At 38.5% G+C, this 55,265-nt stretch carries 64 protein-coding genes (2 of these 64 only partly in view); 39 read left to right on the forward strand and 25 right to left on the reverse strand.

Translation table 11 applies throughout. The features are described 5' to 3' along the window. The 4 genes from HMPREF1154_RS00520 to HMPREF1154_RS00535 all read left to right on the forward strand — a co-directional run. Positions 1–539: the 3' portion of a DUF4476 domain-containing protein gene (locus HMPREF1154_RS00520; RefSeq protein WP_034566561.1), read on the forward strand. It extends 301 nt beyond the left edge of the window; only the last 539 of its 840 coding nucleotides appear in the window; its start codon lies beyond the left edge, outside the window; its stop codon occupies positions 537–539. A 76-nt stretch (positions 540–615) separates the two neighbouring features. Beyond that, complete coding sequence (locus HMPREF1154_RS00525; protein WP_009640630.1) at positions 616–1,212, forward strand: Uma2 family endonuclease; 597 nt, start codon at positions 616–618, stop codon at positions 1,210–1,212. Positions 1,213–1,471: 259 nt separating this feature from the next. Continuing rightward, positions 1,472–5,281, forward strand: coding sequence for a DNA-directed RNA polymerase subunit beta (gene rpoB, locus HMPREF1154_RS00530; protein WP_009640538.1), 3,810 nt, complete (start codon positions 1,472–1,474; stop codon positions 5,279–5,281). A gap of 93 nt (positions 5,282–5,374) precedes the next feature. Next, positions 5,375–6,211, forward strand: coding sequence for a phosphatase PAP2 family protein (locus HMPREF1154_RS00535; RefSeq protein ID WP_009640619.1), 837 nt, complete (start codon positions 5,375–5,377; stop codon positions 6,209–6,211). Here HMPREF1154_RS00535 and HMPREF1154_RS00540 read toward each other — a convergent pair. The 5 genes from HMPREF1154_RS00540 to HMPREF1154_RS00560 form a co-directional block, all read right to left on the reverse strand. After that, positions 6,208–7,572: a TolC family protein gene (locus HMPREF1154_RS00540; RefSeq protein ID WP_009640601.1), complete on the reverse strand. Its 1,365-nt coding sequence runs from the start codon at positions 7,570–7,572 to the stop codon at positions 6,208–6,210. The two genes, HMPREF1154_RS00535 and HMPREF1154_RS00540, sit on opposite strands and share 4 nt — an antisense overlap. 124 nt (positions 7,573–7,696) lie before the next feature. Beyond that, entirely contained in the window at positions 7,697–8,317 is a 621-nt protein-coding gene (locus tag HMPREF1154_RS00545; protein ID WP_009640600.1) for a TetR/AcrR family transcriptional regulator, read from the reverse strand. A gap of 351 nt (positions 8,318–8,668) precedes the next feature. After that, the gene (locus HMPREF1154_RS00550) at positions 8,669–9,079 is read right to left on the reverse strand and encodes a helix-turn-helix domain-containing protein (protein WP_009640537.1); all 411 of its coding nucleotides are present in this window, start codon (positions 9,077–9,079) and stop codon (positions 8,669–8,671) included. 222 nt (positions 9,080–9,301) lie between these two features. Continuing rightward, complete coding sequence (locus tag HMPREF1154_RS00555; protein ID WP_009640590.1) at positions 9,302–10,633, reverse strand: alginate export family protein; 1,332 nt, start codon at positions 10,631–10,633, stop codon at positions 9,302–9,304. Between the two features lie 64 nt (positions 10,634–10,697). Beyond that, positions 10,698–11,096 (reverse strand): carboxypeptidase-like regulatory domain-containing protein, encoded by a 399-nt coding sequence (locus tag HMPREF1154_RS00560; RefSeq protein ID WP_009640527.1) that lies wholly within the window; start codon positions 11,094–11,096, stop codon positions 10,698–10,700. A 243-nt stretch (positions 11,097–11,339) separates the two neighbouring features. Between HMPREF1154_RS00560 and HMPREF1154_RS00565 the strand changes: the two genes are divergently transcribed. From HMPREF1154_RS00565 to HMPREF1154_RS00620, 13 genes are all read left to right on the forward strand, one after another. Next, complete coding sequence (locus tag HMPREF1154_RS00565) at positions 11,340–11,960, forward strand: hypothetical protein (RefSeq protein WP_009640580.1); 621 nt, start codon at positions 11,340–11,342, stop codon at positions 11,958–11,960. Positions 11,961–12,138: 178 nt separating this feature from the next. Then, on the forward strand, positions 12,139–12,348 hold the full coding sequence (locus tag HMPREF1154_RS13645) for a hypothetical protein (protein WP_232211945.1): 210 nt from the start codon (positions 12,139–12,141) through the stop codon (positions 12,346–12,348). Positions 12,349–12,350: 2 nt separating this feature from the next. Further along, positions 12,351–12,695: a hypothetical protein gene (locus tag HMPREF1154_RS13650; protein WP_009640649.1), complete on the forward strand. Its 345-nt coding sequence runs from the start codon at positions 12,351–12,353 to the stop codon at positions 12,693–12,695. A 57-nt stretch (positions 12,696–12,752) separates the two neighbouring features. After that, positions 12,753–13,853: a major capsid protein gene (locus HMPREF1154_RS00575; RefSeq protein WP_232211946.1), complete on the forward strand. Its 1,101-nt coding sequence runs from the start codon at positions 12,753–12,755 to the stop codon at positions 13,851–13,853. Between the two features lie 67 nt (positions 13,854–13,920). Next, positions 13,921–14,241 carry a DUF6706 family protein gene (locus HMPREF1154_RS00580; RefSeq protein WP_034566562.1) on the forward strand — a complete coding sequence of 107 codons (321 nt, stop codon included), beginning with the start codon at positions 13,921–13,923 and terminating at the stop codon, positions 14,239–14,241. A gap of 1 nt (position 14,242) precedes the next feature. Next, positions 14,243–14,596: a hypothetical protein gene (locus HMPREF1154_RS00585; protein ID WP_009640585.1), complete on the forward strand. Its 354-nt coding sequence runs from the start codon at positions 14,243–14,245 to the stop codon at positions 14,594–14,596. A gap of 28 nt (positions 14,597–14,624) precedes the next feature. Further along, positions 14,625–15,056 carry a hypothetical protein gene (locus HMPREF1154_RS00590; RefSeq protein WP_009640545.1) on the forward strand — a complete coding sequence of 144 codons (432 nt, stop codon included), beginning with the start codon at positions 14,625–14,627 and terminating at the stop codon, positions 15,054–15,056. 71 nt (positions 15,057–15,127) lie between these two features. Beyond that, positions 15,128–15,616: a glycoside hydrolase family 73 protein gene (locus HMPREF1154_RS00595; RefSeq protein ID WP_009640609.1), complete on the forward strand. Its 489-nt coding sequence runs from the start codon at positions 15,128–15,130 to the stop codon at positions 15,614–15,616. A 10-nt stretch (positions 15,617–15,626) separates the two neighbouring features. Then, positions 15,627–16,124 carry a hypothetical protein gene (locus HMPREF1154_RS00600; protein ID WP_009640583.1) on the forward strand — a complete coding sequence of 166 codons (498 nt, stop codon included), beginning with the start codon at positions 15,627–15,629 and terminating at the stop codon, positions 16,122–16,124. 130 nt (positions 16,125–16,254) lie between these two features. Then, positions 16,255–17,175, forward strand: a complete 921-nt coding sequence (locus HMPREF1154_RS00605; RefSeq protein WP_232211947.1) for a DUF6263 family protein — start codon at positions 16,255–16,257, stop codon at positions 17,173–17,175. A gap of 90 nt (positions 17,176–17,265) precedes the next feature. Beyond that, a complete protein-coding gene (locus tag HMPREF1154_RS00610; RefSeq protein ID WP_009640612.1) occupies positions 17,266–18,255 on the forward strand; it encodes an AAA family ATPase in 990 nt (329 codons plus the stop codon). Positions 18,256–18,485: 230 nt separating this feature from the next. Continuing rightward, entirely contained in the window at positions 18,486–18,803 is a 318-nt protein-coding gene (locus HMPREF1154_RS00615; protein ID WP_009640522.1) for a YtxH domain-containing protein, read from the forward strand. A gap of 32 nt (positions 18,804–18,835) precedes the next feature. Then, complete coding sequence (locus tag HMPREF1154_RS00620; protein ID WP_034566564.1) at positions 18,836–19,222, forward strand: hypothetical protein; 387 nt, start codon at positions 18,836–18,838, stop codon at positions 19,220–19,222. Between the two features lie 122 nt (positions 19,223–19,344). On the opposite strand, the gene HMPREF1154_RS00625 is transcribed toward HMPREF1154_RS00620, so the two are convergent. The 7 genes from HMPREF1154_RS00625 to HMPREF1154_RS00655 form a co-directional block, all read right to left on the reverse strand. Beyond that, positions 19,345–19,596 (reverse strand): GlsB/YeaQ/YmgE family stress response membrane protein, encoded by a 252-nt coding sequence (locus HMPREF1154_RS00625; RefSeq protein WP_009640582.1) that lies wholly within the window; start codon positions 19,594–19,596, stop codon positions 19,345–19,347. Between the two features lie 287 nt (positions 19,597–19,883). Further along, the gene (locus HMPREF1154_RS00630; protein ID WP_009640633.1) at positions 19,884–20,573 is read right to left on the reverse strand and encodes an RloB family protein; all 690 of its coding nucleotides are present in this window, start codon (positions 20,571–20,573) and stop codon (positions 19,884–19,886) included. A gap of 3 nt (positions 20,574–20,576) precedes the next feature. Next, on the reverse strand, positions 20,577–21,851 hold the full coding sequence (locus HMPREF1154_RS00635) for an AAA family ATPase (protein WP_009640569.1): 1,275 nt from the start codon (positions 21,849–21,851) through the stop codon (positions 20,577–20,579). A gap of 108 nt (positions 21,852–21,959) precedes the next feature. Then, the gene (locus HMPREF1154_RS00640; protein ID WP_009640647.1) at positions 21,960–22,910 is read right to left on the reverse strand and encodes a YihY/virulence factor BrkB family protein; all 951 of its coding nucleotides are present in this window, start codon (positions 22,908–22,910) and stop codon (positions 21,960–21,962) included. A gap of 84 nt (positions 22,911–22,994) precedes the next feature. After that, positions 22,995–23,186, reverse strand: a complete 192-nt coding sequence (locus HMPREF1154_RS00645) for a hypothetical protein (protein WP_009640574.1) — start codon at positions 23,184–23,186, stop codon at positions 22,995–22,997. A 330-nt stretch (positions 23,187–23,516) separates the two neighbouring features. Beyond that, entirely contained in the window at positions 23,517–24,014 is a 498-nt protein-coding gene (locus HMPREF1154_RS00650) for a hypothetical protein (protein WP_009640646.1), read from the reverse strand. A 1-nt stretch (position 24,015) separates the two neighbouring features. Further along, positions 24,016–24,441, reverse strand: a complete 426-nt coding sequence (locus tag HMPREF1154_RS00655; protein ID WP_009640578.1) for a bacteriophage CI repressor protein — start codon at positions 24,439–24,441, stop codon at positions 24,016–24,018. A gap of 351 nt (positions 24,442–24,792) precedes the next feature. Between HMPREF1154_RS00655 and HMPREF1154_RS00660 the strand changes: the two genes are divergently transcribed. The 22 genes from HMPREF1154_RS00660 (at position 24,793) to HMPREF1154_RS00770 (ending at position 35,379) form a co-directional block, all read left to right on the forward strand. After that, complete coding sequence (locus HMPREF1154_RS00660; RefSeq protein ID WP_034566565.1) at positions 24,793–25,038, forward strand: hypothetical protein; 246 nt, start codon at positions 24,793–24,795, stop codon at positions 25,036–25,038. Further along, on the forward strand, positions 25,031–25,297 hold the full coding sequence (locus tag HMPREF1154_RS00665) for a hypothetical protein (protein ID WP_009640640.1): 267 nt from the start codon (positions 25,031–25,033) through the stop codon (positions 25,295–25,297). Before HMPREF1154_RS00660 ends, HMPREF1154_RS00665 begins: the two co-directional genes overlap by 8 nt. Beyond that, positions 25,294–25,860, forward strand: a complete 567-nt coding sequence (locus tag HMPREF1154_RS00670; protein WP_009640595.1) for an antA/AntB antirepressor family protein — start codon at positions 25,294–25,296, stop codon at positions 25,858–25,860. The genes HMPREF1154_RS00665 and HMPREF1154_RS00670 overlap by 4 nt, the downstream gene beginning before the upstream one ends. A 9-nt stretch (positions 25,861–25,869) precedes the next feature. After that, positions 25,870–26,124, forward strand: coding sequence for a hypothetical protein (locus tag HMPREF1154_RS00675; RefSeq protein ID WP_009640557.1), 255 nt, complete (start codon positions 25,870–25,872; stop codon positions 26,122–26,124). A gap of 3 nt (positions 26,125–26,127) precedes the next feature. Next, positions 26,128–26,400, forward strand: a complete 273-nt coding sequence (locus tag HMPREF1154_RS00680; protein ID WP_009640641.1) for a DUF3853 family protein — start codon at positions 26,128–26,130, stop codon at positions 26,398–26,400. Then, positions 26,397–27,095 carry a transcriptional regulator gene (locus HMPREF1154_RS00685; RefSeq protein WP_232211948.1) on the forward strand — a complete coding sequence of 233 codons (699 nt, stop codon included), beginning with the start codon at positions 26,397–26,399 and terminating at the stop codon, positions 27,093–27,095. Before HMPREF1154_RS00680 ends, HMPREF1154_RS00685 begins: the two co-directional genes overlap by 4 nt. Then, a complete protein-coding gene (locus tag HMPREF1154_RS00690; protein WP_009640636.1) occupies positions 27,088–28,416 on the forward strand; it encodes a replicative DNA helicase in 1,329 nt (442 codons plus the stop codon). The genes HMPREF1154_RS00685 and HMPREF1154_RS00690 overlap by 8 nt, the downstream gene beginning before the upstream one ends. Positions 28,417–28,439: 23 nt before the next feature. Next, entirely contained in the window at positions 28,440–28,691 is a 252-nt protein-coding gene (locus tag HMPREF1154_RS00695) for a hypothetical protein (RefSeq protein WP_034566567.1), read from the forward strand. Next, a complete protein-coding gene (locus HMPREF1154_RS00700) occupies positions 28,678–29,691 on the forward strand; it encodes a DNA cytosine methyltransferase (protein ID WP_009640623.1) in 1,014 nt (337 codons plus the stop codon). The genes HMPREF1154_RS00695 and HMPREF1154_RS00700 overlap by 14 nt, the downstream gene beginning before the upstream one ends. Next, positions 29,688–29,888, forward strand: a complete 201-nt coding sequence (locus HMPREF1154_RS00705; protein ID WP_034566568.1) for a hypothetical protein — start codon at positions 29,688–29,690, stop codon at positions 29,886–29,888. Before HMPREF1154_RS00700 ends, HMPREF1154_RS00705 begins: the two co-directional genes overlap by 4 nt. After that, positions 29,885–30,076, forward strand: a complete 192-nt coding sequence (locus HMPREF1154_RS00710) for a hypothetical protein (protein WP_034566571.1) — start codon at positions 29,885–29,887, stop codon at positions 30,074–30,076. Before HMPREF1154_RS00705 ends, HMPREF1154_RS00710 begins: the two co-directional genes overlap by 4 nt. A 41-nt stretch (positions 30,077–30,117) precedes the next feature. Continuing rightward, positions 30,118–30,372, forward strand: a complete 255-nt coding sequence (locus HMPREF1154_RS00715; RefSeq protein WP_034566573.1) for a hypothetical protein — start codon at positions 30,118–30,120, stop codon at positions 30,370–30,372. Further along, the gene (locus tag HMPREF1154_RS00720) at positions 30,369–31,184 is read left to right on the forward strand and encodes a phosphoadenosine phosphosulfate reductase (protein WP_009640521.1); all 816 of its coding nucleotides are present in this window, start codon (positions 30,369–30,371) and stop codon (positions 31,182–31,184) included. Before HMPREF1154_RS00715 ends, HMPREF1154_RS00720 begins: the two co-directional genes overlap by 4 nt. Before the next feature lie 147 nt (positions 31,185–31,331). Then, on the forward strand, positions 31,332–31,610 hold the full coding sequence (locus HMPREF1154_RS00725; protein ID WP_009640599.1) for an ASCH domain-containing protein: 279 nt from the start codon (positions 31,332–31,334) through the stop codon (positions 31,608–31,610). An 11-nt stretch (positions 31,611–31,621) separates the two neighbouring features. Continuing rightward, positions 31,622–32,098 carry a hypothetical protein gene (locus HMPREF1154_RS00730; protein WP_009640614.1) on the forward strand — a complete coding sequence of 159 codons (477 nt, stop codon included), beginning with the start codon at positions 31,622–31,624 and terminating at the stop codon, positions 32,096–32,098. Next, positions 32,095–32,505, forward strand: coding sequence for a hypothetical protein (locus tag HMPREF1154_RS00735; RefSeq protein WP_009640571.1), 411 nt, complete (start codon positions 32,095–32,097; stop codon positions 32,503–32,505). The genes HMPREF1154_RS00730 and HMPREF1154_RS00735 overlap by 4 nt, the downstream gene beginning before the upstream one ends. Then, positions 32,502–33,044 carry a hypothetical protein gene (locus HMPREF1154_RS00740; RefSeq protein ID WP_034566575.1) on the forward strand — a complete coding sequence of 181 codons (543 nt, stop codon included), beginning with the start codon at positions 32,502–32,504 and terminating at the stop codon, positions 33,042–33,044. The genes HMPREF1154_RS00735 and HMPREF1154_RS00740 overlap by 4 nt, the downstream gene beginning before the upstream one ends. Positions 33,045–33,481: 437 nt before the next feature. Continuing rightward, a complete protein-coding gene (locus HMPREF1154_RS00750) occupies positions 33,482–33,778 on the forward strand; it encodes a hypothetical protein (RefSeq protein ID WP_034566580.1) in 297 nt (98 codons plus the stop codon). 1 nt (position 33,779) lies between these two features. Continuing rightward, complete coding sequence (locus tag HMPREF1154_RS00755) at positions 33,780–34,061, forward strand: hypothetical protein (protein WP_157231220.1); 282 nt, start codon at positions 33,780–33,782, stop codon at positions 34,059–34,061. 30 nt (positions 34,062–34,091) lie between these two features. Then, positions 34,092–34,397, forward strand: coding sequence for a hypothetical protein (locus tag HMPREF1154_RS00760; protein WP_009640611.1), 306 nt, complete (start codon positions 34,092–34,094; stop codon positions 34,395–34,397). Further along, entirely contained in the window at positions 34,378–34,725 is a 348-nt protein-coding gene (locus HMPREF1154_RS00765; protein WP_009640572.1) for a hypothetical protein, read from the forward strand. Before HMPREF1154_RS00760 ends, HMPREF1154_RS00765 begins: the two co-directional genes overlap by 20 nt. Positions 34,726–34,779: 54 nt before the next feature. Further along, the gene (locus HMPREF1154_RS00770; protein ID WP_009640523.1) at positions 34,780–35,379 is read left to right on the forward strand and encodes a hypothetical protein; all 600 of its coding nucleotides are present in this window, start codon (positions 34,780–34,782) and stop codon (positions 35,377–35,379) included. Between the two features lie 40 nt (positions 35,380–35,419). Here HMPREF1154_RS00770 and HMPREF1154_RS00775 read toward each other — a convergent pair whose 3' ends face one another. From HMPREF1154_RS00775 to HMPREF1154_RS00840, 13 genes are all read right to left on the reverse strand, one after another. Then, complete coding sequence (locus HMPREF1154_RS00775) at positions 35,420–41,323, reverse strand: toprim domain-containing protein (RefSeq protein ID WP_009640579.1); 5,904 nt, start codon at positions 41,321–41,323, stop codon at positions 35,420–35,422. Position 41,324: 1 nt separating this feature from the next. Next, a complete protein-coding gene (locus HMPREF1154_RS00780) occupies positions 41,325–42,002 on the reverse strand; it encodes a hypothetical protein (protein WP_009640542.1) in 678 nt (225 codons plus the stop codon). A 138-nt stretch (positions 42,003–42,140) separates the two neighbouring features. Beyond that, positions 42,141–44,153, reverse strand: a complete 2,013-nt coding sequence (locus tag HMPREF1154_RS00785; protein WP_232211949.1) for a hypothetical protein — start codon at positions 44,151–44,153, stop codon at positions 42,141–42,143. A 21-nt stretch (positions 44,154–44,174) separates the two neighbouring features. Then, entirely contained in the window at positions 44,175–44,876 is a 702-nt protein-coding gene (locus HMPREF1154_RS00790; RefSeq protein ID WP_009640530.1) for a hypothetical protein, read from the reverse strand. A gap of 5 nt (positions 44,877–44,881) precedes the next feature. Then, positions 44,882–47,017 (reverse strand): type IA DNA topoisomerase, encoded by a 2,136-nt coding sequence (locus HMPREF1154_RS00795; RefSeq protein ID WP_009640589.1) that lies wholly within the window; start codon positions 47,015–47,017, stop codon positions 44,882–44,884. Positions 47,018–47,200: 183 nt separating this feature from the next. Then, entirely contained in the window at positions 47,201–47,821 is a 621-nt protein-coding gene (locus HMPREF1154_RS00800) for a hypothetical protein (RefSeq protein WP_009640587.1), read from the reverse strand. Between the two features lie 57 nt (positions 47,822–47,878). Next, positions 47,879–48,670: a M23 family metallopeptidase gene (locus tag HMPREF1154_RS00805; RefSeq protein ID WP_009640593.1), complete on the reverse strand. Its 792-nt coding sequence runs from the start codon at positions 48,668–48,670 to the stop codon at positions 47,879–47,881. Positions 48,671–48,681: 11 nt separating this feature from the next. Then, positions 48,682–50,685, reverse strand: a complete 2,004-nt coding sequence (locus HMPREF1154_RS00810) for a type IV secretion system DNA-binding domain-containing protein (protein WP_198004464.1) — start codon at positions 50,683–50,685, stop codon at positions 48,682–48,684. Positions 50,686–50,926: 241 nt separating this feature from the next. Continuing rightward, a complete protein-coding gene (gene traN, locus HMPREF1154_RS00820; protein WP_009640567.1) occupies positions 50,927–51,817 on the reverse strand; it encodes a conjugative transposon protein TraN in 891 nt (296 codons plus the stop codon). Continuing rightward, entirely contained in the window at positions 51,807–53,006 is a 1,200-nt protein-coding gene (gene traM, locus HMPREF1154_RS00825) for a conjugative transposon protein TraM (RefSeq protein ID WP_034566601.1), read from the reverse strand. The genes traN and traM overlap by 11 nt, the downstream gene beginning before the upstream one ends. After that, positions 52,993–53,352: a hypothetical protein gene (locus HMPREF1154_RS00830; RefSeq protein WP_009640562.1), complete on the reverse strand. Its 360-nt coding sequence runs from the start codon at positions 53,350–53,352 to the stop codon at positions 52,993–52,995. The genes traM and HMPREF1154_RS00830 overlap by 14 nt, the downstream gene beginning before the upstream one ends. 2 nt (positions 53,353–53,354) lie before the next feature. Further along, positions 53,355–53,966 carry a conjugative transposon protein TraK gene (gene traK, locus HMPREF1154_RS00835; protein ID WP_009640643.1) on the reverse strand — a complete coding sequence of 204 codons (612 nt, stop codon included), beginning with the start codon at positions 53,964–53,966 and terminating at the stop codon, positions 53,355–53,357. Between the two features lie 14 nt (positions 53,967–53,980). Beyond that, positions 53,981–55,265, reverse strand: partial view of a hypothetical protein gene (locus HMPREF1154_RS00840; protein ID WP_157231222.1) — the 3' portion only. It continues 8 nt past the right edge of the window; the window shows 1,285 of its 1,293 coding nt (coding positions 9–1,293); its start codon lies off the right edge, out of view; the stop codon is at positions 53,981–53,983.

Raw genomic sequence — 55,265 nt, forward strand, 5'->3', positions numbered from 1 at the left:
CAGGCAAGTTTCGTTTCTTCGATGTACGTTCAGGGGCAGTGCCTATGTCCATCTATCTCAATGGCTTCTTAATCTATCGTACTACCATAACAGCCCAGCAGAATAGTCGTACCGTATTGGATTACTTTGTACAATATGGTCTTTATGAATTGGCAGTCTATCCTATTGACAAACAATGGTATGGGGGTGAATGGAATGATATATGGAACAATCCCTATCAAGCGGGCAGTCACCTATCTGTTGCCCCACATGTGCCTGTGATGCCAGAGGAGGTATTTGCTAATTTTTATAATTCGTATAGAAAACTCAACTTTGACAAAGAACGTATCGCCTTTATCAACCAACAGCGCAATACAGCCTATACTTGTGCGCAGATCAAGCAATTGTTACGAGCACTTGACTTTGAAAACAACAAAGTAGATATGGGCAAACACCTCTATGATCTATGTGCAGATAAAGGGAATTTCTTCACTATATATGATATCTTTACCTTTGACAGCTATAAGAGACAACTAATGGAATATGTCTCTAATAAGTGAAAAGTTAAGAGTGAAGAATGAAAAGTGAAGAGTAGAATAACTCAAAGTTTAAAATTCAGAACTCAAAACTAATAATATGGTGATTACCGATATAAATCAGTTGGATGTAAATGGGACTTATACCTATGCGGATTACCTACTTTGGCGATTCAAAGAGCAGGTAGAGTTGCTGCGGGGTAAGCTCTTTAAGATGTCTCCTGCTCCGAGAGAGATACATCAACGGGTACTTAACGAAATCAACTTTGAGTTGATGTCTTTTTTCAGAAACAAGACTTGTAGGGTGTATCCTGCGCCTTTTGATGTACGTATACCTGCCAAAGGGGCAAAAGGGACGACAGATAACCAAATATATACCATAGTACAACCCGACTTATGTGTGGTGTGTGATTTGGAAAAGATAGACGGAAGGGGCTGTGTAGGGGCACCAGACTTGGTAGTGGAGATTCTCTCACCCTCCAACTCCCGCAAAGACCTCAAGGATAAATACGAAATCTACCAAGAGGCAGTCGTACCTGAATATTGGATTGTAGATGCAGATGATAAGGCTATCTATCGCTATGCCTTGGAAGGGGATACCTATATAGGATTGCCTCCTGTCTCCGAGGGAGATGTCTTTAGTTCAAGGAAATTTCCCGAAATGAAAATAGATACGAAACATATATTTAAAGAGTGACTAATGACAAGTGACAAGTGACTAACCACTAATCACTCATTATATTTAACAAACGATTAACGTGGTGTAAAGGGTAAATAACAAATAAAATTTTTAAATTTGCCCCCTTGAAAGAAGTATGCACTGTATAACGAAATAACTTATTGAAAACCAGCTCTTGGAGGGAAACTTTTAGAGGGCTGGGCTTTGTTATGTAGTGTGTATTTACTTAAATGGCTGCAATGCAAGCCATTACCATTAACCATTTATATTATAATAGATGCTTACGAACCAACCTGCCAGAATTAATTTTGCTTCCACTAAGCATGTGCCTGACTATCCTGACTTTTTGGATATCCAAATAAAGTCGTTTCAGGACTTTTTCCAGATGGAGACCAAGTCGGATGCACGAAGCAATGAAGGGCTGTACAGTACCTTCAAGGAGAATTTTCCTATTACCGACACACGGAATCAGTTTGTCCTTGAGTTCCTTGACTACTTCATAGATCCGCCTCGCTATTCGGTAGAGGAGTGTATACAGCGTGGTCTTACCTATAGCGTACCGCTAAAGGCTCGTCTAAAGCTTTTCTGTACAGATCCTGAACATGAGGACTTTGAGACCATAGTGCAGGATGTATATTTGGGAACTATTCCTTATATGACCACCAGTGGTACCTTTGTGATCAATGGGGCAGAGCGTGTGATTGTCTCTCAGCTACACCGCTCTCCAGGGGTATTCTTTGGACAATCCTACCATGCGAATGGGACTAAGCTCTATTCAGCACGTATTATCCCCTTCAAAGGTTCGTGGATAGAGTTCACTACGGACATCAACAATGTGATGTACGCCTATATAGACCGTAAGAAAAAACTTCCTGTAACCACCCTTTTCCGTGCAATTGGTTTTGAGCGCGATAAGGATATCTTGGAGATATTTGATTTGGCAGAAGAGGTAAAAGTCTCTAAGACAGGACTTAAGAAATATTTGGGTCGCCGCTTGGCAGCTCGTGTGCTCAACACTTGGCATGAGGACTTCGTAGATGAGGACACAGGAGAAGTGGTATCCATAGAACGTAACGAAATAATCCTTGACCGTGATACGGTTTTGGAAAAAGAACATATAGATGAGATTGTAGAAGCGAATGTAAAGACCATTCTCCTACACAAGGAAGATGAGCATACAGCTGATTACAATATCATCCACAACACTTTGCAGAAGGACCCTACCAACTCCGAAAAGGAAGCAGTGGAACACATCTATCGCCAATTGCGTAATGCGGAACCGCCCGATGAGGAGACCGCTCGCGATATCATAGATAAGCTTTTCTTCTCCGACCAGCGTTACAACTTGGGCGATGTAGGGCGTTACCGTATGAACAAGAAATTGTCCTTGGATATACCTATGGAAAAACAGGTACTTACCAAGGAAGATATCATCACAATTGTAAAATACCTTATAGAGCTGATTAATTCTAAAGCGGAGGTAGATGATATAGACCACTTGTCCAATCGTAGGGTACGTACAGTAGGGGAGCAGCTTTCAGCACAGTTTGGCGTGGGACTTTCTCGTATGGCACGTACCATACGTGAGCGTATGAATGTACGTGATAATGAGGTATTTACTCCGCTGGATTTGATCAATGCAAAGACACTTTCTTCAGTGATTAACTCCTTCTTTGGAACCAGCCAGCTGTCCCAATTCATGGACCAGACCAATCCGCTAGCCGAAATCACGCACAAGCGTAGGTTATCAGCCCTTGGGCCTGGAGGTCTATCGAGAGAGCGTGCAGGCTTTGAGGTACGTGACGTACACTATACCCACTATGGTCGTCTTTGTCCTATTGAGACTCCAGAAGGGCCAAACATCGGGCTTATCTCCTCATTGGCTGTATATGCGAAGGTCAACTCTATGGGATTCATAGAAACTCCTTACCGCAAGGTAGAAAACGGAAAGATAAAGCTCAATGAGCTTATCTATATGAGTGCAGAAGAAGAGGAAGGACTTAAGATTCCTCAGGCCAATATCCATGTAGATGATCAAGGAAATATCCTTGATGAGCGCTTGGTTGTAAAAGAAGACGGGGATTTCCCTGTTGTCTCTCGCGAAGAAGTAGATTATATAGACGTGGCTCCGAACCAGATTGCCTCTATTTCGGCTTCGCTAATTCCTTTCTTGGAGCACGATGACGCGAACCGTGCGCTGATGGGTTCCAACATGATGCGCCAGGCAGTACCACTTTTGCGCCCTGAAGCACCTATCGTAGGTACAGGCTTGGAACAACGTGTGGCTACCGACTCCCGTGTGCTTATGAATGCTGAAAGAGAAGGTACAGTAGAGTATGTAGATGCCAATAAGATCGTTATCCGCTACGATAGAACCGAAGACGAAATCTTGGTTTCTTTTGATAGTGAGCTCACCACTTATGACCTTATCAAGTTCCGCCGTACTAACCAAGGTACTTGTATCAACCTAAAACCAATTGTTCGCAAGGGAGATAGGGTGAAAAAGGGACAGGTACTCTGTGAGGGGTATGCTACCCAAAATGGAGAATTGGCCTTGGGTCGCAATATGAAAGTAGCCTTTATGCCATGGAAGGGATATAACTTTGAGGATGCAATTGTAATCTCCGAACGTGTGATTCGTGAAGATATTTTCACTTCTATCCATATAGACGAATATACTCTTGATGTACGTGATACTAAGCTTGGGGTTGAGGAGCTTACCAACGATATTCCTAACGTATCAGAAGATGCTACCAAAGACCTTGATGAAAATGGTATAGTACGTATTGGGGCTAATATCAAGCCAGGGGATATCCTCATCGGTAAGGTAACCCCTAAGGGAGAGAGTGATCCTACACCAGAAGAAAAGCTACTTCGTGCGATCTTCGGGGATAAGGCAGGAGACGTAAAAGATGCCTCTTTAAAAGCCTCTCCATCACTAGAAGGGGTAGTTATCGGCAAGAAACTTTTTGCTCGTGCGGTGAAAACCAAACAAAAACGCAGCAAGGAGAAGGACGAAGCCGCCGCCCTTGATGCTGCTTTCGTGGCTAAGGCAGAAGAGCTTAAAGACCGCTTACTAGAGAAACTCTTCTACTTGGTCAATGGTAAAACTTCCCAAGGGGTATTCAATGACCTAGGGGAAGAAATCATACCAAAGGGAAGAAAACATACCCAAAAGGGACTCAAAGAGATAGAAGACTATACACACCTTGTATCAGGAGGTTGGACAACGGATGATCATACCAATGAACTGATCAATGATCTTATCCACAACTATAAGATTAAGCTCAATGACCTACAAGGAATGCTCCGACGTGAGAAATTTACCCTATCGGTAGGGGACGAACTTCCTGCTGGTATTATGAAATTGGCTAAGATATACATTGCCAAGAAGCGTAAGCTCAAGGTAGGGGATAAGATGGCAGGACGTCACGGAAACAAGGGTATCGTAGCTCGTATTGTACGTGATGAAGATATGCCTTTCTTGGAAGACGGAACACCGGTAGATATCGTACTTAACCCACTTGGGGTGCCTTCGCGTATGAACATTGGGCAGATATATGAAACCGTACTTGGTTGGGCAGGGCAGAAACTCGGCTTGAAGTTTGCCACTCCGATCTTTGACGGGGCTTCTTTGGAACAAATCACCGAATATACAGAGAAAGCAGGAGTACCTGCCTTCGGACATACTTACCTATATGATGGAGGTACAGGTGAGCGTTTCGACCAGAAAGCGACCGTTGGGGTAATCTATATGATTAAGCTCGGCCACATGATCGATGATAAGATGCACGCACGTTCCATAGGACCATACTCACTTATCACACAACAGCCATTGGGTGGTAAAGCCCAGTTTGGTGGTCAGCGTTTTGGAGAGATGGAGGTATGGGCATTGGAGGCTTATGGAGCTTCTAGCACCTTGCGTGAAATCTTGACTGTGAAGTCCGATGACGTAATCGGTCGTGCACGCACCTATGAGGCCATTGTTCATGGTGATACCATGCCTGAACCAGGCTTGCCAGAGTCCTTCAATGTGCTTATGCACGAGCTTAAAGGATTGGGCTTGGATATAAGATTAGAAGACTAAGATAGGGCAGATAGCTATTTGCCCCTACAGAAATTCCAAACTACTGAGCATTCAATAGTTTGGAATTTTCTTTTAAACCAAAAATAAAAAAACATGAGATATATATGGATATTTGTCGTATTGTGCTTTTTGGGTGATGAAATACAGGCACAAGAGGTGGTGCAAGATACCATAATACATAGTGAAATAGTCCAAGATACCATAGTCCGTGGCGAAATGGTGCAAGATACGCTATACAGAGGACATATTCCTGTCCGTCGTTCCTATATACGGCCGTGGTCGCTGGTGATTCCTGCTGCCCTGATAGCCAGAGGTGCTTTGTCCATAGATTCGCGATTTGACCACAAATTGCAGCGCTATGTAACCGATAATGTAAAGGGGAAGTTACGGATAGATGACCACTTACAATATTTGCCCATAGCGGGGGTATTTGCTTTGCCCAATTTGGGTATGGAGCCCGCACACAATCTCAAGGAGCGATTGCTCATTGGGGCGACCGCTTATGCAATGACAGCTGTTTTTGTCAATTCTATGAAATACTCTGTAAGGCAGCTTAGACCCGATAATAGTGCACATAATTCGTTTCCTTCGGGGCATACCGCTACAGTCTTTACAGGAGTGGAGATGCTCTACCAAGAGTATAAGCACAGCCAGCCTTGGGTCGGGATTACGGGCTATGTGGTGGCCACAGGGGTAGGGCTATTGCGCATCTATAACAATCGGCACTGGGCATCGGATGTGGTGGCGGGTGCGGGTATCGGCATTCTCTCCACGAAACTCTCCTATTTGCTTTTTCCCTATACCTCCAAGCTCTTACAGAGTAAAAAAGAGAGGATAGCGGGTGAGGCTTCCTCTCTGCATGTGCTGGCTTTCCCTACCTACGATGCTAAGATGCAGGGTGTAGGGATGGGAGTAGTCGTTTCTTTTTAATTCTTTAAGACGTCCAAATTTCCTTGAGCTTTGAGCAGACCAATCTCTGCTAATTTGTAAGAAAGGAGTGCATTGGTATAGTTGTTTTTAGCGTCAGAAAGGGCGCGTTCGGACTCCAATAGGTCGGTAAGGGAAGCCAGTCCCTGTTGGTAGTTATTTTGAGTATTGGAGAGTACCTCTTGGGCGAGCTTTACGTTATCTTCTTGGGTTTGTATGGTTAGCAGGTTGTTAGCCAATTGGGTTTGTGCGTTTTCTTGAGCCAAGTCCATAGCCAATCGCGTATCCTTTAGGGTAGCATCAATAGCCTCAATCTCTATGAGGGCCTGTTGTACTTTGGCACGGTTGCCCAGACCAGTGAAGATAGGAATGTTAAGCCCTAAGCTAATGGCAGAATAATTTCCCCAATATACTTTGTCTTTCTTTCCATAGAAGATAGGAGCTTTAGGTCCCATGCCGAGGTAGCCATAAGTGGCTTGTAGGGCGAGGGACGGATAGAGTCCACCACGGGTAGCCTTGGCGCTTAGCGTAAGGAGTTCCTTTTGTTTTTCAAGGGCTTTAATTTCCACACGGTTGGAAGCATCTCCTTTTTCAAAAGCTAAGCGATAATCCGCTTTGAAGGCGTCTTTAGGCAGAGAAATAGGCTCGGTGATGGGCATACCCATGAGATACTTGAGTGCATGCTTAGCTAAGTCAAATCCGCTAGAGGCTTGTTGCTTGGCCGACTTGAGGTTGTTTAGCGCTACAGTCACGCGGTCAAGGTCTATTTTCTTGGCCAAACCTGCCTTGAAAGAGCCTTCTACTACTTGGGCAGTTTTTTCAGTGAGGGCGAGGTTTTCTTCTATATTTTGCAAGGCTTGTTGTCCCTGATATACCTGCCAATAAGCCTGAGCTACTTTCTCAATAATTTCGTTTTGGGTGAGTTGTTCGTTGATAAGGTAGAACTCGCGGGTGGTACGAGCCGCCTTAAGGCCGATGAATACCGCTTGGTTGAAGATTACCTGAGTGAGCTTCACCTCGGCTGTAGAAGACCATTTTTGACCCATTTCCATTTTTATGGGATCGTCGGGCAGCGCTCCAGGGGGCATACCTGGCATAGCGAAGGTACTGGGATCTATATAAGTGGCTTGGAGCTTAGGGTTATAGGTCAAAGAACCAGAAGCAGCGATGGTAGGCAGCGCATTGGCACGAGCCTCTTGGATTTTGTATTCACTTTTTTTGATTTCTAAGCGTGCTTTTTGGGCATCAGCCTTGCTCTTGAGGGCATAATCAATAGCCTGAGCGAGGGTGAGTTCGCTGGTCTGCTGCGCCCAAAGAGCAGTAGTGGCGCAAAGAGCGAGTATTGAGATAAAAATACGAACCATTTTTTTTAATTGTTAATTGTCAATTGTTAATTATTAATTCTTACAGCGTTTGAGGATTATAAGGTTTTTAGCTTGATAGTTGCTGGCATCTGACCACTAATCACTGATTACTAACCACTAACCACTAATTACTGATCAGTGACTCTTTATTTTTTTTGAGTGTTTTTTCGAGTTCTTGAAGGCCTTTTTCATTGACGATGATTCTAAAGAAATATTCCATAAGGGTATATATGGTATCCCAAAAAGGAAATTCTCTATCATCAAAAGTGTCACTGAAAGTACGCAGACGCTGTACACTGCTGTAGAAGACTTTATAAAAAGATACATTAATATCCTTTCTGAAAAGGCCTTCTTCCCAGCCTTTTTCAAGCAATTTGTCAATGAAGAGCGCATCAGTCTTGGTGAACTCCGTCTCCATACGCTCATAGGTTTTGGGAAAATATTTCTTGAGTTCCCAGATAGGTTTGGTACTACTGAGATCGAATAAACTTTGGACTTCTTTCTGGTTGCGAAATACATTTTCGATAACGGATCCCTCTCCTAGGACGAATTTGTCTACTTGGCAGCAACTCATTTCCAAGGCATAATCTAGGGTAGCCTCTACCAGTTCGTTTTTGGAGGCGAACTGCTCATAAAGGGTTTTCTTGGAGATACCAAGGCTATTGGCCAAGTCGTCCATAGTAAAGCTCTTAAAGCCATACTGCATGAAATAGGTGAGTGCCTTTTGAGTAATAGAATGCTTCATCTTTTTAAGTGAATAGTGAGAAATGAACAGTGAAAAGCGCTTGCAAATGCACTATCACTATTTACTTTTCGTTTTTACTTAATTCGGGGGCAAAGGTAAAACAAAAAAACTTAATAAACAAAAAAAGTTTCCAAGTTTTTTAATTAGTGACAAGTTCTATAGTTCTAAATTATTAATGCAAATCAATAATTAAAATGTTAATCACTAACTTTCTAAGACGCAATAAATTGCGTCTCTACGCATGCGCAGGCTAAGACAACTCCTGATGAGCGTAGTCCTTTGTAGAGACGCAATTTATTGCGTCTTAACAAATAGGACTATACAATCATTTTCTACTATTGATTGGTATTACTAACAACTGACCACTGAAATCAATTTTTTGAATTCGGGGTTGTACTTGACTTCGTTGCGGTATTGTTGTAAGAGCCTATATACGGAGGGGGCGGAGCGTTGTAGTACATTGGCGATTTGCTCTACGGAGAAGCCCTCTTGGCTAGCCAAAGCCGCCAAAAGCAGTCGGGCATAGACCCACTTGGCAGCACGCTTTTGAAGGACAATCTCCTCAAGGGAGAGTCCCGTGGCCTTGTGTACCTGCGTGAGTATACGCGTCAGTGCAGCAGCATCGGGGAGCCGCTTCTTCTTGGTATAAGGGGTATTGTAGGTGAGCCTACCCCCTAAGGCCAACATAGAGGCATAGAGATTTTCTAATAATAGCTTGTCGCCCGTAAGGAGGACTTCTTCAGGTAGAGAAATGAGAAACATCTGTTTAATGATTAATGACCAATGACTAGTGACCAATGACTAGTGATTAGTTGCTAATAATGAGTTGCAAAATTACAACAATAAAGCAGAAAAGTCAAGAGATTTAACAGTGATTAGTGGTTAGAAGTTGGTAGGCAGAAAAAAAGACTATCTTGAGAAAATTTTCTCAAGATAGTCTTTTAGTTACGAGGAAGTAACTTAAAACTAAAAACTCAAAACTTATTAAAATTTCGCGGAGAATAGTTTAGGATTGATGTTAAGGCTGCACCATAGCCAATCCTGTTGTTTGCGTACGTTTCTAAGACTACGTAACGATTTGTAACTATCTGAAGGGATAAATAGTGAGTAGCCTGCTTGTAGAGATACATATTGCTGTATCTTATGGGTATAAACTAAATCGCCTTCTACACCTAAGTGGCGAGTTTTGTTGTCTTCGCTACCGAGTATTTTACCCGCAGAGCGGAAATAGTGTCCAATAGCGGAGAGGCTTCCCTTATCGGAAGTTTTAAGGTTAAGGTTTAAGTAAGGGTTCAAAAGACCTACACTTGGGCTATAGCTTACGTAGAAGTGATCCATAAAGCCGTAGAACTTGTGGTTGGTACCAGAGAAAGGATTGAAAGCCTTGTCTTTGTTAGAGCTGCTATTGGTATCATTCCCACTAAGGTAGTCAAGACCAAGGGTAGCGGAGAAGGCAGGAGTAAATTGGTAACCTACTAGAGCGGCCAATAAGAACGCTTCTTTGTCCTTACCTGCTGCATTTTTACCAGTTTGTAGGTATCCTTCAGCACCATAGCGTAGCGCATCGGACTTACCGCGGTAGTGGAAACCAATAGTTTGCATGTTGTAATCGATGTCGTTATTGGAGCTATTACGTTGTCCAAGGTTGGCTACTAGGACAGACACACCTTGGGTAGGGGTGATGTTGTAATGGGCATGCACTGCTTCCAAGTGTTGGTAAGGTTGTGTGCCAGGAGCTATGTAGAAGAACTGTCCTTTAGGGTTATTGACGTTTCCTTTGACATTGGAAGCATTTCCGTCCAAATAGTTTTGGTTAAAGGCAAAGAAAGAACGAAGGGAGAGTTTGTCGTTTTTCCAATTGATGTTGATAGCGTCGTGAGCACGTCCAGCAGGGTGCCAATCAAGAGAACCGAAGATACGGTCTTCGTCAAGAACAATCATCTGTCGGCCTATCTTGGCATTGATATCCTTGTAGATAGGTAAGGCAGCGTAGGCCTCAAAGATAGAGAGTCCTCCAGTACGGTCATTGAGTTGTACTTGAGGTGCTTGTCCCCAGATGTTGACATTCTGGAAAGAGAGGAAAAGCTGCAATTGGTCACCATGACGATAGTCAAAGTTGATTCGCGTACGGTTATTGACCAAGATGGCAGGTTTTTCTCCCTCTTGTAGAGGTACATAAGCACCGTTTCGGTATTCGAAACGAGGGCGGAGCTGGGCAGAGAGCGTAAAGGTGTTCTCTGGAGTTTCTTCCTCTTGAGCTTGTACTACAGAGGGAAGTGCTGCCAAGAATAAGGCAGATAAGATGACTTTTTTCATGTGTTTTATTTATTATTAACAGTTGTCTGTGTTCAGGGCTCAGTTGTTAGTCACTAGTTGCAAATCACTTTTTAGTGAGCGTAAAATCAAGCATTTTAAGGGGTGCTTGCTCTGGATCATTGCTATTTTCCTTGAAGGCAGTTTGCTCAGAGGAGACATACCCCTTGGCAGTTGCCTGTAGCAAGTAGCTCTGTTTCACGTCTAGGACGACCGTATAAGTGCCATATTGGTCACAAGAATAGGTGTTTTCCTGACCTGTGGTGAGATTCTTTAGCAAGATAATCGCCTCTGGGATAATTGTATGTGTCTTGGCATCAATCACAGTGCCTGACACCTTATAGGTCTGTTGTAGGGATACGGTTAGTAGCGGCTGCGTTGTTTTGTTGGGCAACACAGCGGCTGCATAGCAGGCAAGGCTGCATAAAAACAAGGCTATTATATAGCTAATAGATGAATTTTTCATAACATGTAATTTATTATTATTTCGCTCAAAAGTACAAAAAAAATAGAAAAGATAGAAGGGAAATATGCCAATTGTGTTTTATTTAACAATTAACACTTTTAAACACAAATAAAGCATAAATACTTAACATAGTTTTTTATTGTATAAATTATTACTTCTCATAGGGTGAATGCTTGACTTTGGGTTCAAAAATGTTGTACTTTTGCAACGTCAAACAAATAAAAAGAAATAATGTCAAACATCATGAATCAAGAAGAAATTCTCGGATTGCTTACTGAAAAATTCCCCCAAGTAAGCCCAGCACATCTCACTCCTTTGGCTAGTTCCTTAGCGGCACAGAACCCCGATAGTCATCAGGGGCAGGCACTGGTAGCCAAGCTAACATTGGAGCAGATTAAGGACTTTGTCCCTCAGGAAGCGCTCACCACAGAAGCCTTTGCCCATCTAGCATCAGCGGCACTGACACCCTCTTTGGAACAGCTCATACAGGAGCGTGTAGCGCGAGAGGTAGAGACCCTTGAGCAGCGCCTAAGCAAGTTCGAAACTGCGCAACGCCAACAGCAGCGTTACAGTCAGCTACAGGAGGTGCTCAGTGGCTGTGAAGACCAGGGGTTCCGCCAGCAGAGCCTTAGGGACTTTAAGCGAATGCAGTTTGCCTCGGCAGATGATTTTGCTCAGTATTTACAACAAAAACAACAAGATGTACAACAAACCAACCAGCTGTTGGCCAATCGCAATCTTTCTTTACAACACCCCCCTCATTATGCCAAGGATCCCCAAAAAGCAGGCGTGTCCTCCTCCGTGGCTACCTTTATCCAATTACAACAAGGAGAAAGTATAGCCTTTAAGGGAAAAGAAGTCTAACAGATAGTGACAAATGACAAGTGACAAATGACAAGTGACAAATGACTAATGACAAGTGACAAATGACAAATGACAAATGACAAGTGACAAATGACAAATGACAAGTGACAAATGACAAATGACTAATAATAATGACAAATCATTAACAATTAACAATTAATAATTAACAATTAAAAAAATGATTCATATCACACCAGCGGTTCCGACATCGGGACTTTTTATGCACACTTTGGCCGACCTCACAGGCGGCGTAACTATAGCTTCTACTTTCTTGGGTGGGGCTTACCTATATGCAGGGACACCCATAGGCAAGGGAAGCGACGGCTGTTATGAGGTGGAGAAAATCGCCTATACACTCTATGTAACCCTACGGCGTCCAAGGAGCTGAAGGTGGCCAAGGGGCACCACTTTTTGGCAGGAGACTATATAGCGGCAGATATAGCTGATGGACAGCGGATTGCTGCCGTTAATAAGCAACATGCCGAGTATGATACCCTGACCTTGGAACAGGCCTTTGCTGTGGATATTCCTAAGGATACGCCCCTTTTTGCCAGCGAAGGTCATAACAAAATCCCTAAGGTAGCACCCGTGGCCTTGATTGCCCATACGACACTTGTCCCTCGCGAAGGTGACCTATACTGCGCCGCTTGGCTCATAGGAGTAGTCAAGGAAGAGCGTTCCCAACCCATAGCCAAAACACTCAGAGAACAACTCAAGCTGATAAGCTTTATTTAGTGACTAGTGACAAGTGACTAATGACAAGAGACTCAAAACTTAAAACTCAAAACTTATATGATAAATTCTTCTCTTATGGTGGGTCTTAATCAGGCCGACTTGCAAGCTGTTGTAAATAGTTACAACCTCGAACAGTATTATTATCCTACTTTGTTTCCTCTTAGGGAAACCTCTACGCTCTCTTGGCGTATGCTGGAGGCACAATCGGGTCTTAGGGTAGCGGCCGATATAGTGGCACGTGGGGCATCGGTGCCTGCCAAGGTGCGTAAGAACTTGGCCAAGCTCCAAGGGGATATTCCTAAGCTCTCCATAGCACGGGAGAAAAATGAGGACGAGCTTACCGAATATGACTTGATGGTAGCCATGTCGGCTCAAAACCCCGATATGCTCTCCTTGGTGCAGTTCTGGGCAGATGATACCAAATACTGCTGGCATGGAATCGCCGCCCGTGCCGAATGGATTGCCTTGCGACAAATCTCCTTGGGGAAATTTTCCTTGGATCAAGAAAACAACTTTTCTGTTGTCAGCCAATATGAGATGGACTACCAAATTCCTAAGGAACAGAAGATAGGGGTAGAGGCCTCTTACAACGGTACAGCAGGTAAGCCCCTAACCAAGGACTTACCTAGGGCGATACGCTTAGGACAACAAAAGCATGGGGTGAGCTATAAGTATGCTTTTATGAATGTGGATACCTTCCTCAAATTGGCCTCCCAAGAGGAAGTAGGCAAGCGCTGTCTGCCCTATGCCGTAGGGGCGTCCCCTGCCGATGCACCTGACCTTAGTACAGTCAATGCTTATTTGGCTAAGCATGCCGAAACCTATCGTGGGCTACAGATCATCGTGATAGACCAAGAAATCACTTTGCAGGCGGCCTCTGGAGAACACAAGACCCAGAATCCTTTTGAAGATGATGTAATTCTCTTCTCCGAGAGTAAGGTCTTGGGCAACACCTATTGGAAAACGCCTATAGATATGAAGATGCCTTCCTCCAATGCGCTCAGGGCACTTCATGGGCATACCCTCATTAAGAAGTATTCCCAAGAATCACCCGTGAAGGAAATCACCGAAGGGGTTGCTAACCTCTTTCCAGCGTGGAACTTGGCTGCACGCTCTCTGCTTATGCAGGTAAATAATACGACTTGGAATAAAAACTAATATAATGACAAGTGACTAATGACAAGTGACAAGTGACTAACAACTAATCACTAACAACTAACAACTGATGACTAATCTAGAATACTTGACCCTGAGCCTATCTCCTATGGGGATAGAGCCACAGACCATAGAGTTGCTCCTGAAGAAGGGGCAACTCTCCCCCGCGGGGGACTTGGAGATAGTGCGCTGTGATAGGGCGATCTATTGTTATTTTTCGCTTATACTAGCCTCTACCTCTTATAAGCGTACCGAAGGTGCTTTCTCACAGAGCTGGGACTTGCAGGCCATAGAGGCTTACTATACTGCCCTATGCTACGAACTGGGAGAGAAAAATGTGCTCTTCCCTTCCCACGCGCCCAAACTAAGAAGTAGAGCAGAAATATGGTAACATGAAGTATCCCCATTATCTTTTTGTGATGACCACAACAGCCTCGCAGCGGCGTGCTGATGGTACTTGGACGGAGACGACCATGGTGCCTGTGCTTCTTTGTCGCTGTAGAGAGGAGGTCAATAGCAAGGGGCAGGAAGTACCCTTGGCCAATAGCCTCTATCACCATGTCCAAAAGGGCAATGCTTCGTTTCACCGATTTGCCTCGGTTATCTACTTTCCCCAAGGGGTAGCGCGTCTGCCCGTGGGTGCACAAATACTTGTGAGCGATGACCCCGAAGGCAAAGAGGTACGACTTATGGGCAGTGTCCAAAAGTGCGACATCGGACAATTCCATTCCCGATTGTGGGTGTGATAAACAAAGACTTAATACGTAACTGAATATGCTAACCTTTGATGTAGAAACCCATTTGTATCAGCTACTTACCCAATATGATATCAAAAACCGTTTGGGACTTACCGGAGATATCTACTTAGGCAATGATCGTCCACAGGATTCCTATAAGGAAGATATTGTCCTGCAATGCCTTGAGTGTCAGTTTTCCAAGGATAGGGAACCGACCGTACAAGAGCGAGCCACTACAGGTGTGGCGCAAATCCTCGTCTATGTGCCTGATGTATACGTGTATAAGGGGGTACAGGGCACCCAGTATATCTCGGCTCGGTATCGCCTGCGGTTTATAGCCTCGGAGGTCATCACAGCCATTCGTGCCTCTTGGCAAGGCGCCAAGCCGCACCTGATGATCCTCAAGCAAAGCCTTACACCACTACCCGAAATACACCAACATGTAGCGACAATTGTAGTGGGAATTTAAAAAAAGGTAAAAGGTAAAAAATAAAAAAGTAAAAGGTAAAAAATAAAAAAGTAAAAGGTAAAAAGTAAAAAATGAATACTTTCAAAGAAAAATATCTCCCGTATGCCATGGAGAGTGAGCGAAAGACGGGAATTTCAGCAATTTTTATACTCGCTCAAGCAGCCTTGGAAACAGGTTGGGGGAAGTATGCCCCTGGCAATATGTTTTTTGGCATAAAGGCCTCTGCTACCACACCTCCAGAAAAGCGGCAACTCTTAAGAACCCAAGAGGTGCTGCCGGCAGTGCCTCAGATAGAGGATTTCCCTGAAATTATAAGTGTGAGAAGAGCTGCCAATGGCCAGTATTACTGCCAGGTACGCGATTGGTTCCGCAAGTATAACAGCCCAGAAGAGTCCTTTACCGACCATGCTCGCCTGCTAAGTCAGCACCCTCGCTACCAAAAGGCAATGCGCTACAAGAGCGACCCATATCGCTTGGCTGAGGAGATTGCCGCCGCAGGCTATGCCACTGATCCCAAGTATGCCTACAAACTCAAAATAATCATTGACCAACTTTCTTAACCCCTTATTTATGAGACTTATATGTTTTTTTGCCTTGCTCCTGCTCTTTGCAGCTTGCAAGACCACACACCGAGATACCCAAAGCACTGCACAAATTCAGCAGCACGATAGCCTTGTCCAATATAGTCAAGAGAGACGAAACCAAACGCTTACCCTTGACCAATGGCAAGAGATGGAATGGGATATGGACATAGGCGGCATAGCACCCCCTACCGACACGCTCTCGCCCTTTCCCGCGCTTGCTACCTTTACGGAGGTTAAGCAGGGTAAAGCACATAAGGTGGTCATGCGCGCCCCGCATCTCTCTCTAAAAATCAAGCGAGCAACCCAACAGCAAGCCCAAGACCAACAGCAAATCCAGCAGGTGCATCAGCAGCAACACCAAAAGCTATACCAGCACCATTTTCAGCAGCAGGAACAAGAGACTCCCCAACAGCTTTGGTGGAAACTCTTTTGGGTGGTACTTGCAGTAGTGATGGCGACAATAATAGCGAAGCGTGAAAAATAAAGCCAGCGAATACTTGGGGCTGGATATGTTGATGAAAAGTGAGTTGTCATTTGTCATTATTTCACTATCTTTGCCCCTATAACCATAAGCATTGGATAATCTTATTCGTTGCTTTGTTATCTCATTGATTATGAAATATTTATTATTATTTGTACCCTTTTTAGGCTGGTCTCAAGCAGTGGATTTGAGTCTTGACTTGAAGCCTAAACAAGCCTATAGGCTTACAGTAGTTACGGAAGTATCGTCCAAGCAGCGGGTGGACAACTTGGACGTAGCAGCCAAGGCGGTCAGTACCACACGCCTGAGCTTTACCCCTGGCAAGGAAGACAAGCAAATCTATCCTGTAACCTTGCGCTATGAAGAGGCTACTTTGCAAATGGAAACCCAAGTACAAGGTAAGAACATGCCCTTGGAGAAAATTCCAGAATATACCAACGAAGCAGCTAAGGAACTTTGCAATCAGCCATTCAAAGGGGAGCTAAGCGTAAAGGGGAAGTTTGTAAAATTAGACCCTGTAAAACCGCTTATGGAACGCGCTATGAAGCAGTTGGAGAAAAAGCATGCCAAGGAAAACCCCTTGACTCCCTTCGAGCGCCAACAGGTACAAGCACAATTGGAAGCGGCTTTTGCCGAGACTACACTACAGTCCAACCTCTCCAATGTGCTCTCTGTCTTGCCTCGCCAAAGGGTAGCGGTAGGGGAGCAGTGGGAGATTACCTCTTTCCTTTCCAAGGAGATGAATGTAAATGTAAAAACCCAATATACCTTACAGGAGGTAACCCCTGAGCATATCTATATCCGAGGGAAAGCAGTGATGGCTACCAATCACGAGAAGGTAATCCTCCAGCAAGGGCAATATGTATTCTTTACCATGAATGGTCAAACCGATATAGAGATATGGCTTGAGCCTGCTACCAAATGGATCAAAAAAGCCACTGCCAAGCAAACCCTCTCTGGAGAAACCGAAGTAGAAGGCGATCTCTCTCACCAAAAAGGAAAGGTAATTCCCTTTGAGAGCCAGTCAAGTATAGAAGTGAAGAGTGAAAAGTGAAAAGAGAAATTCACTTTCTTTTAACGCGCTAATCAAGAAAAAAATAATAATTTAGCGTCTTGAAACGATATGTAAGAAAATTACAAAATTATGAGTGTTGATATCAGTCAAATCAATGAAAAAATAGAGCGCGAAAGTGTATTTGTAGAAACCCTTACGGCAGAGATGTCCAAGGTCATCATAGGCCAACGCCATATGGTGGATGCCTTGCTCATTGGTCTCTTAGGTCAGGGGCATATTCTTTTGGAAGGGGTGCCAGGGTTGGCTAAAACCCTCTCTATCAATACCCTTGCCAAGGCGGTACATGGTTCTTTCAGCCGTATACAATTCACCCCCGATTTGCTTCCTGCCGATGTGATCGGTACGATGACCTACAATATTAAACAGAACGAATTTGCTATCAAGAAGGGGCCTGTTTTTGCCAATTTTGTCTTGGCCGACGAAATCAACCGTGCACCTGCCAAAGTGCAATCAGCCTTACTCGAAGCCATGCAGGAGAAGCAAGTAACTATAGGAGATACGACTTTTTCTCTAGACAAGCCTTTCCTTGTGATGGCCACTCAGAATCCTGTGGAGCAGGAAGGTACTTACCCTCTGCCTGAGGCACAAGTGGATAGGTTTATGCTCAAGGTGGTCATAGACTATCCTAAGCTGCAAGAAGAACAGCAGATCATGCACAACAACCTCAAGGGCACACAACCTTCTGTGAATCAGGTGGTGACCTTGGAGCAGATCCTACACGCCCAGCAGGTGGCCTATGAGGTATATATGGACGAGAAGATAGAGAAGTATATCCTTGATATTATCTTCGCTACCCGTTATCCTGAAAAATACCAGTTGGCTGAACTTAGTCCGCTGATACAGTTTGGCGCTTCGCCTCGTGGTAGTATCAGCTTGGCGGTAGCGGCCAAGTGTCATGCTTTCATACACCATCGTGGGTATGTGATTCCAGAGGATGTACGTTCGGTAATCTTTGATGTATTACGTCACCGTATCGGAATTACCTATGAGGCGGAAGCTGAAAACATCACCTCTGTAGAGATTATCAATAAGATTATCAATACAGTGGAAGTTCCTTAGAAAATAAAAAGTAAAAGATAAGAACTAATAAGCTATACCCAAGCGCTATGATCTCTTGGCTATCTGTGTGGAAAGTAAAAGGTGATATTTATAGATATCTCAGTCTAAAATTTTATTTTTTGTATCTTTTTACGACAAAAATGATTTAAAATTTGTTTTTATCGTTTTTAATTCGTAACTTTGCATTGTATTAGAATTTAAAAAGAGATATAAATTAAATTTTTTAAATTATGTCAAAGATAGCAAACACATTATTAGGACTAGCAGCTGGATCAGCTGTAGGAGTAGGTTTGGGTATTCTTTTTGCCCCAGACAAAGGAAAAAACACACGTAAAAAAATTAAAGATTCTGTAAGCGATAAAGTTGATGAATTGAAAGAACAACTAGAAAGTCTTACCAAGAATTTGCGTCAAAAATCATTGGAGATAAAAGGATCTTTGGAAGAAAAGATAGACAATCTTTTATCAGAATCGAACTATAAATCTGAAGACCTAATTAGTCTATTAGAAGAAAAATTGGCTTCTATTAAAAAAGAGGCTAAAAAATAACTTAACATTAATCATTTTTAAATTTTTTAATCATGAAAAAAATTTTCACTTTAGTTACTTTGATTTGTTTATCAATAGTAGCTTTTTCATCCATTTCTTGTAGCAAGAAAGATGACCCAGCAGACAATGACCTTTTTGTAGGAACCTACAAAGGTAGTATTTCTTACTTAAAAGGGAATGAGAAAAAATCTTTTGACAATGGTTCTGTAACAGTTGTTAAAGCAGGGAATGATTATTATTTCCGTTTTTCAGATGGAATTGAAGACCTAAAAGGAGTTAGCTTCAAAAAAGAAGGAGATAACAATTTAGTAAACGTTGATTTTCAAGATGGTCTAAAAATAATTAGAATAACGGCATCTTCATTGTACATTCTGTATACTACAGATGGAAAGACTTGGACTGCTAACGCAAAAAGGTAATTCTAAGAAAACGTCTACGGAAAAGCCCTGAAATATTTTATTTCGGGGCTTTTCACTTATCAGATGGGAGAATTTTAAAAAATAAAAGAGCAGATACTAAAATATCTGCTCTTCATTGCTTATTATTTCTTTTTAAATATCAAATTTATCAAGAATAAAATAACAATAGCTCCAATAGCTCCTGTCAAGATAGCACCAATCCAACCTTCTCCAAGTGAGATGTTAAACACACTCCCTAAAAGCCAAGACCCGACGCCGCTTCCAAGAATACCCACAATGATATTCCCAATAAGACCTAATCCACTACCTTTGTAGATAGTTCCTCCTAGCCATCCAGCGATGGCTCCAATAATAAGTGTTGCGATAATACCCATAATTATTAATATTAAATTAGAGTACAAAGATAGGAATTATTTTTTAGATAAACATTTATTTTTTAATAGACAAAAAACGCAAGCATTATAGGGTTAGTGTTTGTGGGGTATTGGATTGGTTTTATTAGTCTTATAGCAAGGTCTTTGTATATACAGAGATCATCTTTGTCCTCTTTTAGAAAAAATATTGAATACCCTCCCGTTTTCCAAAGTTAATGGATATATAACTAAATAGTCACCTCAACAAATGAAAAGCGTTATCTGCATCAACTTGCGAAATTGAGTCATTAAGAAGAGAGTCTCTCCACGAGTTGGTATATATTGGTAAGGGGATCTTGGTCAGCATAGGCGCGTTTTTCTTGTAGGGAGTATAGTTTCCTAGCGCGCGCGATGGCTTTTGCCCGTATAGCTCGTTCGTCCTCTTCCAATCGGTTGTAGAGCAGCTTATAGAAATCCGCTTTCTTTCCTTCTTCTGGATCTATCTGTAGTGTCTCATTCAGGGCAGAGGCATAATCCTCTTGAGGATCTCCATAGTGCAGCCATACCCATAGGTCAAAGCTATCATTGCTATAGACAAGCTTGTACCCCAGAGCATTTGCTTTTTTGGCAGCTGCTTCTAGATTATTTGCCTCGGAGGGGGCAGCATCACACACACACCACACTTCATCAAAGTCATAGTGCATTTCCTTGACTACCTCCTGAGCATAGAGCACCGTTTGCAAAGGAGTGCACTGCTCACCGCTTAGGCCTACCACCACCAGAGAGGTAAGGGGGAAATGCTTAAAATAGTAGGTTTCTGCCTGCTCTTGACATACTACCAAAATAGTTTTATGCAGGGTTCTTTTCTCCGTATATTCATAAGTATCCTTCACCAATTCCCATGCGGGGGTAATAGCAGGGGAGACGGTTTGTCGGGTATATCGGGAGGCTTTGATAGCCTTGGTTTGTTTGGGGTTTGTTTTTCTTCTTTTAGCCATGGTTTAATTTTCAAAAAGTTCATTAAAATCACCTACTATAGGAGTAGCTCCATACTTGCCATGCAAGTAATCACGTTCATAGGTATCGCCTTTAACCCCAGCTATTTCAGCTAAGGCATATAAGTGGCTACTACCTTCTTTGTCTTTCTCTACAAAAGAAATCTGGTCGCGCCTTAGCAGGTTGTCCAAAAGTAGTTGGGTATTATTGGTAGTCAAGACAAATTGGCTTTGCTCATTGGCTGAGCTGTTGAATAAGGCTACGAGTTTTTTAGCCAGTAGAGGGTGTAGCAGAGCGTCAAATTGGTCTATGATGAGGATTTTCTTTTCATAGAAAGCATCATATAGGTAGGCAGCGTACTCAAAAAGTCGTTGGGTACCTTCGGATTCGAATTCCTCAAAGGCGAAGAGAGAAAGCGGAATCTTGTCCTCATCTACCCCGCCGCGCAATTTCTTAGCCGAAAGCAATACGGAGCGCTTCTTAGGGGCTTCCATGTTTTCAGAAGGTTCGTTGTTGAGTTCCAAAAAGCCCAATTTCTCCACTGAAGTATCGCCACGCTTGAGTACCTCCAGCATAAAAGACTTCTTCTGAGGGATACGCAAGGCCTCTCTCGCATAAGCGGCCATAGTAGCATCGCCCAAACCGCTGAGAATCTTGATCTGATTGAAGCCCTCAATGATACTCTTTGAGATTTTGGCAAAAGGAAAGGAGGCCAGCATCTTAAGGAAAAGGCTTGTAGGGAATAGAAACTCCTTACTGCCGTCCTCCTGTTGTGCTAACCCCATGTATATGTCACCTTCCTTGAAGAAGTTTTCATTCAGATAGCTTATCCCCTTCTGTTCGCGGATAAAGTAGCAAGTTTCTTTTTTGCCTTTCCTCTCATAGAGCCATTCGGAGCATATAGCCTTGTCGCTTGCTTGGAAGCCATAGCGATATTTGTTCTCATCTATCCAAAAAATCATTTGGAAGAAGGAAGGCTGTTCCATGGTGTCGGCGCTGAGCCTAAAGCTATTGATGCGCTCTAGTACCTTTTCATCCTTGACCGATTGGGAGATGATTTTCAGAAAGACAGACAAGGCTTTTATCAAGTTGCTCTTTCCGCTGGCATTAGCGCCATAGAGAACTTTTGATTTCAGAAACGATTCTTTCAGGTGAGCAAAAGTATTTGTGCCCTCTAAAGCCTTATCTTTTTTAGAGGTTAGTTTGGCCTTCGTCAGGCTTAGTGTTTGTATTTCCTTGAAAGAACGGAAGTTACCAAAGCTAAAGTCTTGTATAATCATTTTATCTTAAAAATTGTGGATTTTTCGCAAAGATAGAAAAAAAAAGGAATATAAAAAGATATTTAAGGGACTTTAACGCTATGGTAATTAGTAGTTAGTGGTTCGTTGTTAGTGGTTGGTATCAATGACTTTCTGTTCTTCACTTTTTGATGAAAGATGAAGTTTCATCAGGGAGGCATTTAGTTCGAAGCCCAAAAGGAGAATGGTAGCATTGAGCCATATATATAGTAGGAAGATCAGCAGTGCCCCTATGGAGCCATAGAGTTGGTTGTATTGAGCAAAGTTTTCTATATAGATTCCAAAACCATAGGTCGTAAGAATAAAAAGCACTAAGGTAAGGAAAGAACCTGCAGAGAAAAAGCGCATACCTTTCTGGGGCGAACCAAAATGGAAGAGAATAGAAACCGAGAGATAGGTGATGAAAATAAAGAATATTTTCTTGACCAAAGGGAAGAAATACGGATTGCCCTCAAAGAACTCAAAGATACGCATTCCCCTGATGTACTCAAAGGCAAGCCAGAAGATTACCGAAAAAAGTATCAGTACCACCAGTAGCATGGCCACTCCCATGGAGATAAAGTATTGCCTTACTACTCCACGGGTATTCACCACGTGATAGGAGTACTCAAAGCCTCCAAAAACGGCATTGATTCCGTTGGTAGTGAGAAAGATAGAAAGTATAAAAACGGTAGAGAGCAAGCCTGCACGCTTTTTGCCTGCGATGTCCATGAAGATGTCTTCAAAAAAATGATGCGTGCCAGGAGGGAGTAGATTGTCTAAGAATGCCCAAAAATCCTGTTGGAAGTCATTGATAGGAATATAAGGAATTAGGTTCAAGACCACCAAGAGGAAGGGGAAAATCGCAACAAAGAAGCTGTAGGAAATAGCACTTGCTCTATAGGTAAGCGCCCCCCTTACAATCCCAATGGTATAGAGTTCCAAAAGGTCATATAAGGAAAATTGTTGTCCCTTGCCCAGTGGGATACGCTTTAGCAAAGCCACTAGCTTGTTCAGTAAGGGAACACGGTCAATGAGCTTCTTTGTAGTGGAGTTCATCATATTATAAATGGTTTAGTATAGATACACGAAAGCCCTTACAGAGGAGTGACCCCTGTAAGAGTAGGCTTTTGCAATAGAGATATTTTAGGCAGCTTGCTCTTGTTTTTGCTGTTTTTTAGCTGCACGACTTTCCTTAAAGCGTTCGATAGCAGCACCAAATACCCAGTAAGGTACTACATAGGAAAGCAAGAAAATCATAAGCCAAAATCCCATAGTAGCAATACCTAAAAAGGCCAAAAAGCCTAAATATTCTTGAAAAGTAAAATCTACTTGCATGTTGTTGTTTTTTTCTTGTGCAAAGTTACGATGTTTTTTTGAGATAAAAAAATTAATTTGACAATTTATTAATCCCTAAAAGAGAACCCATGAAGTATTCACTTTACAAAAAAAACTCCTTATAAGCTACAACTTATAAGGAGTTCTGGGTGGAGTATGGGGCTCGAACCCACGACCTTCGGAACCACAATTTAAACCACACTAAAATAATAATTGATAATCAAGTAATTATTATTTTACTACTTATCAAATCTCCAATAAAAATACTCGGTTATATACTCGGTTTATAGCTAAAAATATAGTGCAAATCAATCATTTGCACTATATTTTTTATTGTTCAACTATTTTATACAATTTTACTTTTATCTTATCCTTTACCACATCATTGAGAATATATTTCTTGCTTTTATTAAGAGTGAAAAGTTCATGGTTAGCTTTGCATATATACTTTGAGGTATCCGTTTTCTCAGCGTCCCAAGTTTTACTTTCCAATAGTTCAGTGATAATATCATTATCTAAATCAGAATATCTAAAACAAAAACTAATTTTCTTTCTTTGGGTATCTCCCATTAGATCATATTTGTAATACCACTTATTGATAGTTCCTGTATATAGAGGTTTGTCCTTATAAAGAATCTCAAAAACGAAAATAGTGTTATTTAAACTCATTATCCTATCAAAATCCTTGTTATCTAAGCTTTCTCCTAATATATTAGCCTTATTATTAGCAATAAAATCTATCTCATCAGGAGTTAGTTCAACTTTTTTTAATTGACTATAGCTAAAAGCACTAAATAGTAGTGCTGCAAGAAATATTATTTTTTTCATCTTATTTGTTTTTTAGAATTTCTAATAATGTATTGATTTGTTCTTGGCTTGTTTTTAGTCTCTCTGTTAAATCTTTGTGTAACTCAATGATTTTAGATATATCCTCATTAGAAAAAGATATAATTACATTACCTTTATTCCCTGTTATATTATTGCCGACAACACTATTGTTAGCCTTAACATGAGAATTATCTATATTTACTTCTTTCTTAATCATTTCCCCCTCTCCTGTTTCCAACCAATTGATGTTTATAGAATATTCTTTTTCTAATCTCATTTTTATAGAATCGGATACGCCAACTCCCTTTTTTTCTCTATAAATATCACTTAAACTCCCTTGTTTTATGCCTAGAAACTCTGCAAATTCAGCCTGTGATCCAAAAGAAAGTTCTTTTTGAACCTCTTTAAGTCTTTGATTTTCAGTCATATAAAATTGTTTATAAAATAAATTAGAATTTTCTATATTTTTCTTTGTTATTTATAGAATAATCTATATATTTGCACTCAGAAATATAAGTATAAATATACTTACAATTACAAGTATAAATCAAGTTGCAAAAATAATAAAAAAATATGAAAGTCATAGCCCCAACCTTAGAAAAATTGAGTACTGAGTTTGTAAAAACTAAGAAGTATTACCACCTAAATAAAATTGGTGAGTTACAATATACAGAAACTCGCTATTATCTATTTAGTTGGCTTATATATACCTTTTGGTATAGAAATGCATGAGAGAAAAATTAATAGAAAAAATAATATCAAATTTAATTGAAATGAAATGAAAATTAGTGACACTATTACAGAAAAGATACTGACAGATAATAACTTCAGTATGGAGCTTGCTAAGAAAATAGGCATTCAGCAGGGATCGTTGTTAAGTTCTATTCGCAGGAACAGGGATAGCCGCATACTCAGACTCTGGGAAGCCGTGATGTTCTACAAAGAACAAGGCTATACCGAGGAAGAAATCTTTAGTGATTATATTGAGAGTCAGAACATTATAAAAGACATAAAAAATGAATAGGGAACAATTTTTTAAGGTTATTTTCTTCTTAAAACACGAAGATATCATAGACACAATAGAGGACATTTTTAAAGGGAAGATACCCCAAGAGGATCTTATGAAATTAAAAGAAGTCCTCCAAGAAAGATATGAGCGGTTGTATGATAAAATTCCAGCAGAAGATATTATATCACCTTATCTGTGGTTGTCTTTCATTTCACAAATGGGAATGAAAAATAGAGATATTTTATTGGAATATATAGAAAATACAGAATTATGAATGAGCTTATAAAAATCACAGAAAGGGATGGCCAAAGAGCTGTATCCGCCAGAGAACTTCACCAATTCTTAGAGGTGGGTAGGGACTTTTCCAATTGGATAAAAGGACGTATAGAAGAATATGGGTTTATAGAAAATCAGGACTATGAGGTTTTCGCCCAAATTGGCGAAAACTCCAATGGAGGCCGCCCTTCAAAAGAATATGCTCTGACCCTTGACATGGCAAAAGAACTCTCCATGGTAGAGAAAACAGAAAAAGGCAAGCAAGCGCGTAGATATTTTATTGAAATGGAAAAAATAGCCCTCCAAGGCAAACTACTTCCCTCAAATAAAAATAAAGACTTGCAGCTAGAGCTATTTGACCTTATCCGTGCCAACCTACTCAAGGGAGATTTAGTAGCTGTGGCCAAAGAATATGGCTTTAATAAGAATACAGTAAAGAGTGTTCTGTATTATAATACCTATAACCCTGAGATTGTACAGGCACTCTATCACAAAGCATTACTCAATAAAAACAAACTTCGTCACGAACTTGAAACAATGATATACGAACTCAAACGTTAAATGGATCTCATGAACCCTCTTGTACAAATAGCATATAATACCATAACCCAGTTTGATTTGTCAGATACTGACAAACAAACACTCATTGGTATGCTACAAGGTAGTCAGGAGGAGCAAGCAAAGAAAGAACAACGTAAGAAATTAAAGGAAGTCTCCCAAGATCTATTAGATGAGGTAGAAGTACTTCGGGAGCTATTAAGGAATAAACAGCTGTATCCTCCTAAAAACTGGAACGGCTATCATAAGGGAATAAAAGTATTTTAAACTATGGATAATGATACACCACTATTTAAACTAACAGTAGGCGAGTTCTTAGAATTACAAAACGCACAAATAAAACTTTTATTTTCTGCAAAGAATAGTAAGTATGAATATGGTATTAAAGGATTGGCTAAGACATTAGGATGTTCTCGCTCAAAAGCAAGCAGAATAAAGGCATCAGGAATTTTGGATGAGGCTATATTCCAAAATGGAAAGATGATAATCATAGATAAGGACAAGGCCTTAGAGCTATTCAATAACATTAAAGATAAGAAATGATGGAATATCTCGAATTAATAAGAAAATTTTGGTTATTTGTAAAGGAATGTCCTTTGAACACGTCTGCTATAAGTCTCTATTTATTTTTGTTGGAAAAATGGGATGTAGAAGGGCAAAAAGACTTTGAGTTTTCTGATATAGAAATAAATAGAAAGCTAAAAATGGATAGAAATACTATAAGGAAAAACAAGGATATATTGCGGAACTTGGGACTTATTAGTTATCAAATCACCAATGGCTATCCTACATTCTATAAAATAATTCTTGATTATAGTGTCAGAAAAAGCAATAAAGAGCTTCCTGTTGCAGAAAAGAAAAAAGTATCTCAAGAAGTGATAGTGCCAGCTATAGATACATCTCCTACTATAGAAGTACCACCTACAGCATCTTCTGTAGCAACGCCTCCACCACCTCCAAAACAGAGCAAACCTAAACTAAATATAGAGACTCCTACTCTTGAGGAATTCATTGAATATGCTAAAACATTAGAGTTATATGAGGAAAGTTTAATACCTCATCTAAAAACAAAATATGAAACGTGGAATGAAAATAATTGGGTAAATGGATATGGTAAACCTATCCTCAATTGGAAATCAACCTTGAAAAGTACCATGCCTTATTTGAAAAATTCTAATCAAGGAAATATTTTTAATATTCCTAAAATAAACAGACCTAAATCAACGTACAATGAATGATACTATAGACATAGAGATAGAACAAAGAGTACTGGGAAATCTTATTGTAGAATGCCAGTTAATAGGGAAATATTATACCATTCTCAATGTGTCTTTATTTTCTGCACCTGCTCATCAGACACTTTTTGAGGTGATAATGGACATTTGGAACAAGAATGAGGCTGTGGATCTACTACTGATAAGTAAGGAACTAAGAAAGAGAGGTCTATCCAAGGAACTATCTCCTTATTGTGTAGAATTGACATCCAAGGTAACGACTACTGCACACATGGAATTTCACCTTATGGTTTTGGTACAGAACGCTGTAAAGAGGGACTTTATCACTAAATTCTCTACATTATTGCACTTTGCCAACGACCCAGACAGGGATATAATGGATATTAGAGATAAAGCCTTTGAATATTTTGATACTCTATTTGTAGATAAGTTCATCGAAAATAATAAGCAACAAAAGCCGTTCTCAGAACTCGTAGAGAAGGTACAGCAGAACTTTGAAAATATCATGAGGGGGAAACCTATGGGACTTGAAAGCTCACTTGCTATCATTAATAAGGCTTTCGGAGGCTGGCAAAATTCAGATCTTACAATTGTGGCGGGTCGCCCTGGGATGGGTAAAACGGCTTTCTTAGTACAACAAGTGGTGGATATGGTTATGATAGGTAAGTCTGTAGGAGTTTTTTCATTGGAAATGTCCGCAGAGCAAATAGCGGGCAGGATCATCACCAATTATACAGATATACCCAACTCATCCATTCTCAGGAAAGGATTGAAAGATATAGAAGTACAACGATATATACAAATGAAACCTAATCTATTGGAAATGAATATACATATAGATGATACCTCGGCTATATCCATAGAAAACCTAAAAATTAAAGCTAAAATGATGAAACTCAAGCATAATATAGATATTCTCTTTGTGGATTATTTACAGCTAATCACTTATGAGAAAGCTAAGAATAGGGAAAACGAAATATCTTACATCTCCCGCAGTCTAAAAGGAATTGCCAAGGATCTAAATATACCTGTAATAGCCCTCTCTCAACTATCAAGAAATGTAGAACAACGCAACGATAAACGTCCTCTACTATCGGATCTAAGAGATTCAGGAGCCATAGAGCAAGATGCAGATGAGGTGCTTTTTCTTTATCGCCCCGAATATTATAATATTAAGACCTGGGATGTGCCTGAATACAATAATGAATTGACAGATAACCAAGTAGAAGTTATTATACAGAAAAACAGACATGGAGGCATTCTTTCAGAACGTTACAGAGTAAATATGCCTACTTCTAAGTTTACAAATATAAAACCTTTTTAAATAGTTGAATTAAATATAAAAATATGAAAATGATAGAATTTGGAAAAAAAGATAATTTTCTTGCTCTTATAGAAGATTATATCAAATACTATAGAGGATATAGTATTGTTGAAATTACAGGAATAAGTGAAGAAGGCAATTTACTTCATATTAATTGCGCAACAAAGTTCAAAAAAGAAAAGACCTACTCGGAAGAATTAATAGATATCGAATATCTAAATTTGTTAGGATTTATCTATGAAAACTATGAAAAAATGAGACATGAAAATCATTGACCTGTTCAGCGGCATAGGTGGCTTTTCGCTCGGATTTCAGCGGGCAGGCTACCAATTTACAGAGCACTATTTTAGTGAGATAGACAAACACGCAATCGCAAACTATAAATACAATTTTCCCCATGCAATCAACCTCGGAGACATTACCACTATTCGATCCACAGACCTTACAGGAATTGATATTATCACCTTTGGATCGCCTTGCCAAGATTTTTCACTTGCTGGAAGAAGAAAGGGGCTTGCAGGCTCCAAAAGTAGCCTTATCCAGCACGCAATTGCCCTCATTGCTGACATCAGACCAAGTGTATTTGTCTGGGAGAATGTTAAGGGAGCATTCTCCTCAAATGCTGGCGCAGACTTTTGGGCAATTCTCCAAGCCTTTGCCAACATTGGTGGTTATAGACTTGAATTGCAATTGCTTAATACAAAGTGGCTGCTACCCCAAAATAGAGAGCGGATATACCTTATCGGACATCTTGCAGGACGAAGTGTCCCAGGAGTATTTCCTATCGGAAAAAATGATTTCCCTCCTACAACAAAAGCGCAAAGTCAATCACAAGCCCCGATTAGTACCACTCTCAAAGCAAATGGTAGGATGAGTACTGACGACACCTATATCATTCCCAAGGAAGCAAGCACCCTTACAGGAGGCGGACACTCAGGAGGATTACACTCAGACATGACTGTGATACAAATAAACCCTTCCACAGAATCCAATGGCAGACAGCCCTACCAACAAAATAGAGTATTTGACGAAAAGGGAATAAGTCCATCACTGACAAGACATAATAGTAACTATGCAATTAATAGAATGCGACGTCTTACAGAAATAGAATGCGAACGCCTACAAGGTTTTCCTGACAATTGGACACAATATGGTGACTATAATGGTACAATCAAGTCCATAGCTCGTACCCAACGCTACAAACTCATTGGCAATGCCGTAACCGTGGATATAGTAGAATTAATAGCAAAACGATTAAAAATTACAGAACCATGAAACAAAACAAAAAAAGAGAAGAAGTTCGCTTTAAAGAAGATGACAAAGTAAGAATAATCTCTAAGAATATAGAAGGTGTTATTATTAGCATTAATAGCATTAATATGATTTACGAAAACTGTATATACAGAGTAAGGGTTGGTAAATACACTACTCTGGTAGCTGTGTCCGATTTAGAAAAAATAACAGAACAATGAAAACAGAAATTAAAAGAACAATGAAAGATGAAAAGGACTTAGAAGAAATTACAAAAGATGAGTTTGATAAAGCTCTTAAAGAAGGAAAAGAATTAAATGCTATTTTAATGCAAAATTCTGAAATTACTGAATTGGAAAGGGCTAAGGACAAAATGTACAGAAGTATGGTTTCTTTAAGTAATTATTAAAATTAACACAATTAAAATGTCTAATAGAAAATTTATCAAAGATGAAAAAAAATAGAATATTAGGAGCACTCTCTATTGAGTTAGTAGAGAAAGGAAATAATCAGTATGTTACACATATAAAAACAGGGCTAAATAATGCTCAAATAGATATGCTAACAGATGTATTTTATTTAGGAAAAGATGGAGAAGCTGGTAAAACTATAGAAATTATTGTAGAGACATTAGCCAAAATTCTTTACTCATATAAACAAAAACTAAAAGGTGAACGAGTAATTTTTAAAGACGAAGATGAATGAAAAACCTACTTGTAACCGTATCAGGAGGGCGCAGCTCGGCACATATGGCTCGGCATATACAGACCTACCCCAAATATGCTGATTATAATAAAGCCTTTGTTTTCTGCAATACAGGAATGGAAAGACCCGAAACCATTGACTTTCTGAAGAATATAGTGAAGTACTGGAAAATTCCTCTTACAATCATAGAGGGGGTATATTCCACGGAGAAAGGTGTAGGAGTAGGCTATAAGGTAGTAGATTTTGACACTATGGACATGGAGGCTAAAGTGTTTGCCCAAATGATAGCTAATAAGAATAAAGGCATATTCAGTGGGTTACCCAATATGAAAGCTCCTTATTGCTCTGAGAACCTTAAAAGCCTCCCAAGTAAGAAGTTTGCCGATGATGTATTTGGAAAGAATAGCTATCAATTAGCTATTGGTTACCGCAAGGAGGATATGCCCAAGCGTATTAGCTGGGCAGAGATAAAAGTCGACACTAAGCGTATATTTCCGCTGCTGACAGACTTTGAAGTGCCTATAGGACAGCAGGAACTCAACAAATTTTGGGATAGCCAACCTTTCAAACTCGGAATACATAATAAGTTTGGCAATTGCGAGTTGTGTTGGAAAAAGAGTACTCCTAACCTTATAGATAATATCAGATACGGCACCCGCTTTATTGATTGGTTTAAGGAAATGGAAAGCACCTATCAGAGTACTATGTTTAGGGATCGTAGGAGTATAGAAGACTTGGTAAAGTTAGCCCAAGAACCCATACAGCTATCCTTTCCATTTGAAACAACTGACGGCTGTGTATGTAGTTTTTAATGATTAAAATAGAAGAATATTAGACAGAATTTGGACATTTCAAAACTGTTTATAATCAGTGTTTTATAGTCAAAAAGAGATGTTATAACGTTTGTAAAGTTTGGAATATTAGACAGAATTTGGACATTTAAAATAAAGAAATAGAACATGAAATATTTACACCTTACACTCAAGAAAAACTGGTTTGACCTCATTCTCTCAGGAGAGAAGAAGGAAGAATACCGAGAAATCAAACCTTACTGGGAAAAGCGACTTATGGGAAAAACATACGATAAGGTCATCTTTCGTAATGGGTATGCTACCAACGCCCCACAATTTACAATAAAACTAAAAAGTATCACCCAAGGTATAGGAAAGAGCGAATGGGGTGCAGAAAAAGGAAAAAGATACTTTGTACTTAGTTTAGGAGAAATTATTAACAAATAAAAATAAAGAACATGAATAAAGAAAATTATCCCTCTTGGCTTGTCCCTATAGAGATAGCCAGGGAACTCAAAAAAATTGGTTTTAATGAACCTTGCTTGTATTATAACTCCGAAGCAATAAGTGGTATGGGATATCAGTGTATAGAAATAGAAGAAAGAATACATAATGAGGCTCCCAATGTTATAGAACTGAGAGAATTGAAGTATTTCAATTATAATAAGACGAAAGGTTGTATATCTATTCCTGCTTGGGAACAAGTCTTTAAATGGTTTAGAGAGCATAATTTACATAGTGAAATATGGTACAAAATAGAACACTATGAAGAAGATGGAGAAGTAAAAGAAGCTCCTCCCTATAACTATGGTATTCTAAACAAAAAGGCAGAGCCGCTGAACTCTGAATATTATTTTTGGTTTTATGAAGATGCTCGACAAGCCCTTGTAGAAGAGCTTATTGTTATATATAAACAAAAAAACATAATACCATGACAAAACGTAAATTTTACATTATTAAAACAATTCTATTTGCATTATCAACTATTTCTATCTATTATTTTATAATTTTTATTGAAAAATATGGAATTAAAATTTTTGGAGAGCCTGTTCTATTTATTACTATTGATGTTTCTTTTTTCTTGATACTCCTTCTTTTATATTTTCTATTTTCTGAACGTCCTTTGCTAATTGAAGAGATAAAAAAAGAAAAAAGAGAAAAAGAGGAAAAACTAAAAAAAGAACGGGAAAGTCTGAAAGAAACACTTCCTTTGCTTGAAATAACAATATCCACTAATGAGAAAATAAAGGGTAAATTCTTAGAAAAAAAAGAATATTTTGAAGAAGTAGAAACCAAAAATAAATATTACAAAGCATACATAGTAAAAATTGAAAAAATATGAATACAAACGACAAAAAACAACTTAAAATATTTAATAAGATTTTAAACAAGGAACAAAGAACAAATCAAAGACATTGTGTAATTGAATTCCTTAAAATGGAAGAAACCGAAGAAGGAATAGACCATTTTAGAGATGTAGCTCACTTAGAGATTTCTAACAAAGAAGAGCTTAAAAAATTAATATCTCTAATGGAGGAGGAAATAAGTTGTGGACTTCAGTACGACACAGGTTATTTGGATATAGACGAAGTGCCATATGTTTTTACAATAGATCAGGCGTTTTCTAATAAAGAAGATTGTAAAAAATTCTTAGGAGAAGTAGAAGATTATAGTGAAATTGTAGAATATATAACTTCTTTAATCAACAAGTACAATGCCAATATAGATTTGAAAGGAAATGAAGTTTCCTCCATTTCTTTAAACTTTCCTCTTTGGTGGTGCGAAAAACATTATAATCTTGTAAGATCAGCCAATCTTGATTTTGATAAATCTGAAGTAAGAGCTTTTTGTGTTTTGTATGATGCAACTTTAACTTGGTAAAATAGAAAAATATGGATAACACAAACTTTATTATTCTATTGCTATTAATATTTTTAGCAATAGCTATATACAATATGTACAAGCTCAACAAAGCTCGTATAGAGTGGAGAAACCGATTAGGATATTTAGTTACATGTGTGCTGCGGGAAAAACTTCCTACCAAAGAAGAATTAAAAGACTTGGAAAATTTAAACAAACCTTTAAAACATATACAAAAATGAAAATATCAAATTTATTAATTCTATATTTTATAGGAGTATTCCTCGTAATTTTATCAGCACTTATATTTGAGGATCCAATATATACACAAATAGTTTTTTCGGTTATGGTTGGAATAGGATTTTGTGTATTCGTAATAGTTTTAGGTAAAAGCCTAAAATAAGATAAAGAAAACAAGTAAAAACAGAAAATATATAAATATTCAAAACTTGTAAAACATGGAAATAACCAAAAAATCAAAGACGATTAATTCTGATATAGGATTATCTATTTACCTTGTGGAAGAGGGCGAGGGACACAATTTACAAATGAAAAGTAATCTTGGCAGTCAAGACATAGATCTGCTTACTGACATACTTGTACAAACTAAGATAGAAAGCCTTTCTGAGGGAAGCCAAGAGGGAAAGGAGGGGAGTGATACAATTGATATTTATATGAAAGTGCTTGCCCTCATTGTAAATTCCAACCAAGAGAAATTAAAACAAATAATTAAATTAATTGATGATGAAAAATAAAATGAGAATTGATATTGAGGAGGTCGCTTGTACTGTTTTAGGGCTTGAATACGAGGACTACGAAGAGGCAGACGACTGCACAGAACAAATTGAAAATATCCTTATAGACGAAATGAACATTGATTTGGATACCCTTGAACAAATCGTTAGTAAATTACTTCCTACCATTGATGTAGGTAAAAGTCCTTTGACAGGGAACATGTACAAAGGCTTTTCAAGAAAACTTATTAAAGGTTCCTACATAGTGAAAAAATGGATAGCCAAAATGCAAATAGATGAGTAACTTTCTAAAAATAACGAATTTTAGTAAACAATGAAAACAATAAAAGAAACACCACAGAAAGAGTTTAAAGAAATAGGATTTTCTGTAAAACTCGCAAAAGAAGCGGAGGGGGTTGGCTTAGATATGAAAAGCAACCTTTCTCAGGGAGATATAGATCTCTTAACTGACATACTTGTTCATACCAAAATAGAAGCTCTTGCAGAGGATAATAGGAATGGTAGTGATACAATAGATACCTATATGGAAATGTTAACCTTTGTCGTACAAATGTATAGAGAAAAATTGGAACTCACCCTTAAAATATTAGAAGAATATCATGAAGACAAAAAGAACTAAACTAAAGCAATTTCTTGAAAAGAATGGGGAATTTATACTATATATAGTGTTTCTACTACTATTAGGATTTTCTCTATGGGTACTTATTAGACCGCTTTACTCCTTAGAATATCTTCGGGAACACTTTATATTCTATCAGGAGATGAAAGTATTGGTAAAGTATTTTTTAGTACTGACTTTAATATTCCTTTTCTTTTCTGCAATATTTGGACTATTAATCAACAAAGTAAGGGTGTTATTGGGAATACTAACCAAGAGAGAAAAGGAATTTAAGGAATTACAAGAACGTAATAAAAAATTAGAAGAAATACTTGATAGTAAAAAATAAATGCTTATTTTTGCAGAAGAAAAACGATTAATTAATCTTTTAAATTTTTGAATTATGATAAAGAAAATTTTATTACTTGTGGTTACAGCCTTGAGTGTTGTGGCCTGCTCAAAAGATGACAACAAAACTCTTGATAATAAGGGGGGGAATGATGGGGATAATATTACTAATCAGGTGTCTCTTGAAAGTAAATTAGTAGGAACATGGGTTGGTACATATGAAATTGTTGCAGAAAAACAAGAGAACCAAGCTAGACTTATCGAACTACTTAAAGAAAATGATGAGAAATTAAATTTCATCAATTATAATAATGATTATACAAAAGCACGTGTAAAGTTTGAATGCTTGAGTGAAATTCTTCACACATATCATGTTACATTTTATCATTCTAATGGCTCATTCATAAATAGGTTTGATTATAAGATAGAAGATAACAAGATAGTAGATGTGGAAAAAAATGTACCATATGCTTCCTACACTCTTGAAGGAGATAAGTTAACAGGCGAAGTAATTGATTACAGATATGATGATATGGTAGATGTAGATGCCATGACAAAAGAGAGTGTAGATACAGGAAATTTCAATTTGAGGGAACTTAAAAAGAAGTATACCTACAAATATAAACGAAAGTTCACCCTTACAAAACAACAATAATAGAAATACCCCGATAGGCTCTTGCTTATCGGGGTTATTCTTATCTCTTAAAGGCTTTATAAGTGCTCTCTTGAGGTTTTTCTTCTGCAATCTTTGCTATTTCCTTGTCAGGAATGAGTTTATAAAAGGTTTTATTCTCTTGGGCACGTTCCTGTACAAAATCAGTCTGTGGGCGACTGAGTCTTTCGGCCTTTTCGGCTTTGTACTGTGCTATGAGGTTATTTTCTAAAATAGGCAGTTCCTCTTTGATACGTTTGTCTAAGTCCTCTATAATGGCTTGGGTACTCTCTTGTTGGATTTTAAAATCTTCCACATTGATGCCTTTCTTCATAAGCTTTTCGGTTACCATATTAAGATTCCTCTGTGCCATATCCACTTGTACTTTTTTGTCGGGTAATCTGTCTACCCAGTAGCCGCCATTTTCCTCTTGGGCATACTTTTGCATCTCCTCATAAGATTTTTTGACGTATAGATATTCCCCAAGAGCTTTGTTATAGTCCTCATACTTTCTTGAGATAAAGCCCAAGTCCGCAGCATGTTTTGTTTTTTCATTTTCAAGCCTTTTTTTGAGTAATTCTACTTCTATTCTGGCACGTGTCTCAGGATTGGTAATAATGGCTGTTTTCATCTCTTGTGTATCGACATCAGAGACATCTACCACACTTGCACCTTTCTTGATAGCTTCCATATAGCGAGCTTGCTTGGCTTGTAGCTTTTGGAGCATAAATACATCTATACTGTCATTGGTAAGCATATAGTTCACACGTACATTTTCCCACTTATTACCTTGGCGCCACATCCTCCCTTCTGTCTGTCGGAGAGAGGTAAAGTTATAAGGGAGGGTAAGTAGGTACATATCCGAGGTATTTTCTTGTAAGTTCATACCCTCTTGGATAGCTTCCGATCCTATAACTACTTTTATCTTACCCTCGTTAAATTTCTCTTGTATATCTAAGCGTTGCGCCTTACTGGTAGCTCCTGTAATGATACCTACTTCATCGTCTTTGTAACCTACTTCTTTTATTAGGTACTCTTTGAGCTGAGGAAACTCTGAAACACCTAACTCAGAATAGATAATTTGTCCAGCTTCGGGCTTATCTGCTTTGTTTTGACGGATTAAGTCCATAGTAGTTTTGAGTTTGGGAGAATTTTCGACAAACTCTTTAGTGGTTGGTTTATCTCCGTCATATCCTTCGTACAAATAAGGAGAAATGGCTATCTTACGAGCATTGAGGATATGGGTCAAAATAGCACCATCTTTACTTTCATCTAAAAGAGAGTTAAGCTTATCATACATCTGCTCTGTTAGTGAATTTTGCTCTATCTTATATTCCTTATTGATACGATTAGGGCGTTTTAGTTGAGGATTGTCTTCCTCCCCCTTAATGTCAATAAATTCAGATAGTAATTGCTGGAAAAGAGCGTTATTTTTAAACCTGCGTACATTGGTTTTAAACTTTACATCCCCCTTGGCATCAATCTCCATATCATTGTCTGCTTCCATAAAGGTCTCAAAGAAATTATTTACATTGAAATAGCCAGACTTCTCTAAGCGATCATTAGCTACAAGAGACAGGATAGAGTAATATTCCAAGGGGCGATTAGTGAATGGAGTTGCAGAAAGTAAAGTGACATTTCTTCCGTCATACCTCTCTTGGATATATTGAGCCGCTACCCATGTATTAAGGCCTAACTTGGAGGGGCGCTGGTTTTGGTTACGGAAATCAGAGTTAAATCGCTTGTCCTCTATACGCACCTTATCTACAATATGGTTGGCGTTATGTACCTCATCAAAGGTAAGGTGGTCAAAACCAAAGTCTTCCCAGTCATATACTTTACCTTGCTTCATTTTTCCCTCTATCTTATATCTATCCGCTATTCCCTTTTCAATATCTCGCTGAGTAGGATTGTCCAATCCATTAACATCTTTCTCGTTGATGTAAGAAAAACGATTAGAGAGACTTTGGGTGATTTCCTTATTAAAACCAATATTATTAAAACCCTCGTATGTTACCAAGGTTATTTCTCCATCCTTATTGTCAAAATGAGAAAGATCATAGTCTTTACCAAGGTTACCCAGTACATTTACCTTGGCATGGGGAATAGTCTCATAGATTGTATCAACCCACTGCTTAAGAATATTGTCATTAGGCACGACAATTAAAGGACGTTTGGCATTACCACGTTCCATGGCCTCATGCATGGCAAGTATTCCTGAGAGTGTCTTTCCAAATCCCACTTCATGGGCTAATAGTCCTACTCCCTTGGTAGTGAGCCGTCCAATCCCTGCTTTTTGTACTTCTGTCAGTTGTAGGGGCTTTCCTTTAAAGTTCTGATTTATTTTGGAAAACAAAGGAAACTGTGAATAGTCAGGGATGTGGATATTATTATACTTGCGGTTGAACTCATTGACAAAGTCCCTTTTCTGTTCAGGCGTAAGTTCCTCTTGTAAGAACTTTTGGAACAACTTATTAGCCACTTCCTTACGTCTTTCTCTCACCAAGGCATTACGCTCTTTATCACTTCCTGTTACGGTTTGGTTATCTACAAACTGAGACACTTCCCAGGGAGAGGAAGGGCTGAGAGCTTCTCTCGGTAGGCTATCCACGAAATCTTTGAATTTGTCAGCCAAAGAATAATCTACTGTAATGGTCTCGTGTCGTTTCATATAATGGTTATAGGTTTCCTTCTCTACCTTACCTAACCAAAAATTATGTACAAACTCATGGTTTGGAGCGACAACAATATCTTCTAATTGCTTTTTAGGAGGTAAAACACTTTCCAAGAGTGCTTTCTGCTTTTCATACTGAGCCTTTTTGTTCTCATCGCCAAATCTATCAGAAAAATCTTTCTCTAATTGGTCTAATTTCTCATATATATTCCCTTCCGCATAGTAAAAATCATGAATGATTTTTCCTTTATAATGATTACCATACTTATTTAAAATAGCTTCATCATTTGAAAGTAGTTCTCCATCGTAATTAGTAGCAGAAAAGGCCTTTATTTGTTCTTCTGTAAGATTAGAACTATTTTGTAGGCTTGTATTTACTACCATATCATCTTTAGAAAATTGGTATTTAAGTACTTTCTTGCTAATGTTAGGAGTATATTGTAGGGTGTATTCTGATTTTTCGCTACTTTTTACTTTTCTATTATTAGTATTCTTACCATTATGTACATTGATGATATTTTCTGCCTTTTTTACTAAATCTTCTTTATATTCCTTAGAGAACTTTTCTGGCTCTTTTTCAATTTCAATAAGTAAGATATTATAATTTTCAATCTCTTGCATTACAGCAAGTGATTTGAACTTTATCTTTTCTAAGCTATCTAATGCTTTATTTAGTTTATCTTGAACCTCAGCAATTGGGATTTCAACCTTATCAGAACTATCATGAGAGATAGGTGTTTTTTCTTCTGCATTCTTCTTTTGCTCCTGTTCTTGTTCTTGCAGAAGGTCAAAGATACTCAATTGTTTTACCTCTTGAGTTTGTGCTATAGGTTTGATAGGTTTGACAGCTTCAACCGCTTTATTTGGCTTTACTTCTGCTAATCGAGTAAGAGCATCTTCCAAGTTTCCTTTTATATATTCTTCTTCACGGCCAAAGCGGTTTTTCTTCATAATCGTATCACCTAATACCTTATTAGGATGTTCCTTGAAAAACTGAGTAATATCTTTGGCTTGTGCTTGGCTGTTTTTTCTAAGGACAACAATATCAGTGCCTACACCAGTAGCCTTAAAGGCACCATTGGGTAATCGGTAAGCGTCAATGAGTTCTCCATTAGATAGACTTTTCTGTCTATCAAGCCAGGAGGAGGGGAGCACCATAGCCAAGGTGCCTCCCTCGTTCATGACATCAAGGGAGCGCTTAACAAAATAATCTTCGTAGCGAGATAATTTAGATTCTTCTCCTAAGCCTAAATATAATCCTCGGTGTGTACCATAAGGAGGGTTACCGATAACCAAGTCATAAGAGGGGGTAAAGGCCTTCTTAGTGCCATTATCGGTAACAAATTCGGTTTCAAAGGAGCGCAAATTGATTTGAGTGTCAGGATGAAGGATTTTAGCAATCTTGGCAGTAGTTTCATTGATTTCAAAGGCTGTTATGTGGGTATTTATTCCCAGATCTGTAGCTGCATGTAAGAAATTTCCAGTACCTACACTAGGTTCTAAGACTTTGATATCTTGCTTACCTTGGAAATTATCTTTGATAAGATTGCGAACGGCATTCACAAGCTTTTCATCGGTATAGTATTCATCTAGCACTCCTCGTCCGTCCTTGGTAATACCTCCACTTTTGTAGTGATTGACTATATCTTTGATACTATCGGTAATAGTGGCACCCTCTTTGAGTTGGATAGTGTTGTCTTTATCTACAAAAGTCAGCAAATCTACCAAATCTTTTATTTGTTCATTGCTGACTTTATTACCTTTAGCAAGTTTAGAAAGATGTGCTACTTTGTTTATGAGGGTAACCCGTTCAAATCCAGTAATAGCTGTCTTGCTATCTCTTTCACTTCGGGGTCTGTCTCCGTTAGGAATATCTTGTCGAGTGCTGTCTCGTTCCCCTGTTTGTGTAGACTGAATATTTCCTTCATCTTTCTGCCCCTCTGCTGTTGTTTGAGGGCTTCCTGTATCACTTCCTCCGGTATTTCGGGTTCGGCTGACATTAGGGTTTTCCCCTGTGCCTCCAACTCCTGATAGAACTTCCTGTTGTTCTCCACTATTTGTATCCACTTGGGATCCTCCTGTTCGTCCTCCCAAATCGCTCCGCTCTGAGCTGCTAAGTCCATTTCCAGCATGGTTGCTGCCCACTGCTTGTCTTCCTGGGTTATCTCCTTCTTGCTGGGATTGGCTGCCTTGGAGAGGCTCTCTATAGTTTGGATCAAGTGATTTTCCTCCCATTGGCTCAAGTGAGGATACTCGGTTGGGTTCAATTGTAACTGTTTCATTTTCTGATAGTTGATTTTTGTTTTCTTCTGCTAAAGTACGACTTTTTTCTTGAACCTGCAAGCTATTTTTAATTTTATTAATTAAATAATCATTCAAGTCGTTATTTCCTGTCTCGGATATATTGTATCTATGTCGTTGGTCTGTACTGTTAGGTAAGCTGTTGAGTATCTTATCAGTAGCATCATTACCTGCTTTGTCTCCGTCTAATACTAAGTGTATTTTTCCTTCATATGTTCTGAATTGGTCTATAAAAGCACCTGTATTGGTAGTGGAATTAAGTACCACAAGTGTACGTGTATTGGGTTTGTTAGTATCTCGACATAGTCTTAGATAAGAGAGCATATCGGTCATTCCTTCAAAGACTACCATTTCTTTGCTGCTACCAGGAATTACGGACATATCACTTCTACCTACTTTGGCTTTGTCATAGGGTTTGTCCAAGAGACTTTTAACATCATATCCTCCTGATTGATTTTTCAGTCCGATACCAAAGAAACTCTTACCAGAGGTACGATTGCGGTAATGTACTTGTTGGGTGTATGTCTGTAAAATATCCTTGGGAATACCTCTACCCTCAAAATATGCAATAAGTTTTTCATTATTAGGCGTAATGGCCATAGTAAATACATTGCGAGGTTCGGCTATAGTAGGCTCCGAGGTAGGTTGGGGAGTTTGTTTTTTTTCTGCACCTATATCATTATTTACAATATAGGTATTAGAAAAATCACGGAGGAACTCTATGGCCTCTCTCCAATTTTTATTTTCCATTTCCATGACGGCTTTAATGATTTTTCCTCCTTGACCTGCTTTAAAATCATAATATTGATCATCTGTAACAGAGAATTTATTATTGTCTGTAAGGAAATATTCATCTTTTCCTCGCTTTCTGTCATAACGGACAATTCCTCTACGGTCAAGATCACGGAAATAATCTATTAGAGAAACACTATTACATATTTCTTCTATTTCTTCGGGGCTAAAAAGTGGCATATTATTTTCTTTTTTTGGCAAATTCGTTAAACTCAAATATATTTTTGGCTTCACTATCCCAATTGGGTCGGGGGAATAGCTGTGTAGAAACAAATCTATCGTTTTTCTTATCATAGAAATCAATCCGCTCTATTCTTCCTCTGTATATTTCCCCCTCCTTTTTATAAAAAGAATAAGGTAATAGGGTATCTGTTGGGTATATATAAAAAGTAGAAAGCTGCTCAGGGGTATTAATGTAAAAGCGTTTATATGTTTTCTTGAAGAGAATAGTATCTTTCATATCCTTTCGCTTGTCAAAATACTCCAATGGCTGCTGGGAAAACACCGCTCCACTCTCTTTCCTCTGTACTTGGATAGCGGGAGTTTTCTTGAGCATGGAGAAAAGAAATTGCTTGGGATCAGTATCTGAAATATCATAAGCAAGGGTATCACTTATGATAAATAGCTTATCTATAAATTCAGGATAATCAATGTCGGGCACAATCTCAATGAGAGTGTCTCTTTTGTAATTGAGCTTTGATACAATGATACTTTTCCTATCGTCTAAATCTTTGGAGGCATTGAAATAGATGTTGGTGATGATATCTATTCCTCCTTGTTCGGGTTTTATCTTATGACTGCTCTGCTTTCCACAAGAGAAACAGCAAATTGCAGAAAAAAAGAAAAGGATATTTTTCATAGGATTTTAGTTTTAAGGCAAGAGAGGGTTAGGGTGTAAGAACCCTGTTAGTGCAAGCACTAACAGAGTAATACACCTTAAAAAAACGAATAAAAAAACTTTGGATAATATAAAATATAAGAGTATAAGAGAGGAAGATTAATGACCTCGTGAGATATGTTGTTCTTTTACGATCTCATTTTTCTGATTGTTTTCTAATTCGGGCTTTTGCAAAGGTTTGTTTGTGTTGAGCCGATTCATAGTACTATCATACAGATTGAGTTGCTTGTACTGAGGATTTAGTACGGCAAAACCTTTGATTTCCTTTTTGTCATGAACAAAACTAACCTCTGTAATATTTCCTTTCTCTAAGTGCTTCTTAGTGCGTTCTCGCTGAGTATCATCGGCAAAAACTAAGTTAGATTTATTCATAATATCATCTACATCAACTCCATACCCTTTGTTATACCACTCGTACTTGTAGTTACCATATTCGTTTTTTTCGTCTTTCAGCTTGAGTTTGATAAAGCTCTCAGTTCTAGAAAGTTCACCAGTTTCCTTATCAACTCTATCATGCTCAATCTTAACGGCACGCCCCTCTAGAAGATTGATAGCCTCTTTGGCAGTGATATTATTTTCTTTCTGCACCTTGAAACTTTGGGAACGCTCCTCACCATTTTTCATAGTAAGGTTCGCTGTGTAAGAATTGAGGAATACCCCTCCCTGTTCTCCTTTATCTATATGAAGGTCAAAGGAAATGGTATTACCTTTCATCAACTTATCAGGATTATTGTATTCTACCTTCACATCTACATTTTTGTCAGGAGAAAGAATAGCATTCTCTAGATCCTTGTGTAGTTTTTCGCTTTCTCCCATGCCCAGATATTTTACTTGATTTTTTAGGTAATTCAGCTGGGTAAATTGCTTTTCAGAGAGTTGTTGTACATTGGTAACATCGGTTATTTTCCCCTCTTTTAGCCCACTCTCTAAGGCTTTTTGACTCCAATTGAATTCTTGATTACCAACATTGACACCTATAGGTTTCATTATTAGTTCATCACTACCATCTCTGTGGGCATTCTTGTCTATTCGAACAACTTCTAATACAGAATTATCCTCTTTGAGTTGGAATTTTTGTCCTACTTTGACTTCTAAATCATTTGTTTGTTTTTCGGAAAGAGGTTGATGTAAGCTATTGTTAAATTCTAGATTACTTCTTCTAAAATAAGGCATTGTATCATTTGCCTCTCTTGCTTGTCTATTTTTATTTAGTATAGCTTCCTCTTTTCTTTTGAGTTCATTACTATAATGCTCTACCATACTGTTATGAATATCTTGCTTAGAGACGTTATCTTTAGCAATCAACTTATAACTCCCATTAGCTATTAGTTGTTCCAAATCAGACTTAATCATAGATGTATTTACACCATAGGAAAGATTCTTCAATACAACAGTATCTTCTCCATTTCTATAAGCTCCTTTTTCTTTGTCAAATCCTAGCACTTCAAACATCATATCCTTGTAATGAATAATATTACCAGGCTTAAGTTCTATTGCTTGTTGTTGGTTATTAAGGAGTTCAAAATTTTTTGTCTTATCTGACAAAGTTGAAATTCTAAAATTTTCTTCAACATCAGTCTCTAATTTTTTAGAGATATCCTCTACAGACACATCACTTTCCTTAGATAAGTTCTCAATTTTTCTATTGACTTCTTCTTGTAACTCAAACTGATTAACTTCAGGATAAAAATCATAATCAATAAAATGCTTTATTTGTGTCATTTCTTTTACGATTGCATTATATTGATTATTTATATTTTCTATATTCTTTGGTTCGTTAAAGTTCTCTTGATTGATGTTTTGGTCTTGTTTTTTCTCAATATTATCAAGGATACCTACAATGTTTGCTACATACACTTTATTTTCATCCTTACTCTGTGTGTATGTATTGTCATTTACCATTTTTTCAACAGCTTTAACAACCTCTTCTGGGTAGTTCTGTTTTAAATCCTTGTATGCCCTTATCTTGTCATACTCGCTATTTCCCCAATCGGCATTATAATTATCGAATTCTTGAGCTTCAGATAGTGCGTATGCTTTAGCCAAAGGATATTGTTCTTTGGGCATTTGTTTGAAGTTTTCTTCAATTTTTTGTTCTACAGATGTTTCCATTTTTCTTAAAATTAGGGTTAATTATCTTCTAAAACCTCTTCGACGTTGTTGTTCTTCCTCTTGTTCTTGAGCCTGCTCTTCTCGGTGGCGATTAGCATCTTGGTAGAGATCGTCGTCATTGACATCCAAGCGGAGTTTGGTCTGTTGCTGCTTCTGAGATTGGCTTTCATTAGGAGTGGCATCGTCTATAGTATTAATCGTTTTGGAAACGATGTTGAGATTGTTGGTGATTTCCTTGCCAATTTCTGGGAACTTATCTATTTTGTCCTGCAAGAAGCCTTTGAGTTTCAATAGCTCATTTTTAAAGCGATTGCTCTCTTGGACATCTTTTTTTTCTGCAACAATAAGGGCAATCTTCTCAGTGTCTTTAAGCAAATCAAGCTCGGTTACCTGTTGTGTCTTCGGGTCATAGATAAAGGCTTTTTTCTCAAGATCTAAGGCTTTGCTATCGGTTAGTTCAGTTAGCTGACTATAAACAATTTCCTTTTCACTCTGTCGCATAATCTCGTCGAGGCTCTTATCTCGCTGGAAAATATTGACATTTAACCGCGTATTGTTGTCTGTCAGCAGGAATATCAAGCGGTCTTTTCCATTGTCTGCTACAAGAGCGTGTCCATTGAGGAAGTTTTCAATATCTTTCTGAGATAATTTCTTAGAGAAAGTATTGTCTTCACTTAGAATTCCGTATTCTTTTAGGTCGTTGGTTGGTAGGTTTGTATCCATATCTATTATTTTTTGTTGTTTTTAAATTCAAAATTTACTTTACCTTGTTTGTCAAGGGCTAAATAAGCCTCAAAGTCATTTCCAGCTTTACCTTTGAACCCTTTGATAAGCCCTGTTTTACCTTTCTGCAATAAATCCTCTACATTCTTAGCTGTAAGTTTTTTATGAGCAATTTCTTTCCAAATACTATATTTGCAGCCATTCTTATACTCAGTGCAACCATAGCTTTTGTCATATTCTACAATCTGTCCTTTTTTGCACACAGGGCAAGTACCTAAGCCTTTGCGAGTAGAGGCTGTAATAGAGGATTGCAGAGAAAAAATCTGTGCCACGGTACTCTTTACATAGTCCGTAAGATGATTGTAATACTCGGTTACAGATACTTTCCCCACGGCTACTTGCTTGAGTTGGTATTCCAGGCGTGCCGTCTGAGCGACATTGACTACTTCAAGGTCTTTGATAGCGTTGTAAAACTGTAGTCCCAGTTCGGTTGGAATGTACTTGTTCTTCTCAAAGGCAATATACTTGCGAGTATTGACCAATGTTTCAATAATCCCAGGGCGTGTACCCTTGGTGCCTATCTCAAGCCCTTTGAGGTCAAACTCTCCTTGCAAAGCGGCATATACTTCAGGGCTTTGCTCTTGTAGGAATTTACCCAAATTACAAAGGTCTGCGGTCAATGTAGCAGGAGTGTAGATAGCGGGTGGTTTGCTCTCTATTTCCTTGACACCTTTTTTGTCGATAGCTACCTTATCACCTTGTACATAGGGGAGTTGCAAGGTTAATGTTTCTTCTTCCTCGTCTTCTTCCTCTGTAGTAGTTTTCGCCTTAGGAGTATATTTTTTCCAACCTACTTGTATTAGAGAACTTGTATGGGTTTTGAAAGGGATACTTTGATTTTCGAACTTATATACCCCTTTTTCGTATATAGCAACCTCTGAGAAACTCTCTAAGCAACGATATAGTATAAGTTCATAGATACGCCTATCTTGCTCGGAGAGACTATCAATCCCCGCAGTCTGCCCAGTAGGCACCAAGGCGTCGTGAGAGCCTGTAATTTTTGAACCATCTACAGAGGCAGGGGGCTGGCTCGGAAAAATGAAATCACTGATATTAAGGCACAATGATACCAATGGCTGTAAAGAATGTTTGAGTTTGCCATACCCCTCCTCTGTGATATAAGGATCCTCTGTACGAGGGTACGAGGTGAGTTTCTTTTCATAGAGACTTTGTGCGGAGGCTAAGACCTCTGAGGCTGTGTACTTATAAAGTTTGTTGGCTACAATGGTAAGGCTATCCAAGGTGTGTAATAGAGGTGGGTTCTTACGCTCTGTTTTCTTCTGAAAGGACACAAAATTATGAGAGGTAGCAAGGCTCTGCAGGAGCTGTTCTGCTTGGGCTTTGCTTTCATAAATAGGACTCTCCGCAGTATAAGCAGTTCCATTATAAAAGTGGTTGGTAATGAGCTTATAGGTATAGCTTTTTTGATGACTTTTGTTCTTTAGATAACGGTCAGCTACAATCTTCAAAATAGCTGTTTGCACACGTCCTATAGATAGGAGTTTTCCTGCACCGAGCTGTAAGGTAGCCGCTTGGGTTGCATTAGCTCCAATAAGCCAATCGGTAATAGCACGAGCATAGGCGCTTTTGGAAAGATTTTCTAAGAAATCATCGCCTTGACTATACTTAGGATGGGCAAAAGCATTTCGTATTTCACTATCATCCAAGGCGGATAGCCATACTCGCTTGTAGAGTAGCTTACACTTGAAATAGTTGTATATATAGCGGAATATCAGTTCTCCCTCTCGGTCGGAGTCTGTAGCTACATAGATCATTCCTATATCAGGATTTTTAAAGAGGGTAGCTAGTTTCTTTAAGTGAGCTTGTCTGCCTTCATCATTGCGTTTGGGCTCATATACATAGTCTCCCAGTGCTGGTAGTAGCGGTAAATAGGATTTGTCCCAGTTTCCTGCTTGGCGATAGGCTGTATCTTCAGCTAATTCTATTAAGTGTCCCAGAGCAGAGGAGGCTATATATTGGTCACTTTCGTAAAAGTCTCCCTTTTGGGTAAAACCTCCCAGTGCTTTGACATATTCACGGAGTTGAGAGGGTTTCTCGGCTAGAATGAGTGTTTTGGTCATGATGTATTTGTTTTAGAATTTTAATAAAATCTCTGATTTTCTCGTCCATTATTAAGAAAAGGGTAAAGTTGAGAAAAGAGGTTATCCCTACAATAGATAGTAGGATAATAGCACTTGTTTCGCTCATAGTTTGTTATTTATAGTGATTAAATCATTTTACTTCTTTTTCTTGAGTTTTTTCTTCTATAGCGCCGTGTTGAGTGGTGTGTCGGAATTTCCGACATACCACATATTGAAATATTTTTTGATAGAACTTTTGACTTCGTCATTAGTGGTTTTATCATTAATTTTTTGAGCTATGAATTTTTTAATTTCTTTAAAAGACTCTAATATTTCTATATATTTGTCGCTGTTTGCTTCTTCTAATGAAATATAACCACTATTTAACCTTCTCATAGCTTTTAGAAAAAAACCAATAAGATAGGTGCTTTCCAAAACTTTCATTTCATCAGAAGCTAAATCCCATTCATCAATAGTTCTTTCAAAAGAATTATAAATATTTCTTTTGTATAGAAACCATTCTACTTTATCTCTTACGGTATAACACTCAACCTTTAGACAGTTTATTATTTCAGTCCCATATCCAAAATCAGACCTGCAAATAACATCTACAAAGTCTTCCTTTTCTGCCATTGTAGAAACTTCATAACAATTTGAGTCTACAAATACATTTAATAGGTCTTTTAAAAGGGGTAAATCTCTCTCTGAATCTAATTGAAAATCAATTATAAACTCGTAACCTGGTTCTCCTTGTGCTTTGAACCTATCTGTTATACGAGATTCTAAACTAACAACTGTTACCATATATTATTTTTTAAAATTATTATAGGAATTTACTATTGTTTTTGTACTGTTGGATAGCTACCTATTTAGTGTTATAAGGTCGTTTAGAAAATCTACAGGGTTAATGTGCTTATCATTCTCTTTGACAGAGAAATGTAAGTGTGGAGCAGTGGAGCGACCTGTATTACCACTGCGGGCAATCACATACCCTGCTTTGACTGGTTCACCTTGCCTATAATAGACCTCTGATAGGTGACAATAGGTAGTTTCAAAGGCATTGTTGTGCCTTACCTTTATGAAAAGTCCTCCGCCTCCATTGTAGTCCCAACCTACATTACTGATAACTCCATCTAAAACGGAATAAACGTACTGATTATTAGCTCTGAGGTCTATTCCATTGTGGTATTTGTTTTCTTTCAGGATAGGATGAAAGCGTTCTCCAAAGGAAGAGGTAATGGTAAGGTCTCCACTTAGAGGCATAGCTATCTTAGGCGTTTTAGATGTTGGCTGACTAGGTTCAGCTTCTTTCTTGGGACTGACACTGCTAAGAATAGATTTCTTAACCAAAGCAAGAACAATAGAGTCTTCTATTTTCTTGATAGAAAGTTGTTTGTCCTTCTGCTCAATGGCTTTCTTGAGAGAATCAACCTCTTTGCGAAGAGTTGTCTTTTCACTCTTGAACAGCTTGTGCCACAGCCCCGACTGCATTTTTTTTTCTGCAACTACATCTGTATTTTCTACGATAGTATATCGTTCGTACTTTTTCTTTTCAGGTTGCACCTGTGGGCTTAGTGTGTTGAATTGAGCCCTGAGCATTGGGGTTGCAGAAAGAAAAAGGATAAGTCCCCATAAGTATTTTTTCTGTTGCATAATGTGTATTTTTAGGCAATGTTTGCGATACTTTCTCTTACATCTTGTATAATCATTTCTACTTCTTTATTGATACGGCGGAAATTGGTCATCAGGATATCATTTTTACGGTCATTTCCAGCCTCGTCCTTAAAGGAATAGTATATAGGCATTTTAGGATAATTTGCCTCTTCTATTTTAATAGCATTCATATCAAGATTGATTTTTCCAGAGATAGCAGAGGTCTTAAATTCTTCTGTTGCATTGTCCTCTCCTTGGACAACCATACCAACCATTTCCCCTGTGCGAAGACCTGCTATTTTGCCAGCGGGTATCATCACATCCATTTTTTCGCTAATGGTCATATTGGTTCCTTGGTTAGATATAGATTCAGAGTAACTTTTCTGTTTTATCTTACCAAACATTTTTTCAAGCCAATCAAGTGTTCCCTTGTCACGAACAGCACCAGAGAGAATATTCCCCATAATAGCAGAGATAGTCTCAGCAACTTCTTTTTTATAGAATTGTCGGAGCTGTGGTTGTTCCTGTAATCCCAATACTACTGCTACTTTGTTACTACGAGCGGTTGCCACAAGGTTATCTATTTTATGTATATAGATAGTAGGGAACTCATCGGCTATCAGTCCGCTATAGTGGTTACCTTTTTCATTAATCTGACTTATAACCCTATTGAGTACAGCGGAATAAAGAGCTGAGTTGATATCCTGTGTTTGTGGGTTGGACGCAAGGATTAGAATTGAGGGATCTGCTTTATCCGATATCTTCAGTTGCACCTCGTCTCCGCTAAATACCCAAAAGCTTTCTTTGGTAGCTAGACGTGATAGGAATATCTTCACAGTGCCAACCTGTCCTTCCAATTGGTCAAAGGCTTTGTTCTCATAAGCTGACCTAAAGGGTGACATAAGAGATACCAATTCTTCATTGGTAAATAGAGTGTCAAATATTTCTTGGTAACTCCTATTCATAAAGGCAAGTATATGTGGTAGGTCAGAATATTTACCATTTTGATAGGTGCCAAAGAAAAATATAGATGAGGCAAGGAAATTGACTGCGGACTGTGTAAAGAAGGCCTCAGAACCTCCTCCGCCAGAGCCTCCCCCTTTCTGTAAAGCTGTAACCATGGATTCAGCCATTTCCTGTGCTTGAGCTAGGGTATTTATATACTCTTTCTTGAAAGGATTGACCCTACGGGAATATTCTACTTTATCCAAATTCACCACATGGAATTTGTGCTTATACTCTGGGTCACTCTTTTTCTTTTGCAAATAGTGATAGTAAGCTATTTCGGCTAAGCTGGGAAATTTAAAATCATAGATACATAGGCAAAATCCTTTGCTTACCATTTGACGAATGGCAGGGTTGATAATCCCGAAAGATTTACCAGACCCAGGGACACCAATAACCATGGATCCCCTAAATGGGTCTATATTCATCCAGCCTTGATGGGTTTTCTTCTTATAGCGGAATTTGTAAGGAATATTGACAGAACTATCAGTTACTTTCAGTTCTGTATTTTGGTCAAAACTTTCCTCTTCCGTGTTCCAACGATCTATACCCATTTTTGTTTGTACCATTTTTGAGATACTATCGGCTCCTTTTTGCGTAATGAGAGCACCTGCAAAAGATAGTAAGGCATATCCTATTTGATAAGCATTGACAAAAGGGAGTACATAAGGTAGGTGGATATTCTCAGCCCCAGTAACTAAGACCAATGATCCTATAATCATAAGTAGTCCTATAACCATGGGTAGAATAATTTCCTTGGTAACATTCAAATCCTGTTTTTTCTTCGCTCTCGTTCCAATAGCTACCAAAGCTATTAGTACAAGGGTTGCGAATTTCGCATGAATAGGAGGATAAAATACTCCCATTTTCCCGAAACTCTGTAAAATATTAGATGCTATGGGTATCTCTGCATTCTGAAAGAATAGTATCAAACAATCCAAGGAAACGACCCCATAGACCATTTTTTGGAAGAAATCATAGATTTTAATCTGATTTTGTTGCTCTTGCATGCTCATAAATATTCGTTTTTATAAAATGATAGTATTGTACTCAATAAAGCCATTATCTTTTTAATCTCAGTTCTATGACTTTCTTCTCTAATTACGCTCGATAATAAAGAATAACTTTCATTAGTTCCTTGTTCGATTGTTTCTAATTTGATAATATTATCCTTTTCGTATAGTTTTAGAGATATTTCAGCTATTAAATTTTCATTTGTCATAATATATTGGTTCTATTTCCTTATCTGTGTTAGAAAGTGTCAGCTTGTAGGACATCTGAATAATTGATTTTCATATCAATCACACGCCCTGAAATCTGCTCTTCAATAAGGCGTATTTTGAGTATCTTACTATTGGGAAATGTAAATTTCTCAAAGACAAATATATTTCGGTAAGATTTCCTTACTTTCGTTTGGTCATTTAGTGAGAATAGAGGGTTTAACAATATACTTTGATTGTTGGTAGCCTTGTAAATCTTCTTATCTTCAATGCTAAATTTCATTCCTTCTATGTTGCATGATAAGTTGGTATTGTTTTCTATGGATATATCCAAGAAAATATAGTCATCTATCACGTATACATTATTGAGTTGCATTGTTAGCTTTAGGTCTTTCTTCTTACGGATAGGTTTTTTGTTGACTTTTTTATCCATAATCTGCAAGGCAAACTTTTTAAGCTCATAGTTAGAGTATTTGAATTTAGGATACTCTAAGGGTTGCATATCCTCAGCCTTGATATGAATATTGGAAGCTAGCCAAGTCCTATTTTCTTCCCTATAGATAGCTCGGTATTGAGCTAAGAAAGATTGACCAACAATCGTAATAACACCGATGTCCTGTCCTGTTACGAACTTTGGTTTTTGGGTTGCATTGTCCTCACTATTGCTGTCCTCTACTTGCACCTTGATACGAGCAATGTTGTCCGCAGGAAGGTCTCCCACTAAATCATTAGTGGAGAGATCTACAAATTGGATAGGTTCGGGCGCGATGATATGGATATTGACATCTCTCCCCATGAATATAATAGGTAGCTTAGCTACTTCTATTTTATCTTCTAATGTTTGCGCCTGTGTATTTTTGGGTTGCAGAAAGCAAAAGAGTGCAAAGGCAATGATTGCGATTTTTGTGATATTATTTTTCATTTTCATCTTTTTTCTTTAGGTCTTTTTCGTCAATTAAATAGATATATGAATTATACTTAAGTGTTACTTTGTTCTTTCGAATGATAGCGGTTACAGCTTGTGAGGCTGACTGAAATAGGTTACCTGCTAAGCTGTTAAAGAAGCCTTGACCACTCTCTACATTAACTCCTTGTATAGAGTTAGCTCCTAACTCTCGTGTCATCTCACGAAAAGCACTAGAGGGCACATAGAGGCCTTTCATTCCGTCCATATCATATATGGATAGGTTGATAGGGTAAATATCATTATCTACCATAACTGAAACAATATTGAGAAAAACACGTTGTTGGGAGAAACCTGATATTTCAGCATATAGGAAAGTACCTTTTTTTACTTGTACTTTCTTTTTGCCAATAAAGATATCCTCTAAGAGTCTCAAGCGTATGCGAGAACCTAAATATCCCTTGATATTCTCATCAATAACAGACTTGATAGTGAAGTTTTCTTTTTGCTTAGAAATATGATTGAAAGCTCCCAAATTCCTTGTCTTACTCACTTGCATAGTACTATTGAGGAACTCATCCATTTTGTCCTTGTTCGCTTTTATTCGCCCTTGTGCTTCCATTTGTCGCTTATAGGCGGGGTCTTTGGATTTTTCTAAGGAATCTAAGAAAAGCATTTGTTCTCTAAGGCCTTTCACAGGGTCGTATTCCTTTTCTTCTTGCTTGGTCTCTTCGGATTTATTACCTTCATTGAGCATTCTCATCATCTCCATGGAACGATTAAAATCCTCGTCATCTTGTTGTTTCTGAGCATCAGCATTAGGAGTGTAATAAGACTCTCTGACCTTGGCCGATTGTTTTTGGTTAAATCCATTTTTTTGTACATACTCTATAGAGTCCAAGTACCGCTTCTGTTGCTCATTCAGGTTGTCAGTATAGGCAAATAAGCTATCGTTTTCTTTGTCAAAGCCTTGTATCATCGTTCGTCCGTCTTTATTCTCATCGTTGAATAGATTGTCATAGGCCTTGTTTTTGGAAAGAATAGGAGCGTCTACTTTCCCAAGGGAAGTACTTATTTCTTGTTGTGCTTGTTTTGTTTTATCATCACCATTGATTAGGTCAATAAATTGATAACCAATGAAGAGAAGGACAGGAAGCACAATAAGAGGAATAATATACTTAGGTTGCTTGAAATTAATTTTCTTTATTTTTTCCATTTTTCAACGTTTGATATTGTTCGTATAAGTATTCAATTCTGAGGCTATCAGCGGGGGTGAAAGCTGTCCCTTGTTTGTGCTTTGACTTGAACTCAGCTAGTTCTTGTGCTATAGTTTCCATTTCTTTTAATCTATTCTCATATTCAGAGGCAACCACATCAGTACCTTGATAGAGAGAGGGTACTATAAATTTGGGTTTCCGAGTTTCTGTTTTATAAACATAGATGTCAAAGATTGTATTGGCTACGAAGGAAACAACTAGTAGTATCATAGCATAGAAGTAGAACTTTTTTGGGTTACTTGTTATCCACTTTTTGATATTAGCAAAGAATTTCATGATTAATAGTTTTTTTGTTTGACTGATATTTCAGTATTATCTAATATATTCCAGTTTTCAAGTAGTACTCCGTGGGCATTATTAGGGGTACGAGCAATGTCCTTGAAGGAACCCTGAGTGATAAGTCTACGGGTAATAAGACTTGACCTACGATTTATCATTTGAGTACCATAGTAAATAAACTTCTTATCATTAAGATTAACATTGATAGAGTCTGTTCGCACAGATACTGTGGCATTGGAGGAAATGATTTGGTTATAAAAACCTTTCTCCAAAAGGTTATTCCTTTCTTTCTTTCCTGTGTCATCTATGAGATATAGGGATTTGTCTATATTCTCATTGATATAGGCATCATCAGGGACAAGGGTAAAGAATAACTTGTGGAACAACTCTATCTGCGCCTTATATTCTACAGGGCGATTTAAGAGTTCATCGGTTTGTTTTACCAGCACAGGTATTCCGTTGTCAATGACATACAGTGATTTACGAGCGTCTCGTACGATTTTGTAGGAATAGATAAAGCCTACGATTACAATTACCATAGCTAATATTACAGTAGCTATTGATACACTTTTGTTTATTTTTATTCTTTTTTCAATATTTTTGACTATCATGTGTTTATAAATTATTATTTTTTACCTTTACCAAATACGGCATCACCTGCTATTCTAGTAGCATGAGGATCCATGCTCTTAGCATAGAAATTTTGGAAACCTTGTTTTGCCGCACCATATCCTCTGCTTGCACCTCCTATTATTCCCTTTCCACCAGATAAAGTAGTCTTAGCTCCATTCATGGCTGCTTGTTTTACTTTTGTCATTACGCCTGCACCTCCTGCTGATACAATGGCGTCTGCTATTGTAGGGGTAATAAGTACTCCTATGGCTGTAACCAAATATCCCACACAAGGGAATACTACAGAGGTTGCCATACCATTGTATGTTGTGTAGGTTAGTAATAATCCTTGATTTATAACGTTTCCATTATTATCTACAATGGCAGAGAGTCTGCTGATATCCATTTCATACCCTGCAATGATTATCTGTTGTCCGATATTGATAATCGTATAAGCAATAAAAGTGTATAGATTGATATTAATGAACTTGGATATCCAGTTATAGAAAGAACTTTCAAAACCAGGTATGAAAGATATACCTATAGCAATAGGCCCTAGTACAATAAGAATATATGACCAAACTTTTTGGATAAAGAAAATAAAATAAACAGCCACACGTAGAATGATGAGACAAATCATTTCTATACAATCACCTAATAGTTTTTGCATTTTATAGTTAGCCCTTTCTACAACCTCCTCAATAGGAGCCGTTATCTTATCCCATAGATTGCCAAAAGCTTGGGAAATTTCACCATCGCCAAGAGATGACCAAAAGCCCTTTTGCTTAGCAAGTATAGTAGCATTAAGATTAATGGTAGCCTCTAATACCTGCATTTGTTTGGTATATCTAAAAGTTCTTCTTGCATTTGTCTCTCTCTCAATATCCTTGAAGATAGCCTCTGAGGGTTCAGCTAACATTTGTAAGGGAGCTTGTATCATTTTGGTGAAAGGTACCCAGTTGATAAGAAGAAGTGCTACTACAACAGGTTTAATCATAGGTTCCACACTCCATTCGGCAGCACCACTCTGCATTCTAAAACCGATCACAGCAAGGTATATTAGCATACCAATACCAGCTATTGCCTTGCCTACTTTTAGTACATCATTAGCTCTTCCATCCATTTGCATATCTATCTTTGTGAATGCTTCCATAAACCAGCTTTCGAAGTCTCCACTTCCTTTCATAAACTGGGCTGTTTTGGCTCCCTGTTCAGTTGTTATATTCTGTGAGGCTTGCCCTCTTAATGATATAGGTAAAAGAAATAGGCCTAAACATAAGATAATTATTAGTTGCCTG

Origin of the sequence: Capnocytophaga sp. CM59 (assembly GCF_000293175.1) — a bacterium.
Classification (GTDB): Bacteria; Bacteroidota; Bacteroidia; order Flavobacteriales; family Flavobacteriaceae; genus Capnocytophaga; species Capnocytophaga granulosa.

What these genes read in the sequence shown, in the direction of transcription:
- HMPREF1154_RS00525 (WP_009640630.1), top strand. Translation starts at nt 616, where the DNA reads ATGGTGATTACCGATATAAATCAGTTGGATGTAAATGGGACTTATACC.
- rpoB (WP_009640538.1), top strand. Translation starts at nt 1,472, where the DNA reads ATGCTTACGAACCAACCTGCCAGAATTAATTTTGCTTCCACTAAGCAT.
- HMPREF1154_RS00535 (WP_009640619.1), top strand. Translation starts at nt 5,375, where the DNA reads ATGAGATATATATGGATATTTGTCGTATTGTGCTTTTTGGGTGATGAA.
- HMPREF1154_RS00540 (WP_009640601.1), bottom strand. Translation starts at nt 7,572, where the DNA reads ATGGTTCGTATTTTTATCTCAATACTCGCTCTTTGCGCCACTACTGCT.
- HMPREF1154_RS00545 (WP_009640600.1), bottom strand. Translation starts at nt 8,317, where the DNA reads ATGAAGCATTCTATTACTCAAAAGGCACTCACCTATTTCATGCAGTAT.
- HMPREF1154_RS00550 (WP_009640537.1), bottom strand. Translation starts at nt 9,079, where the DNA reads ATGTTTCTCATTTCTCTACCTGAAGAAGTCCTCCTTACGGGCGACAAG.
- HMPREF1154_RS00555 (WP_009640590.1), bottom strand. Translation starts at nt 10,633, where the DNA reads ATGAAAAAAGTCATCTTATCTGCCTTATTCTTGGCAGCACTTCCCTCT.
- HMPREF1154_RS00560 (WP_009640527.1), bottom strand. Translation starts at nt 11,096, where the DNA reads ATGAAAAATTCATCTATTAGCTATATAATAGCCTTGTTTTTATGCAGC.
- HMPREF1154_RS00565 (WP_009640580.1), top strand. Translation starts at nt 11,340, where the DNA reads ATGAATCAAGAAGAAATTCTCGGATTGCTTACTGAAAAATTCCCCCAA.
- HMPREF1154_RS13645 (WP_232211945.1), top strand. Translation starts at nt 12,139, where the DNA reads ATGATTCATATCACACCAGCGGTTCCGACATCGGGACTTTTTATGCAC.
- HMPREF1154_RS00575 (WP_232211946.1), top strand. Translation starts at nt 12,753, where the DNA reads ATGATAAATTCTTCTCTTATGGTGGGTCTTAATCAGGCCGACTTGCAA.
- HMPREF1154_RS00580 (WP_034566562.1), top strand. Translation starts at nt 13,921, where the DNA reads ATGACTAATCTAGAATACTTGACCCTGAGCCTATCTCCTATGGGGATA.
- HMPREF1154_RS00585 (WP_009640585.1), top strand. Translation starts at nt 14,243, where the DNA reads ATGAAGTATCCCCATTATCTTTTTGTGATGACCACAACAGCCTCGCAG.
- HMPREF1154_RS00590 (WP_009640545.1), top strand. Translation starts at nt 14,625, where the DNA reads ATGCTAACCTTTGATGTAGAAACCCATTTGTATCAGCTACTTACCCAA.
- HMPREF1154_RS00595 (WP_009640609.1), top strand. Translation starts at nt 15,128, where the DNA reads ATGAATACTTTCAAAGAAAAATATCTCCCGTATGCCATGGAGAGTGAG.
- HMPREF1154_RS00600 (WP_009640583.1), top strand. Translation starts at nt 15,627, where the DNA reads ATGAGACTTATATGTTTTTTTGCCTTGCTCCTGCTCTTTGCAGCTTGC.
- HMPREF1154_RS00605 (WP_232211947.1), top strand. Translation starts at nt 16,255, where the DNA reads ATGAAATATTTATTATTATTTGTACCCTTTTTAGGCTGGTCTCAAGCA.
- HMPREF1154_RS00610 (WP_009640612.1), top strand. Translation starts at nt 17,266, where the DNA reads ATGAGTGTTGATATCAGTCAAATCAATGAAAAAATAGAGCGCGAAAGT.
- HMPREF1154_RS00615 (WP_009640522.1), top strand. Translation starts at nt 18,486, where the DNA reads ATGTCAAAGATAGCAAACACATTATTAGGACTAGCAGCTGGATCAGCT.
- HMPREF1154_RS00620 (WP_034566564.1), top strand. Translation starts at nt 18,836, where the DNA reads ATGAAAAAAATTTTCACTTTAGTTACTTTGATTTGTTTATCAATAGTA.
- HMPREF1154_RS00625 (WP_009640582.1), bottom strand. Translation starts at nt 19,596, where the DNA reads ATGGGTATTATCGCAACACTTATTATTGGAGCCATCGCTGGATGGCTA.
- HMPREF1154_RS00630 (WP_009640633.1), bottom strand. Translation starts at nt 20,573, where the DNA reads ATGGCTAAAAGAAGAAAAACAAACCCCAAACAAACCAAGGCTATCAAA.
- HMPREF1154_RS00635 (WP_009640569.1), bottom strand. Translation starts at nt 21,851, where the DNA reads ATGATTATACAAGACTTTAGCTTTGGTAACTTCCGTTCTTTCAAGGAA.
- HMPREF1154_RS00640 (WP_009640647.1), bottom strand. Translation starts at nt 22,910, where the DNA reads ATGATGAACTCCACTACAAAGAAGCTCATTGACCGTGTTCCCTTACTG.
- HMPREF1154_RS00645 (WP_009640574.1), bottom strand. Translation starts at nt 23,186, where the DNA reads ATGCAAGTAGATTTTACTTTTCAAGAATATTTAGGCTTTTTGGCCTTT.
- HMPREF1154_RS00650 (WP_009640646.1), bottom strand. Translation starts at nt 24,014, where the DNA reads ATGAAAAAAATAATATTTCTTGCAGCACTACTATTTAGTGCTTTTAGC.
- HMPREF1154_RS00655 (WP_009640578.1), bottom strand. Translation starts at nt 24,441, where the DNA reads ATGACTGAAAATCAAAGACTTAAAGAGGTTCAAAAAGAACTTTCTTTT.
- HMPREF1154_RS00660 (WP_034566565.1), top strand. Translation starts at nt 24,793, where the DNA reads ATGAAAATTAGTGACACTATTACAGAAAAGATACTGACAGATAATAAC.
- HMPREF1154_RS00665 (WP_009640640.1), top strand. Translation starts at nt 25,031, where the DNA reads ATGAATAGGGAACAATTTTTTAAGGTTATTTTCTTCTTAAAACACGAA.
- HMPREF1154_RS00670 (WP_009640595.1), top strand. Translation starts at nt 25,294, where the DNA reads ATGAATGAGCTTATAAAAATCACAGAAAGGGATGGCCAAAGAGCTGTA.
- HMPREF1154_RS00675 (WP_009640557.1), top strand. Translation starts at nt 25,870, where the DNA reads ATGAACCCTCTTGTACAAATAGCATATAATACCATAACCCAGTTTGAT.
- HMPREF1154_RS00680 (WP_009640641.1), top strand. Translation starts at nt 26,128, where the DNA reads ATGGATAATGATACACCACTATTTAAACTAACAGTAGGCGAGTTCTTA.
- HMPREF1154_RS00685 (WP_232211948.1), top strand. Translation starts at nt 26,397, where the DNA reads ATGATGGAATATCTCGAATTAATAAGAAAATTTTGGTTATTTGTAAAG.
- HMPREF1154_RS00690 (WP_009640636.1), top strand. Translation starts at nt 27,088, where the DNA reads ATGAATGATACTATAGACATAGAGATAGAACAAAGAGTACTGGGAAAT.
- HMPREF1154_RS00695 (WP_034566567.1), top strand. Translation starts at nt 28,440, where the DNA reads ATGAAAATGATAGAATTTGGAAAAAAAGATAATTTTCTTGCTCTTATA.
- HMPREF1154_RS00700 (WP_009640623.1), top strand. Translation starts at nt 28,678, where the DNA reads ATGAAAATCATTGACCTGTTCAGCGGCATAGGTGGCTTTTCGCTCGGA.
- HMPREF1154_RS00705 (WP_034566568.1), top strand. Translation starts at nt 29,688, where the DNA reads ATGAAACAAAACAAAAAAAGAGAAGAAGTTCGCTTTAAAGAAGATGAC.
- HMPREF1154_RS00710 (WP_034566571.1), top strand. Translation starts at nt 29,885, where the DNA reads ATGAAAACAGAAATTAAAAGAACAATGAAAGATGAAAAGGACTTAGAA.
- HMPREF1154_RS00715 (WP_034566573.1), top strand. Translation starts at nt 30,118, where the DNA reads ATGAAAAAAAATAGAATATTAGGAGCACTCTCTATTGAGTTAGTAGAG.
- HMPREF1154_RS00720 (WP_009640521.1), top strand. Translation starts at nt 30,369, where the DNA reads ATGAAAAACCTACTTGTAACCGTATCAGGAGGGCGCAGCTCGGCACAT.
- HMPREF1154_RS00725 (WP_009640599.1), top strand. Translation starts at nt 31,332, where the DNA reads ATGAAATATTTACACCTTACACTCAAGAAAAACTGGTTTGACCTCATT.
- HMPREF1154_RS00730 (WP_009640614.1), top strand. Translation starts at nt 31,622, where the DNA reads ATGAATAAAGAAAATTATCCCTCTTGGCTTGTCCCTATAGAGATAGCC.
- HMPREF1154_RS00735 (WP_009640571.1), top strand. Translation starts at nt 32,095, where the DNA reads ATGACAAAACGTAAATTTTACATTATTAAAACAATTCTATTTGCATTA.
- HMPREF1154_RS00740 (WP_034566575.1), top strand. Translation starts at nt 32,502, where the DNA reads ATGAATACAAACGACAAAAAACAACTTAAAATATTTAATAAGATTTTA.
- HMPREF1154_RS00750 (WP_034566580.1), top strand. Translation starts at nt 33,482, where the DNA reads ATGGAAATAACCAAAAAATCAAAGACGATTAATTCTGATATAGGATTA.
- HMPREF1154_RS00755 (WP_157231220.1), top strand. Translation starts at nt 33,780, where the DNA reads ATGAGAATTGATATTGAGGAGGTCGCTTGTACTGTTTTAGGGCTTGAA.
- HMPREF1154_RS00760 (WP_009640611.1), top strand. Translation starts at nt 34,092, where the DNA reads ATGAAAACAATAAAAGAAACACCACAGAAAGAGTTTAAAGAAATAGGA.
- HMPREF1154_RS00765 (WP_009640572.1), top strand. Translation starts at nt 34,378, where the DNA reads ATGAAGACAAAAAGAACTAAACTAAAGCAATTTCTTGAAAAGAATGGG.
- HMPREF1154_RS00770 (WP_009640523.1), top strand. Translation starts at nt 34,780, where the DNA reads ATGATAAAGAAAATTTTATTACTTGTGGTTACAGCCTTGAGTGTTGTG.
- HMPREF1154_RS00775 (WP_009640579.1), bottom strand. Translation starts at nt 41,323, where the DNA reads ATGCCACTTTTTAGCCCCGAAGAAATAGAAGAAATATGTAATAGTGTT.
- HMPREF1154_RS00780 (WP_009640542.1), bottom strand. Translation starts at nt 42,002, where the DNA reads ATGAAAAATATCCTTTTCTTTTTTTCTGCAATTTGCTGTTTCTCTTGT.
- HMPREF1154_RS00785 (WP_232211949.1), bottom strand. Translation starts at nt 44,153, where the DNA reads ATGGAAACATCTGTAGAACAAAAAATTGAAGAAAACTTCAAACAAATG.
- HMPREF1154_RS00790 (WP_009640530.1), bottom strand. Translation starts at nt 44,876, where the DNA reads ATGGATACAAACCTACCAACCAACGACCTAAAAGAATACGGAATTCTA.
- HMPREF1154_RS00795 (WP_009640589.1), bottom strand. Translation starts at nt 47,017, where the DNA reads ATGACCAAAACACTCATTCTAGCCGAGAAACCCTCTCAACTCCGTGAA.
- HMPREF1154_RS00800 (WP_009640587.1), bottom strand. Translation starts at nt 47,821, where the DNA reads ATGGTAACAGTTGTTAGTTTAGAATCTCGTATAACAGATAGGTTCAAA.
- HMPREF1154_RS00805 (WP_009640593.1), bottom strand. Translation starts at nt 48,670, where the DNA reads ATGCAACAGAAAAAATACTTATGGGGACTTATCCTTTTTCTTTCTGCA.
- HMPREF1154_RS00810 (WP_198004464.1), bottom strand. Translation starts at nt 50,685, where the DNA reads ATGCAAGAGCAACAAAATCAGATTAAAATCTATGATTTCTTCCAAAAA.
- traN (WP_009640567.1), bottom strand. Translation starts at nt 51,817, where the DNA reads ATGAAAAATAATATCACAAAAATCGCAATCATTGCCTTTGCACTCTTT.
- HMPREF1154_RS00830 (WP_009640562.1), bottom strand. Translation starts at nt 53,352, where the DNA reads ATGAAATTCTTTGCTAATATCAAAAAGTGGATAACAAGTAACCCAAAA.
- traK (WP_009640643.1), bottom strand. Translation starts at nt 53,966, where the DNA reads ATGATAGTCAAAAATATTGAAAAAAGAATAAAAATAAACAAAAGTGTA.